At 68.0% G+C, this 57,032-nt stretch carries 52 protein-coding genes and 1 pseudogene (1 of these 53 running past the window's edge); 20 read left to right on the top strand and 33 right to left on the bottom strand.

Annotated features, from left to right (window positions below; genetic code table 11):
- Positions 1-227 (bottom strand): annotated as a pseudogene (locus DIE17_RS29260) (circularly permuted type 2 ATP-grasp protein); the annotation flags it as partial.
- Between the two features lie 738 nt (positions 228-965).
- Between DIE17_RS29260 and DIE17_RS29265 the strand changes: the two are divergent.
- The 10 genes from DIE17_RS29265 (at position 966) to DIE17_RS29310 (ending at position 15,090) form a co-directional block, all read left to right on the top strand.
- Complete coding sequence (locus DIE17_RS29265) at positions 966-1,961, top strand: LysR substrate-binding domain-containing protein (RefSeq protein ID WP_044843972.1); 996 nt, start codon at positions 966-968, stop codon at positions 1,959-1,961.
- A gap of 684 nt (positions 1,962-2,645) precedes the next feature.
- Positions 2,646-3,074, top strand: coding sequence for a hypothetical protein (locus DIE17_RS29270; RefSeq protein ID WP_044843971.1), 429 nt, complete (start codon positions 2,646-2,648; stop codon positions 3,072-3,074).
- 72 nt (positions 3,075-3,146) lie between these two features.
- Positions 3,147-3,905 (top strand): hypothetical protein, encoded by a 759-nt coding sequence (locus DIE17_RS29275; protein WP_124921430.1) that lies wholly within the window; start codon positions 3,147-3,149, stop codon positions 3,903-3,905.
- A gap of 104 nt (positions 3,906-4,009) precedes the next feature.
- Complete coding sequence (gene pgaA, locus DIE17_RS29280) at positions 4,010-6,868, top strand: poly-beta-1,6 N-acetyl-D-glucosamine export porin PgaA (protein ID WP_124921431.1); 2,859 nt, start codon at positions 4,010-4,012, stop codon at positions 6,866-6,868.
- A gap of 15 nt (positions 6,869-6,883) precedes the next feature.
- Positions 6,884-8,977: a poly-beta-1,6-N-acetyl-D-glucosamine N-deacetylase PgaB gene (gene pgaB / locus DIE17_RS29285; RefSeq protein ID WP_124488826.1), complete on the top strand. Its 2,094-nt coding sequence runs from the start codon at positions 6,884-6,886 to the stop codon at positions 8,975-8,977.
- On the top strand, positions 8,974-10,245 hold the full coding sequence (gene pgaC / locus DIE17_RS29290; protein ID WP_044843967.1) for a poly-beta-1,6-N-acetyl-D-glucosamine synthase: 1,272 nt from the start codon (positions 8,974-8,976) through the stop codon (positions 10,243-10,245). Before pgaB ends, pgaC begins: the two co-directional genes overlap by 4 nt.
- Positions 10,223-10,711 (top strand): Biofilm PGA synthesis auxiliary protein PgaD, encoded by a 489-nt coding sequence (locus DIE17_RS29295; RefSeq protein ID WP_124667685.1) that lies wholly within the window; start codon positions 10,223-10,225, stop codon positions 10,709-10,711. Before pgaC ends, DIE17_RS29295 begins: the two co-directional genes overlap by 23 nt.
- A gap of 131 nt (positions 10,712-10,842) precedes the next feature.
- Positions 10,843-12,666, top strand: a complete 1,824-nt coding sequence (gene glmS, locus DIE17_RS29300; RefSeq protein WP_124921432.1) for a glutamine--fructose-6-phosphate transaminase (isomerizing) — start codon at positions 10,843-10,845, stop codon at positions 12,664-12,666.
- On the top strand, positions 12,666-13,973 hold the full coding sequence (locus DIE17_RS29305; RefSeq protein ID WP_124921450.1) for a hypothetical protein: 1,308 nt from the start codon (positions 12,666-12,668) through the stop codon (positions 13,971-13,973). The genes glmS and DIE17_RS29305 overlap by 1 nt, the downstream gene beginning before the upstream one ends.
- A 280-nt stretch (positions 13,974-14,253) precedes the next feature.
- A complete protein-coding gene (locus tag DIE17_RS29310) occupies positions 14,254-15,090 on the top strand; it encodes a c-type cytochrome (protein ID WP_124921433.1) in 837 nt (278 codons plus the stop codon).
- Between the two features lie 21 nt (positions 15,091-15,111).
- Here the strand turns inward: DIE17_RS29310 and DIE17_RS29315 are convergent, their stop codons facing one another.
- From DIE17_RS29315 to DIE17_RS29325, 3 genes are read right to left on the bottom strand one after another with little or no spacing between them, the layout of a single operon-like run.
- Entirely contained in the window at positions 15,112-16,368 is a 1,257-nt protein-coding gene (locus DIE17_RS29315) for a Zn-dependent hydrolase (protein WP_124488830.1), read from the bottom strand.
- Positions 16,361-16,900 (bottom strand): L-2-amino-thiazoline-4-carboxylic acid hydrolase, encoded by a 540-nt coding sequence (locus tag DIE17_RS29320; protein WP_044843961.1) that lies wholly within the window; start codon positions 16,898-16,900, stop codon positions 16,361-16,363. The genes DIE17_RS29315 and DIE17_RS29320 overlap by 8 nt, the downstream gene beginning before the upstream one ends.
- A 17-nt stretch (positions 16,901-16,917) precedes the next feature.
- Positions 16,918-18,084 carry a branched-chain amino acid ABC transporter substrate-binding protein gene (locus tag DIE17_RS29325; RefSeq protein WP_044843960.1) on the bottom strand — a complete coding sequence of 389 codons (1,167 nt, stop codon included), beginning with the start codon at positions 18,082-18,084 and terminating at the stop codon, positions 16,918-16,920.
- Between the two features lie 177 nt (positions 18,085-18,261).
- On the opposite strand from DIE17_RS29325, the gene DIE17_RS29330 reads away from it, so the two are divergent.
- From DIE17_RS29330 to DIE17_RS29345, 4 genes are all read left to right on the top strand, one after another.
- Positions 18,262-19,155, top strand: coding sequence for a LysR substrate-binding domain-containing protein (locus tag DIE17_RS29330; protein WP_044843959.1), 894 nt, complete (start codon positions 18,262-18,264; stop codon positions 19,153-19,155).
- A gap of 111 nt (positions 19,156-19,266) precedes the next feature.
- A complete protein-coding gene (locus DIE17_RS29335) occupies positions 19,267-19,485 on the top strand; it encodes a ribbon-helix-helix protein, CopG family (RefSeq protein ID WP_044843958.1) in 219 nt (72 codons plus the stop codon).
- Positions 19,479-19,661, top strand: a complete 183-nt coding sequence (locus DIE17_RS29340) for a hypothetical protein (RefSeq protein ID WP_124921434.1) — start codon at positions 19,479-19,481, stop codon at positions 19,659-19,661. The genes DIE17_RS29335 and DIE17_RS29340 overlap by 7 nt, the downstream gene beginning before the upstream one ends.
- Positions 19,655-20,020: a type II toxin-antitoxin system VapC family toxin gene (locus DIE17_RS29345; RefSeq protein WP_124667690.1), complete on the top strand. Its 366-nt coding sequence runs from the start codon at positions 19,655-19,657 to the stop codon at positions 20,018-20,020. Before DIE17_RS29340 ends, DIE17_RS29345 begins: the two co-directional genes overlap by 7 nt.
- Before the next feature lie 57 nt (positions 20,021-20,077).
- Here the strand turns inward: DIE17_RS29345 and DIE17_RS29350 are convergent, their stop codons facing one another.
- Genes DIE17_RS29350 through DIE17_RS29360 form a run of 3 tightly spaced genes read right to left on the bottom strand, consistent with a single transcriptional unit; the run spans position 20,078 to position 23,061 of the window.
- Positions 20,078-20,779 carry an aspartate/glutamate racemase family protein gene (locus tag DIE17_RS29350; RefSeq protein WP_044843955.1) on the bottom strand — a complete coding sequence of 234 codons (702 nt, stop codon included), beginning with the start codon at positions 20,777-20,779 and terminating at the stop codon, positions 20,078-20,080.
- A gap of 10 nt (positions 20,780-20,789) precedes the next feature.
- Positions 20,790-22,094, bottom strand: a complete 1,305-nt coding sequence (locus tag DIE17_RS29355; RefSeq protein ID WP_124921435.1) for a dicarboxylate/amino acid:cation symporter — start codon at positions 22,092-22,094, stop codon at positions 20,790-20,792.
- Between the two features lies 1 nt (position 22,095).
- Positions 22,096-23,061: an ABC transporter substrate-binding protein gene (locus DIE17_RS29360; protein ID WP_124921436.1), complete on the bottom strand. Its 966-nt coding sequence runs from the start codon at positions 23,059-23,061 to the stop codon at positions 22,096-22,098.
- Positions 23,062-23,381: 320 nt separating this feature from the next.
- Between DIE17_RS29360 and ahpC the strand changes: the two genes are divergently transcribed.
- Positions 23,382-23,945 (top strand): alkyl hydroperoxide reductase subunit C, encoded by a 564-nt coding sequence (gene ahpC, locus DIE17_RS29365; RefSeq protein WP_006750178.1) that lies wholly within the window; start codon positions 23,382-23,384, stop codon positions 23,943-23,945.
- 128 nt (positions 23,946-24,073) lie between these two features.
- Positions 24,074-25,672: an alkyl hydroperoxide reductase subunit F gene (gene ahpF, locus DIE17_RS29370; RefSeq protein WP_124921437.1), complete on the top strand. Its 1,599-nt coding sequence runs from the start codon at positions 24,074-24,076 to the stop codon at positions 25,670-25,672.
- A gap of 114 nt (positions 25,673-25,786) precedes the next feature.
- Here the strand turns inward: ahpF and DIE17_RS29375 are convergent, their stop codons facing one another.
- The 9 genes from DIE17_RS29375 to DIE17_RS29415 all read right to left on the bottom strand — a co-directional run bounded on the left by DIE17_RS29375 (position 25,787) and on the right by DIE17_RS29415 (position 36,987).
- Positions 25,787-26,611, bottom strand: a complete 825-nt coding sequence (locus DIE17_RS29375; protein WP_124921438.1) for an extensin — start codon at positions 26,609-26,611, stop codon at positions 25,787-25,789.
- Between the two features lie 169 nt (positions 26,612-26,780).
- Positions 26,781-27,680, bottom strand: coding sequence for a lipid A hydroxylase LpxO (gene lpxO / locus DIE17_RS29380; RefSeq protein ID WP_124921439.1), 900 nt, complete (start codon positions 27,678-27,680; stop codon positions 26,781-26,783).
- A 209-nt stretch (positions 27,681-27,889) separates the two neighbouring features.
- Positions 27,890-28,444, bottom strand: a complete 555-nt coding sequence (locus DIE17_RS29385) for a carboxymuconolactone decarboxylase family protein (RefSeq protein WP_124488841.1) — start codon at positions 28,442-28,444, stop codon at positions 27,890-27,892.
- A gap of 25 nt (positions 28,445-28,469) precedes the next feature.
- The gene (locus DIE17_RS29390; RefSeq protein WP_124921440.1) at positions 28,470-29,804 is read right to left on the bottom strand and encodes an aspartate aminotransferase family protein; all 1,335 of its coding nucleotides are present in this window, start codon (positions 29,802-29,804) and stop codon (positions 28,470-28,472) included.
- 14 nt (positions 29,805-29,818) lie between these two features.
- The gene (locus DIE17_RS29395) at positions 29,819-30,868 is read right to left on the bottom strand and encodes a C45 family peptidase (RefSeq protein WP_124921441.1); all 1,050 of its coding nucleotides are present in this window, start codon (positions 30,866-30,868) and stop codon (positions 29,819-29,821) included.
- A 20-nt stretch (positions 30,869-30,888) separates the two neighbouring features.
- Positions 30,889-31,617, bottom strand: a complete 729-nt coding sequence (gene glnQ / locus DIE17_RS29400; protein ID WP_014899691.1) for a glutamine ABC transporter ATP-binding protein GlnQ — start codon at positions 31,615-31,617, stop codon at positions 30,889-30,891.
- Entirely contained in the window at positions 31,614-32,270 is a 657-nt protein-coding gene (gene glnP / locus DIE17_RS29405) for a glutamine ABC transporter permease GlnP (protein WP_044843947.1), read from the bottom strand. Before glnP ends, glnQ begins: the two co-directional genes overlap by 4 nt.
- A gap of 66 nt (positions 32,271-32,336) precedes the next feature.
- On the bottom strand, positions 32,337-33,089 hold the full coding sequence (gene glnH, locus DIE17_RS29410; RefSeq protein ID WP_044843946.1) for a glutamine ABC transporter substrate-binding protein GlnH: 753 nt from the start codon (positions 33,087-33,089) through the stop codon (positions 32,337-32,339).
- Between the two features lie 355 nt (positions 33,090-33,444).
- Positions 33,445-36,987, bottom strand: a complete 3,543-nt coding sequence (locus tag DIE17_RS29415; protein ID WP_124921442.1) for an ABC transporter ATP-binding protein — start codon at positions 36,985-36,987, stop codon at positions 33,445-33,447.
- A 119-nt stretch (positions 36,988-37,106) separates the two neighbouring features.
- Between DIE17_RS29415 and DIE17_RS29420 the strand changes: the two genes are divergently transcribed.
- Both DIE17_RS29420 and alr read left to right on the top strand, forming a co-directional pair.
- A complete protein-coding gene (locus DIE17_RS29420; RefSeq protein WP_124488846.1) occupies positions 37,107-38,060 on the top strand; it encodes a LysR family transcriptional regulator in 954 nt (317 codons plus the stop codon).
- Positions 38,061-38,407: 347 nt separating this feature from the next.
- Positions 38,408-39,529, top strand: a complete 1,122-nt coding sequence (gene alr, locus DIE17_RS29425; protein ID WP_124921443.1) for an alanine racemase — start codon at positions 38,408-38,410, stop codon at positions 39,527-39,529.
- A gap of 202 nt (positions 39,530-39,731) precedes the next feature.
- Here the strand turns inward: alr and DIE17_RS29430 are convergent, their stop codons facing one another.
- From DIE17_RS29430 to DIE17_RS29455, 6 genes are all read right to left on the bottom strand, one after another.
- Entirely contained in the window at positions 39,732-40,526 is a 795-nt protein-coding gene (locus tag DIE17_RS29430) for an enoyl-CoA hydratase (RefSeq protein WP_124667701.1), read from the bottom strand.
- Between the two features lie 381 nt (positions 40,527-40,907).
- Positions 40,908-41,273, bottom strand: coding sequence for a response regulator (locus tag DIE17_RS29435; RefSeq protein ID WP_006765703.1), 366 nt, complete (start codon positions 41,271-41,273; stop codon positions 40,908-40,910).
- A gap of 36 nt (positions 41,274-41,309) precedes the next feature.
- The gene (locus DIE17_RS29440; RefSeq protein ID WP_044843940.1) at positions 41,310-42,278 is read right to left on the bottom strand and encodes a chemotaxis protein CheX; all 969 of its coding nucleotides are present in this window, start codon (positions 42,276-42,278) and stop codon (positions 41,310-41,312) included.
- Positions 42,279-42,300: 22 nt separating this feature from the next.
- Positions 42,301-42,885 (bottom strand): hypothetical protein, encoded by a 585-nt coding sequence (locus DIE17_RS29445; protein WP_124522936.1) that lies wholly within the window; start codon positions 42,883-42,885, stop codon positions 42,301-42,303.
- Positions 42,882-43,622, bottom strand: a complete 741-nt coding sequence (locus DIE17_RS29450) for a methyl-accepting chemotaxis protein (protein ID WP_124522938.1) — start codon at positions 43,620-43,622, stop codon at positions 42,882-42,884. The genes DIE17_RS29445 and DIE17_RS29450 overlap by 4 nt, the downstream gene beginning before the upstream one ends.
- A gap of 2 nt (positions 43,623-43,624) precedes the next feature.
- The gene (locus DIE17_RS29455) at positions 43,625-46,033 is read right to left on the bottom strand and encodes an ATP-binding protein (RefSeq protein WP_124522940.1); all 2,409 of its coding nucleotides are present in this window, start codon (positions 46,031-46,033) and stop codon (positions 43,625-43,627) included.
- 96 nt (positions 46,034-46,129) lie between these two features.
- On the opposite strand from DIE17_RS29455, the gene DIE17_RS29460 reads away from it, so the two are divergent.
- The gene (locus tag DIE17_RS29460) at positions 46,130-46,351 is read left to right on the top strand and encodes a hypothetical protein (RefSeq protein WP_124522942.1); all 222 of its coding nucleotides are present in this window, start codon (positions 46,130-46,132) and stop codon (positions 46,349-46,351) included.
- An 80-nt stretch (positions 46,352-46,431) separates the two neighbouring features.
- Here DIE17_RS29460 and DIE17_RS29465 read toward each other — a convergent pair whose 3' ends face one another.
- From DIE17_RS29465 to DIE17_RS29490, 6 genes are all read right to left on the bottom strand, one after another.
- Positions 46,432-47,442, bottom strand: a complete 1,011-nt coding sequence (locus tag DIE17_RS29465; RefSeq protein WP_124522944.1) for a succinylglutamate desuccinylase/aspartoacylase family protein — start codon at positions 47,440-47,442, stop codon at positions 46,432-46,434.
- A 31-nt stretch (positions 47,443-47,473) separates the two neighbouring features.
- Positions 47,474-48,667: a pyridoxal phosphate-dependent aminotransferase gene (locus DIE17_RS29470; RefSeq protein WP_124522946.1), complete on the bottom strand. Its 1,194-nt coding sequence runs from the start codon at positions 48,665-48,667 to the stop codon at positions 47,474-47,476.
- Between the two features lie 52 nt (positions 48,668-48,719).
- On the bottom strand, positions 48,720-49,415 hold the full coding sequence (locus DIE17_RS29475) for an ABC transporter permease (RefSeq protein WP_044843935.1): 696 nt from the start codon (positions 49,413-49,415) through the stop codon (positions 48,720-48,722).
- Between the two features lie 49 nt (positions 49,416-49,464).
- Positions 49,465-50,181, bottom strand: a complete 717-nt coding sequence (locus DIE17_RS29480; protein ID WP_044843934.1) for an ABC transporter permease — start codon at positions 50,179-50,181, stop codon at positions 49,465-49,467.
- 48 nt (positions 50,182-50,229) lie between these two features.
- On the bottom strand, positions 50,230-51,027 hold the full coding sequence (locus DIE17_RS29485) for a transporter substrate-binding domain-containing protein (RefSeq protein ID WP_124522947.1): 798 nt from the start codon (positions 51,025-51,027) through the stop codon (positions 50,230-50,232).
- Between the two features lie 124 nt (positions 51,028-51,151).
- Complete coding sequence (locus tag DIE17_RS29490; RefSeq protein WP_409364388.1) at positions 51,152-51,937, bottom strand: ABC transporter ATP-binding protein; 786 nt, start codon at positions 51,935-51,937, stop codon at positions 51,152-51,154.
- Positions 51,938-52,185: 248 nt separating this feature from the next.
- Here DIE17_RS29490 and DIE17_RS29495 point away from each other — a divergent pair, with 248 nt between their 5' ends.
- A complete protein-coding gene (locus tag DIE17_RS29495; RefSeq protein ID WP_260426299.1) occupies positions 52,186-52,842 on the top strand; it encodes a TetR family transcriptional regulator C-terminal domain-containing protein in 657 nt (218 codons plus the stop codon).
- An 85-nt stretch (positions 52,843-52,927) separates the two neighbouring features.
- Here the strand turns inward: DIE17_RS29495 and DIE17_RS29500 are convergent, their stop codons facing one another.
- The 5 genes from DIE17_RS29500 to DIE17_RS29520 form a co-directional block, all read right to left on the bottom strand.
- Positions 52,928-54,529, bottom strand: a complete 1,602-nt coding sequence (locus DIE17_RS29500; RefSeq protein ID WP_124522951.1) for a 5-guanidino-2-oxopentanoate decarboxylase — start codon at positions 54,527-54,529, stop codon at positions 52,928-52,930.
- Between the two features lie 55 nt (positions 54,530-54,584).
- Positions 54,585-55,223, bottom strand: coding sequence for a MarC family protein (locus DIE17_RS29505; RefSeq protein ID WP_124522953.1), 639 nt, complete (start codon positions 55,221-55,223; stop codon positions 54,585-54,587).
- Between the two features lie 61 nt (positions 55,224-55,284).
- Positions 55,285-56,013: an NAD(P)H-dependent oxidoreductase gene (locus DIE17_RS29510; RefSeq protein WP_124522954.1), complete on the bottom strand. Its 729-nt coding sequence runs from the start codon at positions 56,011-56,013 to the stop codon at positions 55,285-55,287.
- A 41-nt stretch (positions 56,014-56,054) separates the two neighbouring features.
- Positions 56,055-56,849 (bottom strand): ABC transporter permease, encoded by a 795-nt coding sequence (locus DIE17_RS29515; RefSeq protein WP_124522955.1) that lies wholly within the window; start codon positions 56,847-56,849, stop codon positions 56,055-56,057.
- A 20-nt stretch (positions 56,850-56,869) separates the two neighbouring features.
- On the bottom strand, positions 56,870-57,032 hold the end of the coding sequence (locus tag DIE17_RS29520) for an ABC transporter permease (RefSeq protein ID WP_124522956.1). It continues 713 nt past the right edge of the window; the window shows 163 of its 876 coding nt (coding positions 714-876); the start codon falls outside the window, past its right edge; it ends in the stop codon at positions 56,870-56,872.

A 57,032-nucleotide genomic window follows, 5' to 3' on the forward strand; every position in this document is an offset into this window, starting at 1 on the left:
CGCTCGGCGGCCTGCGCGTCGCCGTACACGGCGAACGTGATGCCCGTCCTGCGGAACACGCCTTCCGCGTCGTGGGCTTTCTGGGCGAGGCTTGCAGGGTTCTGCGTGTCGAGCCACTGCTTGAGGCGCGCGTAGGGCGCCCTCACCATATCGCCGGATTGCAGCATTTCATCGAATGGCTTCATCGATCTTTTTCTCCATCGATCGTTTTCCCCGGCATTGCGCATGCCGGACCGGCGTACTAACTGCCTTGCAAGGAACGTGCCTTGCGATAACCCCTCAGGTCCCCCTTTTTGTCGCGCGGCCGGCACGCCCCCGCAGCATGCCGCACCATGATGGTGCGACGCACGGAGCGGGACGCGCCAGCGGCGTGCCGTGCCCGTGCACGGCCGCTGCTGCGCCGCGTCTGTGAAACATAGTTCCCCTGCGTGTCACGACTGTGCAAGCTGCACTGCACCAATACCTCCCCCTGCCCGCATGCCTGCCCGTTGCCGCGCTGCCCGCCGGCAGCAGCTCCGAGCCCGTACCGGCACGGCTTCCCGCCGCCGTGCACTCGACCGCGTCCCGCCACCTCCTCGGCCGGTCTTGCCGCATCGCAGCGAACCGCGCCGCGGCGGCGGCGGCCCGTCGCGGCGGCCCGTCCTGCACCGCGGACGGGAATGGCGCCGCATCCTTCGGTTACCGGGCGGAATGGCGGAAAGGCGGGCCGGCACGAGGCCGGCCCTGGGGGAAGTACCGTCTGCGGCAGGTCGGGCAGTTCGACGCGGTGAACTAACCGGTTAGCCGGGTCCGGCACCTCGAACTTATGCAGCCGTAATCCCGCCGACAACGCCCATGCATATTTCGACTGACACCGATCGAAAAAAAACATCGGCCCCCATGCGCGAGGCGCGGTACGCTACCAAACCGGTTCAGTGAAATGGTGCCGCTCCTCCCGGCGCCGACTATAAACAGCGAAGATCAACATGGAAGCAAAGTGGCTGGAAGATTTCCTGAGCCTTGCGGATACCAAGAGCTTTTCCCGGGCCGCGCGTCATCGGCACCTCACGCAGTCGGCGTTCAGCCGGCGCATCGCCGCGCTCGAAACGTGGATGGACGCGAAGCTGGTCGACCGCAGCATCAACCCGATCGCGCTGACGCCGGCCGGGCAGATGTTCCGCGGGCTGGCCGCGGACATCCTGCGCAGCATGTATGCGGCACGCAACCTCGTGAACGGCTATGACCAGTTCGCGGCAAGCGACCAGGTGGTGCGCTTCGCGGTCGCGCATACGCTCGTGTTCACGCTGTTCCCCGAATGGCTCAAGCAGCTGAACGGCGAAGTCGGCCACGTGACCGCGCGCGTCAACGCGGTGAACGTGCCCGAAGGCGTGCAGCAGCTCGTCGAAGGTGAATGCGACCTGCTGCTCGGCTATCACCATCCGCAACTGCCGATCGTGCTCGATCCGAACCACTTCCCGTTCGTCACGCTCGGCGTCGAACGGATCCTGCCGGTATCGACGCCCGACGCGCGCGGCAAACCGGTATTCGAACTGCCGGGCACGCCGGACGCGCCGCTGCCGCTGCTCGCGTATTCGTCGGGCGCGTTCCTCGGGAACGTGGTCGAGATGCTGCTGCTGAACGCGGCCGAACCGTACGCGCTGCACCGGTGCTTCGAGACGCACATGTCCGAGGCGCTGAAGGGGATGGTCGTGGCCGGGCACGGGATCGGCTGGCTGCCCGAAAGCTGCGTGGCGAAGGAGCTCGCGGAGGGCTCGCTCGTCCGCGCGGGCTCGGCGGACTGGATCACCGAACTCGAGATCCGCCTGTACCGGTCCGCGCGCAAGCGCGGGCTCGCAGCCGAGCAGCTGTGGACCTACATCATGAACCGGCCGCGCACCGCGGCCGACGGCGCGCGCGCGGCCGAGGAGTCGATCGCGCCGGCCATGCGCATCGCGCGCCGCAGCGCCGGCGGCAGCCGGTAGCGCCCTCACCGTCCCTCACCCGACTCGCCAGCGCGCCGCGGATGCAATCCGCCCGGCGCGCGGTTATTCGACGTGCGCAATCGCGGAGCATTTTCCGCTCCTGCTCCGTCTTCGATATGCGTTCCGTACCTCGATCAAACCCGTAAAAACAGGCAAACGTTTGCGAGCCGAATCGCATTTAATTTACATCGAAAACATCGACCTCGGATAAATTTCCGATTCATACGACAGAAATAACCTGTTACAGAACAAATTAAAAGTTTCTCTTTTCATGCAATGGCATTTTTCATCGATAAGGCCATATCCCCTCTTTCGATTCCATGACCTGCACTCCGAAATTCACCGTAATGCTTCGACGAAAGAGGAAAGTCTTCCTTTTATCAGTCGTTATTTTTCGGTACAAACGTCGGCACCACTTACGTCGGAAATTTGCAAAATGGTCATCGCTACCGATGAGCAAATTTCATATTCGGCAATATCGCCTTTGTTCAGAGCTGATCCATTTCGTCGAATTATTGCCAATCCTATTTAAATAAGACATTTAAAGCTTGTCCCATTCGGGCCACACATGATTGTTTGTTCGAAACCCATCGTGTATCAATAGCGTTGTCGCAAAACGAAATAGCGTCGCTAATTTTCAAATCGGAATAAGTGCATTGCCAGCGATTCCGGATGGAGGTTGCAATGTCTTCCTCGTTTGAACAGCATGGTCGCCGGCTCCTCGGCATTGTCGTATCCGCGCTCTGCATTCATGCCGCGGCCCAAACTCCGAACCAGGCCCCGACACCCTCGTCCGATACCGGCTCCGGGCGATACGTGATTTCGTACGTCTGCGGCGACGCGCGAATCGACGGTACGGCGCCGCTTCCCCCCGATGGCCGGCCGTACAACCTCGGTGTGTCGTTCGTATCGGGCGCCACCGGGCAACCGCTGTCGAACGTGCAGGTGCGGCTGCGACGGCATGGACGCGTCCTCGTCGAATTCAACGCGACGGGTTCGCGCTGTCTGTTCAGCGTGCCCGATGCAAGTTACCGGGTCGAAGGGACCTATCAGGGAGCGACCCAGTTCGCGGTGGTCGAAACCGGCGCACTCACCACGCAGTTGCGGTGGTGAACGTCAGTCGAATCCGCGCGCCAAGGGCGCGCACCCGCGTCATGCACTGCAATCCATCGACAGGAGAATCGAATGACTCGTGCAGAGCGACCGGACGGCGCGCCCGTCCGTCAGCCGAAGCCCTCCTGGGGACCGGGAAAGAATGCGGCGCTCAGCATCGTTGCATTTGCCGCGATCTTCGGCGCCTTCGCCTACGTCGAGCGAGACGTGGGGGGCAGCCATGCAACCGTGACGCACGACATCGCCGGCTTGATCGGCACCACCGTCGGGAAGTATCGCCAGGCCATCGTGGCCGCGACGGCCGACGCCTCCCGCGCGGCGTCGACGGCCGGGCAGGCCGAGCCGGTGACGCCTTCCGCACCGGGTACGCCGTTTGCGTCGGCAATGCCTGCCGGATCGGCCGCGACCGCCCCGGCCGTGCCGCCACCACCGACCGCCCGCTCCGCCGCGAAACACCCGCGCCCCGCGCATGTGCCGACCACGACGCTCGCGGCCGGCGCACACGCCGCATCCGCGAGCGCTCGCGCGGCACGCCCCGCTGACACGCACCGGACGTCGCGTTCGCAGGCGCTGGCACGCACGAGACAACACCCCGAGCCCACGCCGACACGGCAACCGCAATCGGATATCGCCGACACGACGCACATGCAGACCACCAGCGTCACGCGCGACGAGATGGAAGGCGCCCGCGCCCTCGCCAGGGCGCGCTGGTGCGCACGGATCGACGAATGGACCTGCGTCGAGCACAACGCGAGCCGGGCCCTCGCCATCGACCCGAAGAACAGCGAATCGCGCGCGCTGCTTGGACAAGCGATCCGCAACCGCCTGTGAAGCGGCCGGACGCTGCCGGGCCTCTCTGCCCGGCAGCACGACGACCGGCGACGCGCGTCGTCGGGCGTGCAACCGATGTGATCGTTTCAGAGTGAGGAGACATCGTGGCTAACAATCGTCAACAACAATGCACCACCGTCGCTCCGCCCAACCGGCGGATCCTCCTGCACGCGCCCTTGCTGTTGCTGCTCATCGCGTCCGGCTCCTGTCTTGCCGCCGAAGGCGACGCGGAACCGGGCAGCGCGAGGGAAGTCGCAGGCACCCACGGCGCGCCGGATGCGCTGCCGCCCGGCATGCAGCCGACGGAGGCGTCGATGCGGCTCGCCCAGGGCCCGGACGCCCTGCCCCCGCATGCGCCGACGCCGATCGCGCAGGCATCGGACGCATCGATGCAGATCGCGCAGGCGTCGAACCCGCAGCCGCAGGCGATGCCGACCACGGTCGTGGTGGAGCCGGACGCGGCGCAGCCGAGTGAACCGGCGCCGGACGCGCGATCATCGGATGCGCAGACGCAGCAGCTTGCCCAGGCGCCCGACATCGCGTCGCCGAATATGTCGGCGCCAGCCGCGCAATCGTCGGACGCTTCAATCCAGCTTGCCCAGGCACCCGACACCGCGCCGCCGAACACATCGGCTCCAGCCGCGCAATCGTCGGATGCTTCAATCCCGCTTGCCCAGGCACCCGACACCGCGCCGCCGAATACATCGGCTCCAGCCGCGCAATCGTCGGATGCTCCAATGCCGCTTACCCAGGCGCCGGACACCGCGCCACCGAATACATCGGCTCCGGTCGCGCATGCATCGGACGCGCCGACCCAGCCCGCACCGGCCGCTGCCGCCGCATCGCCGAATGCTGCGACGACAGCGACGACACCGACGCAAACCGCGCAGGCATCCGGCACCCCCATGCCGACCTCGCCTGCGCCGGTGACCCAGACGCCCGGCGCTCAGCCGCCGTCCTCGCAGGCACCGAATTCGCAGACGCCCGGCGCCCAGCTACCTGGCGAATCGATCCAGCGATCGCAAGGCCCCGACGTCCAGACACCGAATGCCCAGATACCGAATCTCCGTACCGCCGATGTCGCGACCGTGCGCAACGACGTGTTCGGCCTCGCGGCGAGCGGCGGCGCGATCCAGGCGCTCGAGGAAGCGAAGGCACGGCCCGATGCGTTCTCGGCCGTCGACGTCGCGCAGCTGGAAGAGCTGTCGATACGCCAGCAGGTGCGCGGCGGACGCGACAAGTCGCGCTCGATGACGAGTCCGGACCGCTTCGACGGGATCGACAACGCGCTGCGCGCGGCCGACGACCTCGACAAGCGGATGCCGGCCACGCCCGACTATGCGCCGGTCAGGACGGCGCTCGCGGGCGACCGCACGGTCGCCCTCGCGGCACGCGGCGACATGAAGCCGGCCGTCGCGACGTTCGAGACGATCCCGTCCAATGCGGAGATCTCGATCGACGCGCTGGCGGCGGTTGGCGACGCCTACCTGTACCTGAGCGAACCGGCCAAGGCGAACGGCGTGTACCAGCGTGCGCTGAACCAGGCGACCGCGTCGCCTACGGACCGTGCGACCCGCGGCTTCCAGTATGGCGCACGCACGCGTCCGATCGAACTTCGCGAAGGGCTGTTCTGGTCGTATGTCGACCAGGCACGCGCGGCAGACGCCAAGCAGGTGCTCGACGACATGGGCAAGTCGCTGCCGCCGGTCAACGAAGTGCGCAACGTCGGTCCGGAAGAAAGCGACTATCTGCGCTACTACCGGCTACGCGCGCAATACCTGATCTTCACGGGTCACACCGACGAGGGGATCGCCGCGCTGGAACAGCTCGAAAAGGAGGTGCCGTTCAACGCGGAGGTCCGTGCCGCGCACGCCGACGCGGTATCCGGCCAGTCGCATCCCCGGCAGGCGATCGCGATGTATCGCGCATCGCTGACCGACCACCCGGACAGCGTCGAGATGCTCGCCGGCCTCGGCCGCGCGGCGCTGACGGCAGACGACTACGCAACCGCGAAGAACGTCGAGCAGACCCTCGACAACACGTTCCCGGACAGCGGCGCCGTGCGCATCTTCAAGCGCGACTACAAGGCATACCGCAGCCCCGTGTTCACGACCGACCTGAGCTTCGAGCACGGCAACAGCGCGCTGGCCGACAACAGCTTCACGTCGGACAGCTATGTGTATTCGCAACCGTTCGGCGACAACTGGCGCGTCTTCTCGCATACGTTCTTCGGCCATGCGCAAACCGATTCCGGCAGCGTCAGCCGCACGCGCACAGGCGTCGGCGGCGACTACCGGCACGGGCCGCTCACCGTGCAGGGCGAAGTCACGCGCTCGTTCGGCTCGGACGGCCGAACCGGCGGCCGCGGGTCGATCGCGTACGCGCTGAACGACTACTGGACGGTCAGCGCCGGCCTCGACAGCAACGATAACTCGCTGCCGTGGAAGGCATATGCCGCGCATATCTGGGGCCGCTCCGCGAACGCGTCGGTCGTGTATCGCCAGAACGACCGCCGCGAGGTGAAGCTGAGCTACGGCGTGAGCCGCTACAGCGATTCGAACCTGCACCAGGAAATCACGGCAACCGCCACGCAGCGTGTGTACACGTCCGCCAGGCAGCTCGTCAATGTCTCGCTGGATCTCGGCACCGACAGCAACACGCGCAACGACGCGCCCTACTTCAGTCCGCGCCGCGACTATGCGGCCGCGGCGACCGTCATGCACCAGCTGACGCTGTGGAAGAAGGGCGACATGTCGCTGCAGCAGCGCGTCTCGGCGTCGGGCGGCGTGTACAACGAGCGCGGCTTCGGCAGCAGCCCGCTGTGGAGCGCGCGTCTCGAGCACGCGTGGACGTTCAAGCACGACATCACGCTGAGCTATGGCGTCGAGGTCAGCAGCCACGCGTACGACGGCCAGCGCGAGCGCTCCGAAACCGGCTTCCTGTCGCTCAATCTGCCGTTCTAGCAAGGAGATCGCGCAATGCAAACCAGACGGACCTTCATGTGCGGATGCCTCGGCACGTTCACCGCCTGTTCGCTGTTCCCGGGCGTGACGAACGCCAAGATGATCGACCTGCTGCCGCCATCCGATCCGGCCGACGGCAAGACGTTTCGCGTCATCTGCCTGCATGACGTGCGCGACAACCTGATGGAGTCGTTCAAGCCCCCGTCGGCGCTGGTCGATCCGTTCGCGGTCGATACCGGCACGCTGACCGCGATCTTCTCGTGGCTGCAGACCAACAACTACCACACCATCACGGTCAAGCAGATCGAGGCGTCCCGGCACGGCGGCAAGCCGCTGCCGCCGCGTTCCGTGCTGCTCACGTTCGACGACGGCTTTCGCAGCCACTACACGAAAGTGCTGCCGCTGCTCGAGCGCTTCAAGTATCCGGCCGTGATGGGCATCGTCACCGCGTGGATCGATGCACCGCCGAATGTGCCGATCCGCATCAGCGACAAGGTCCAGGTGCCGCGCGACTACTTCCTGTCGTGGGACGAGGTGAAGAAGCTCGGCCAGTCGGACCTCGTCGAGCTCGGCTGCCATACCCACAACCTCCATCACGGCGCGATCGCGAATCCGCAAGGCAACGAGCTGCCGGCGACCACGTCGCACCTCTACCTGCAAGACCAGAAACGCTATGAAACCGACGCCGAATTCCACGCACGCGTGCACGACGACCTGCAGACGTGCGTGCGCCAGATCCGCGAACACACGGGCATCGTTGCTCGCTCGATGGTGTGGCCATACGGCGCGGAAAACCAGCCCGTGCGCCAGATATCGACGTCGCTCGGCATGGACATCCAGTTCAGCCTCGATGCCGGCCCGAATACGCCGGACGTGCCGCTGGACCGGCTGAGACGGATCCTGATGATGTACGACGTCGACATCGGCGGGTTCGAACGCTCGATGCGCGAGCCGGCCTCCAACCGCGGCGACGTCGACGTGCCCGAGCGCACCGTGCAGGTCGATCTCGACCAGGTCTACGATCCGGATCCCGCGCGGCAGGAAGCGAATCTCGGCAAGCTGATCGAACGCATCTACCGGATGCAGCCGAAATCGGTGTACCTGCAGGCGTATGCCGATCCGAAAGGCACGGGCGTGGCCGAAGCGGTGTATTTCCCGAACCGGCACCTGCCGATGCGCGCCGACCTGTTCTCGCGCGCCGCGTGGCAGCTCAACACGCGCTCCAACGTGCAGGTGTACGCGTGGATGCCGGTGCTCGCGTTCCGGCCGCCGCCGGACAAGCAGCGCGGGCTCGAGGCCGTCAGCGCATTCGGCGGCGCGCCGGCCCGCGAAAACGGCACGCGCGTGTTCCGGCTGAGCCCGTTCGATCCGGAGGCGCGGCTGATGATCCAGCAGATCTACGAGGATCTCAGCAAGCACGCGTCGTTCAGCGGCATCCTGTTCAGCGACGACGCCGTGCTCGACGACTACGAGGATGCGGGCCGGCATGCGCTGCGCACCTATTCGCAGTGGGGGCTGCCGGCCGACGTCGGCAAGATCCGCGAAAATCCCGACCTGTTGAAACGCTGGACGCGCCAGAAGTCGCGCTACCTGATCGACCTGACCCGCCAGCTCGAACAGATCGTGCTGGCCCACCAGAACGTGGGCGACGTGCTGACCGCGCGCAACATCTACGCGCTGCCGGTGCTCAAGCCCGAATCGGAAGCGTGGTACGCGCAGAACTACGACGATTTCCTCGCCACCTACGACTACGTCGCGCTGATGGCGATGCCGTACATGGAGCAGGCGAAGGATCCCGAGGGCTGGCTGGACCAGCTCGTGCGGGCCGTCCGCGCCAAGCAGCGCGGGCTGCAGCGCACCGTGTTCGAACTGCAGTCGTACGACTGGCGCGCGCAGAAGCAGGTGCCGGCCGGCACGCTGCTTGCGCAGATGCGACGACTGCGCAGCGAGGGCGCCGTGAATTTCGGCTACTACCCGGACAACTTCCTGAACGGCCAGCCGGAACTCGACGCGATGCGCGACGTGATGTCGCTGAAGTCGCGCCTCGATCCGACCTCCATCAACGCGCTGATGCAGATGCAGCATGCACAGGGGACCAAGACGCCATGACCACCCACGGCATCATCCAGCGCCTGCAGGACTTCGTCTTCTACTATCCGTTCTTCATGTCGTATCTGTGGATGATCGGCGGCGTCGTCCATTATTTCCTGCTCGAGGAAGGCCGCGAGCTGTCGACGCGCACGATCGCCGCGAGCGGCATCCCGAAGATCTCGATCGTCGTGCCGTGCTTCAACGAGGCCGCCAACGCACGCAGCGTGATCCGCCACCTCAACGCGATGGACTACCCGAACTACGACATCATCGCGGTCAACGACGGCAGCCGGGACCGCACGGGCGACATCCTCAACGAGCTGGCCGTCGAGATCCCGCGGCTGCTCGTCATCCATCACGCGCGCAACGAAGGCAAGGCGGTCGGGCTCACCACCGCGGCGGCGGTATCGAACGCGGAATACCTGCTCTGCATCGACGGCGATGCGCTGCTCGCGCATGACGCGATCGGCTGGATGCTCGAGCACTTCCTGACCGACCCGGGCGTCGGCGCGGTCACCGGCAACCCGCGCATCCGCACGCGCACGTCGCTGCTGGGACGCATGCAGGTCGGCGAATTCTCGTCGATCGTCGGCCTGATCAAGCGCACGCAGCAAGTGTACGGCCGCATCTTCACGGTGTCGGGCGTGATCACGATGTTCCGCAAGACCGCGCTCGCCGACGTCGGCTACTGGAGCTCGGACATGCTGACCGAGGACATCGACATCAGCTGGAAGCTGCAGTGCCGCGACTGGCGCGTCGTGTACGAGCCGCACGCGCTCAGCTGGATCCTGATGCCCGAGACGCTGAAGGGTCTCTACCGGCAGCGACTGCGCTGGGCGAAAGGCGGCATCCAGGTGCTGATCAAGTACGCGGGCACGCTCGCGCGGCCGACCCAGATGATGATGTGGCCGCTGTTCGTCGAGTACCTGATCGGCATCACGTGGGCCTACTCGATGTCGTTCATCCTGCTGCTCGCGCTCGTCGACGTCGTCTACCCGCTTCCGCCCGACTGGCATGTGTCCGTGGTGCCGCACTGGCACGGGATGCTGCTGGTCGCGACCTGCATCCTGCAGCTGATCATCGGCAGCATGATCGATCGTCGTTACGACGAAAAACTCCTGATGTATTTCCTTGACACCGTCTGGTACCCCGTCGCGTTCTGGCTGATCAGCATGATCACCACCGTCGTCGCCCTGCCCGCCGTCGTACTGCGGGGCCGCGGCAAGCGCGCCGTCTGGGTCAGTCCCGACCGAGGCATTCAACATGAAGAACGCGCCGATTATTGACCTTTCCCTGCGCGCGCCGCGCGAAATGATCGCCGAGCGCGGCGTCGTCGTCGGGCCCGTGCTCGTCGCATGGTTCCGCCTCGTGCGGCCCGCGCTGGTCGGAGGAGTATGGGCATCGATCTGCATCTACACGTACCGCTACCTGCTGCCGTTCAACGAGGCCGAGATGCCGATCGAGCAGATCGTGTTCTACGTGACGAGCATCGCGCTGATCGCCGGCACGATCGTCACGTGGCTGATCGCGGGACGCGTCGTGCATCCGCTCGCGTACCGGTTGCGCGTGTCGAAGATGCTGCGGCGCTCGGCCAGCGTGAAGATGCGCTCGATGCCGCCGACCGCGCTCGCGGGCGCCCGCCGGCGCGGCGCACGGCGCACGACGCGCATTCTCGTCGCGTCGCACGACGCGAACGGCTCGATCTCGGGCATCGAATGGATCGCGCATGCGGGACCGCAGCCCCGCGAGTAGGTCACCGGCGCCGTGCCGCAACGCACTGCGCACGACGCACGGCGCACGCCGCATGACGCGACGGCGCTCCTGAAATCGTCCTGGTGCGCGTCGCGCGCCGGCCGGAAAACTTCCTGTAGACGAGGTGAATCATGTGCGGAATCGTCGGAGCAAGCGGCCTGAAAAATCAGGTCCCGCAACTGGTCAATGCACTGAGCCGGCTCGAATATCGCGGCTACGATTCGTGCGGCATCGCCGTGCTGCGTGACGGCTGCCTGCGCAGCGAACGCACGTTGCGGCGCGTGGCAGACTTGCAGGACCGCGTGCTGACGCTCGGTCTCGAAGCGCAGACGTGCATCGCGCACACGCGCTGGGCGACGCACGGCGCACCGTCGGAAATGAACGCGCACCCGATCATGTCGGGCGACACGATCGCGGTCGTGCACAACGGCATCATCGAAAACCACGATGCGCTGCGCGCCGAACTGCGGGAGCACGGCTATACGTTTCGCGGCGAGACCGACACCGAGGTGATCGCGCACCTGATCCACAGCATGTATCGCGACGACCTGTTCGACGCGGTGATTCGCGCGGTCAAGCGGCTGCACGGCGCGTACGCGATCGCCGTGCTGAGCGCGCGCGAGCCGCAGCGGCTCGTCGCCGCGCGCGCGGGCTCGCCGCTCGTGATCGGCATCGGCGCGGACCAGAACTATCTCGCGTCCGATTGCGCGGCACTCGGCGACCTGACCGACCGTTTCGTCTACCTGGAAGACGGTGACGTCGCGCTGATCACGCCGGAGCGGATCGCCGTGGTCGACTCGGTCGGGAGCGAAGCACAGCGTCCGCTGTGCCTCGTCAAGGCGCGCGACGACGACGCCGCCCTCGGCCCGTACCAGCACTTCATGCAGAAGGAGATCTTCGAACAGCCGAAGGCGATCGCCGCCACGATCGACGGCATCGACACGGTCTCGCCCGCGCTGTTCGGCGGCAGCGACAGCACGCGTGCGCTGCTGTCGAAGACCCGAAGCGTGCTGCTGCTCGGCTGCGGCACCAGCTACTACGCGGGCCTGACCGCGAAATACTGGCTCGAGGGCATCGCGGGCATCCCGGCGCAGGTCGAGATCGCGAGCGAATACCGCTATCGCGATACCGTGCCCGATCCGCGCACGCTCGTCGTCGGCATTTCGCAGTCCGGCGAGACCGCCGACACGATCGGCGCGATCGAGCGCGCGCGCGCGATGGGCCAGGACATGTCGATGGCAATCTGCAACGTGGCGACGAGTTCGATCGCGCGCAGCGCGCCGCTCAGCTTCCTGACACGCGCCGGCATCGAGCTCGGCGTCGCGTCGACCAAGGCGTTCACGACCCAGCTCGTCGCGCTGTTCCTGCTGACGCTCGCGCTCGCGCAGCAGCGCGGCCGGCTCGACGCCGCACAGGTCGCGACGCACCTGAAGCAGCTCCACGAACTGCCGGAGCGCATCGGTCACGCACTCGCGCTGGAAACGCAGATCATGGGCTGGGCCGCGAAGTTCGCGCGCACCGAGAACGCTCTGTTCCTCGGGCGCGGCATTCACTATCCGATCGCGCTCGAAGGCGCGCTGAAGCTCAAGGAAGTGTCGTACATCCATGCGGAAGGCTATCCGGCCGGCGAACTGAAGCATGGCCCGCTCGCGCTCGTCACGAGCGCGATGCCGGTCGTCACGATCGCGCCGGACGACCGCCTGTTCCAGAAGCTGAAGTCCAACATGGCCGAGGTGCGCGCGCGCGGTGGCCGGCTGTACGTGCTCGCCGGCCATCATCTCGAGATCGACGCCGACCGCGACACGCACCTGATCCGCGTGCGCGAATCGGGCGACGCGCTGTCGCCGATCGTCAACGTGATCCCGTTGCAGCTGCTCGCGTATCACGTCGGCTGCGCGCGCGGCGCCGACGTCGACAAGCCGCGCAATCTCGCGAAATCGGTCACCGTCGAATGATGCGGCGGCCGGTCGCGGCCCAAGTCGCCACCGCGCGCCCGCATGCGTTCGGGCGCGCCGCCGCGTGGCGCGTCGCGACCGTGCTCTGCGGCGCGTGCTGCGCGTTCGCCGCGCCGTCGCACGCGTTTGCCGGCGCGCCGGTCGTGCACACCGTCACCGTGGAGGCGCCGGCGTCACCTCAGTCGCCGCAGGAGCGCGGCGACCCGCGGCGCTTCATGCACGGGATCGGCGTGGCCGACGCCGGCGACGGCCGGCGCTGGGTGTTCTTCAGCAGCTCGGGCATCGTGCCGCGCGGCGCGCTGCGCAACGGCGACTGGCCGCATGACGTGTACGTCGGCGAATGGCTGCCGGGCAAGCCGCGCCTACTGCGCCTCCATACGTTCATCAGCCGCCCGGAAGCGCAGGAGCCCGTGTCGATCGCGCAGAACCCGCGCGGCGACATCTTCGTCACGTTCGAGGACGGCTGGAACACGCCGCAGGTGGTCAGCCAGCGATACGGCGTCTATCGGCGCGACCTGAAGCCGGTCAAGCCCTACCCGAACGACGTCGAAGCAGGCGGCCACTCGGGCCACGTCGCCGCGGTGGGCGAACGCTTCGTCGTGTTCTATTCCGCCGACTGGATCGACGGCGGCGGCGTCGACAACCTCGGCACCGGCAACGGCGTCTACGTGAAAACCTACGATGCCGAAGGACGCGTGGTGAACCATGTGCCGGTCGCGCCGCACCGCCGCGAATGGTGGCCCGTGGTCGCGGGTTCGCCGCGGCGCGCGCTGCTGGTCTGGCAAAAATACATCGAGGGCAGCACGGACGCGACGCTCGAATACGCGATGTTCGATCCGGTCACGGCGAAACTCGACATGCTCGGGCCGCTGAACGGCACGATCCAGTACTACGTCTATTCGTCCGCGTATGTGCCGGCGGTCGACCGCTTCGTCGTCGTCACGACGACGGCGGACAATCGCGGCGTCGCGATGCTGATCGACCCGGACGGCCGTCGTCTGGCCACGCTCGACTGCCTGCCGGCGTCGGTGCGCGAGGCCGGGATCGGTGTCGACGGCACGCATGCCTATGTGCCGACCCGCGACGGGCGGCTGCTGACCCTGGCGCTTTCGCCGACGGGCATGTCGGTGAGCGGCGTGCAGCGTTCGCCGATTCCGTGGGGCTCGACCGGCGTCGCCGGGTTCCCGGCACGCGGCGGGACGATGCATTTCGTGTCGCTGACGCCGTCCGGGATACGCGAGGCGGATTTCGACACGACGCGGGAAACGCCGTTGCCGAAGGGCGACGCGCAGTGTTCGACGCATTGACGGCAACCCGGCACGTCGATCCGGCCCGACGCGCTCGATCGAGGCGTTCGCGCCTTTACCCCAATCGCGCAGTGCGATCCCTCCGCGCGTATCGGCCGCACCCGGTAGTCGCCCGGTAGTCGGACTTGCAGCGGCAGCCGGGCCGGATTCCTCGTGCCGCCCCCACTCCCGCGCCGAAGTCGCCAGCGCCGCCCGTACCGGATAGACTGTCGCCCGATTCCATCCCTCGGCCGCGGCGCTCGCCTTTCTGCCGCCGCCGGAACGCCCCCACGGAGAACGAATGCTGAAGCGCCGGTGGTTTTCGCTGTTGCTGGTGACGGTGTGCCTGATCGCGACGCGCGCGTCCGCCCAGGGCTCGCTCGAACTCGAAACCGACGGCACGCCGCGCGTCCTGACGCGCCAGGCGCTGCTCGCGCGCGCCGACGCGACGGACATCCACGTGCCGCGCGACATCGCGTACGGCCGGCCGATGACGTTCCGCGCGGTACCGTTCGCCGCCCTGCTCGGCGACACGCCGCTGCCGGCGGACGGCGTGCTCGAAACGCGCGCGGCCGACGGGTTCGCCGCGCAACTGCCGATGGATCTCGCGCGCCGCCGTGCGCCGGCCGGCGCCGTCGCGTGGCTCGCGATCGAGGACCCCGCGCACCCGTGGCCGAAGCTGCCGGGCAAGCACGTCAGCGCGGGGCCGTTCTATCTCGTGTGGCTGGGGCCGGACGCGTCGTCGGTGCGCGGCGAGCAGTGGCCATATCAGATCGTGCGCATCACGATCCAATCGTCGCCGCTCGCGCGCTGGCCGTCGCTCGCCGTCGATCCGGCGTTGCCGGCGAACGATGCGGCCCGGGCGGGCCAGCGGCTGTTCGTCACGCAATGCCTCGCGTGCCACCGCCTCGACGGCGCGGGCAGCAGCCAGGCCGGCCCCGACCTGAACACGCCGATGAATCCGGTCGACTACTTCCAGCCCGCCGCGCTGCGCCGCTACATCCGCAACCCGGCATCGGTGCGCGACTGGCCGGGCCGCGCGATGCCGGCGTTCCCGCCCGATCAGTTGAGCGATCGGGAACTCGACCAGATCGTCGCGTACCTCGCGTACATGGCGCGGCGCAAGGCCGGCAAGTAAGCCGCGCCCGTCAGGTGCGCGTCACGCGCCCGGTTCCTGCGCGCTTTGCAGCACCGCACGCAGCAGCACGTCGGCGCCCGCCGCCGACCATTCCGGCGTGATCGCCTCGGCTTCGTTGTGGCTCAGCCCGTCGACGCACGGCACGAAGATCATGCCGGTCGGCGCGACGCGCGCGACGTAGCACGCGTCGTGGCCCGCGCCGGACACGATGTCCATGTGCGACAGCCCGAGCGCCTGCGCCGCATCGCGCACCGCGTCGATGCAGCGCGGCGCGAACGGCACCGGCGGGTACGTGAAGATCTGCTCGATCTGCGCGCCGAGCCCGGCGTCGGCCGCGACGCGCGCCAGTTCCGCACGCAGCGCCGCGTCGAGTTCGTCGAGCACCGCATCGTCCGGATGGCGGAACTCGACCGTGAAGAAACAGCCGCCCGGCACCGTGTTGCGCGAATTCGGCCGCGCCTCGATCATCCCGACCGTCGCGCGCGCGTGCGGCGCATGGCGGCGGCCGAGCGCATCGACGAATTCGATCATCCGCGCGGCGCCCACCAGCGTGTCGCGCCGGAATTCCATCGGCGTCGTGCCCGCGTGCGCGTCGACGCCCGTGAGCGTCACCTCGTACCAGCGCTGCCCCTGCCCGGCCGTCACGACGCCGATCGTCCTGCCCGCGCGTTCGAGAATCGCGCCCTGCTCGATATGCAGTTCGTACGCGGCATGCACCGGATAGCCGCCGACGGGTTCGGCGCCCGCGTAGCCGATCCGCGCGAGTTCCTCGCCGATCGTCCTGCCCGCGCCGTCGGTGCGCGACAGCCCGTATTCGAGCGAATAGACGCCCGAGAACACGCCGGCCGAGATCATCGCCGGCGCGAAGCGCGAACCTTCTTCGTTGGTCCAGATCACGACGTCGATCGGGCGCTCGGTCTCGATGCCCGCGTCGTTCAGCGCGCGCACGACCTCGAGGCCGCCGAGCACGCCGTAGATGCCGTCGTAACGGCCGCCCGTCGGCTGCGAATCGGCGTGCGAGCCGGTCATCACCGGCGCGGCGTCGGGATTGCGGCCCGCTCGGCGCGCGAACACGTTGCCCATCCGGTCCACCCGCACCGTGCAGCCGGCATCGCGCGCCCACTGCACGAACAGGTCGCGCGACTCGCGGTCGAGGTCGGTCAGCGCGAGACGGCAGACGCCGCCCTTCGGCGTCGCGCCGATCTGCGCCATGCGTTCGAGCGATGCCCACAGGCGCGCGCCGTCGACGCGCGGCGCGGTCGCGAGGTCGTCACGCATTGCCGGCCTCCGGGGTGTCGTCGCGCGGCGCCGCCTGCAGCGCATAGCGGAAATCGCAGCGCTTGCCGCCCTGCATGATCGTGCTCGTGCGCGTCAGCGCGATGCGCGGGTCGTAACCCTCGATGAAGTAGCTGTCGCGCGCGCAGCTCAGCAGGTGGCCGATCTCGCCGAGCCCCATCGCGTGATACATCTCCGCGTAGCTGCAGCGATGCACGTCGTAGTCGTAGTGCGTGTCGTCCGCGCGGCGCACCTCGACGTCGAGCGCATCGTCCTTCTCCCACAGCACCTGCAGCGCGATGAACGACTGCACGCTCGTGCCGTCGGGCTCCTGCGCGGCGAACGTGCGGCCCGCGTCGACGGCCGCGCCGCGCACGGCCTCCGCGATCACGGCCTGCGCGCGCTCGGTGCCGAATTCGCGCTTCATGATCTCGTAGATCGGCTTGATGATTTCCGCTTCGATGCGGCGCCGCGCGAGGATGCCGAGGCGCGTGTCCTCGGGTGCCGCCGCGGATGCGTGGGTGGTGTCGGTCATGGGGTTCGTCTCCGTCGTTATTTCGTTGCCGGGTGCGCGCCGCCGAGCACGTCGACGACGGTCCACTTGCCGCCGCGCACCTGGTAGATCGTGAATGCCGGGTCCTTCAGGTTGCCTTCACCGTCGAACGCGACCCGGCCGGTCACGCCGGGCCGGTCGATCGCGCGCACGGCCGCGACCAGCTTCGCCGGCTGCGTCGTGCCGGCCTTTTGCGCGGCCGCGATCAGCGTGGCCGCCGCGTCGTACGCGAACGGCGCATGCAGTTCGATCGGCGCGTTGAAGCGGGCGCGGTACTGGGCGTCGAACGCCTTGCCGCCCGGCATCCGGTCGAGCGGCAGGCCCGGTTCGAGCGCCGTCACGCCGTCGCCGTCCTTGCCCGCGAGCGACAGGAAGGTCTGGCTCACGAAGCCGCCGGCGCCGAGCAGCGGCGCGTTCACACCGAGCTGGCGCATCCGGCGCGCGATCGGCGCGGCCTGCGCGTCGAGCCCGCCGAAGAACACGAGATCCGCGCGCTTGCCCTTGACCGCGGTCAGCACGCCGCTGAAGTCGGTCGTCTTGTCGTTCACGTACTGGCGATCGACGATCGTGCCGCCGTTCGCCTGCACGCCCTTGATGAACTGATCGGCGAGGCCTGCGCCGAACGACGTGCGATCGTCGATCACCGCGATGCGCTGCGCCTTCAGCGTCTTCACCGCGTAGGCGCCGGTGAAATTGCCGCCCGCATCGTCGTGACCCATGATGCGGAACGCCGTCGCGTAGCCCTGCTGCGTGTATTGGTGGCCGGTGGACGCCGGCGCGATCTGCGCAATGCCCGCATCGCGGTAGACGCGCGACGCCGGCACGCTGCAACCGGTGTTCCAGTGGCCGACGACGCCGATCACGTGCTGGTCGACGAGCTGCTGCGCGACCGCGACGGCCGTGCGCGGGTCGGATTGATCGTCGGCCGCGACGAGCTTGTAGACGACCGGCTTGCCGCCGATGCTCGGATGTTTCGCGTTCGCGTCGTCGATCGCGAGTTGCGCGCCGTTCTGCAGATCCTTGCCGATCCGCGCCGACGGGCCGGTGAGCGGCGCGGCGAGACCGATCAGGATCGTCTGCGGTGCGGACTGCGCGAAGGCGGGAACGGCGGCGATCAGCGCGGCCGCGGAGAATGCGAAGCTGGCGGGAAGAAAGGCGATTTTCATGTGCGGGGCTCGGGGATTCGAATCAAAACATGAAAAATATTAAATATTCGGCACTCTCACCCCAAATATTCAATTGTTGGATGCTTATGCCATTCCCGACACGATAACGCAATATCCTGTAAATAAAGGATATTTTTACGTTGTCGCTTACCCTGATTTTTCGATAAAATTCGACACATGAAAAATATCGAACAATTGCCGCACGATCCGCCGTTACGCGCCGTCCGCGCGTTCGAGGCATTCGCGCGTCTCGGGTCGGTCACCGCGGCCGCGCACGAGCTCGACATCACGCCGTCCGCGGTCAGCCACCAGTTGCAGCTGCTCGAGGCGTTCATCCAGACGCCGCTGACCGTGCGCGAAGGCCGGCTGCTCGCGCTCACCGACGAGGGGCGCGACTACTACCGCTCGATCAGCGCCGCGTTCTCGGTGCTGCGCAGCGCGACGCGCTTCGTGCGCGACCGGTCGTCGCTGCGGCAGATCACGATCAGCCTGATTCCGCTGCTCGGCATCGGCTGGTTCATCCCGCGGCTGCATGCGTTCCTCGCCGAGAACACCGACGTCGACGTGACCGTGCTGTACGCGCATCACCGCAACTATCGAAGCGACGCGTCCGACCTGTCGATCCGCTTCGGCACCGGCGACTGGCCCGGCTACCGCTGCGAGCGGCTGCTGCCGGGCGCGATGGTGCCGATGTGCAGCCCGTCGTTCCTGAAGCGCCACGGGCCGTTCCGCACGCCGGCCGATCTCGCGCAGGCGCCGCTCGTGCACGACGAGGATCGCAGCACCTGGGTCAACTGGCTGCAAGGCGCCGGCGTGCGGCACGTGTCGCATGCGGTGGGGCCGATGTTCGAGGACGGGCAACTGACGCTGAGCGCGGCGCGCGCGGATCTCGGCGCGGCGCTGCTGCGCGCGCCGCTGGTCGAGCGCGAACTGGCCAGCGGCGAACTCGTGAAGCTGTTCGACCACGCGCTCGACGACGGGCGCGACTACTACCTGTGCACGCGCGAGGATGCGGACATGCCGGACGGGGCGAGACGGCTCGCCGACTGGCTGAGGAAGATCGCCGCCTGAGCCGCCGTTGCGCCGCCTGCCGGCGCAACGGCGCGCTTGCCGGGCAAGCCGGTGACTTGCGGACGTCCGCATGCGTATATATGATATGCATATCATATATCGGAGGTTGCGATGAGCCGTATCCTGATCGATCTGTCGAATGGCCAGCTCGACGAACTGGCCGCCATCGTCGAGACTGAGCAACGCCCTCGCGCCGCGATCATTCGCGACGCGATCGACGCGTATATCGCGCAACACAAGCGCGCGCATGCCGATCACGTATTCGGCCTGTGGAAGGATCGCGCGGTCGACGGGCTCACCTATCAGGAGGCATTGCGTTCGGAATGGTAAAAGCACACATCGACACTCAAAGCGCGGCCGGGTATCCGGGCCGCGCGCTTCCGGCCGACGCCTGCCTCGTGCAGGTGCAGCAACGGCCGCCCCATACCCACGCCGTGTTCGGTCTCTGGAAAGCGCGTGCGCTCGACGGGCTCGCCTGGCAGGAGGCATTGCGCGCGGAATGGTAAGAGCCCTCTTCGATACCAACATCCTGATCGACTATCTCGGCGGCGCGGAGTCCGCGCGCGCGGAGCTGGCCCGCTACGACTACCGGGCGATCAGCATCGTGACCTGGATGGAAGTCATGGTCGGCGCGACGGCGAGCGACGATGCGGCGATTCGCGCATGGCTTTCGTCGTTCGACATCATCCCGCTCGACAGCATGGTGGCGAACCGCGCCGTAACGATTCGCAAGGAACGTCGCATTCGTCTGCCCGATGCGATCGTCTGGGCATCGGCGCAAGTGAACGGCCTGTTGCTCGTATCGCGCAACACGAAGGATTTTCCGGTCACCGAACCGGGCGTCCGCGCGCCGTATCAGATCTAGCGCGAGCGGCGTCCGTCATGCGTGGCGGACAGCCGCGCGTCCCGCCGTCGCCGCGCGTCACACCGCCCGCCCCCATCCGCGCTCGGCCGCATAGGCGACCGTCGCGCGCGCCAGCTCGTTCGTGCTGTCGACCAATGCAAACGGCGCATCGCGCACCGCCCGCGCGGCGATCGGGATTTCCGTGCAGCCCATCACCGCGACGCCCACGTCCCGTCGCGCCAGCGTCGCGAGCGCGCGCGACAGGCACCGCACCGACGCATCGATCTTCCCCGCCTTGACCGCCGCGATGCACGCGGCGATGTCGCGCTGCGCGGCCACGTCCGGCATTACGGGTTCGAAGCCGCGCGCACGCAGCGCCGCCTGGTAGAAGCCCGACACCAGCGTGCCGCCCGTGGCGAGCACGGCGACGCGCCGCACGCCGGCCGGCAACGCGGCCACCGACGCATCGACGATATGCAGGATCGGCGCCGCGCTGCGTTCGCGCAGCGGCGCATACCAGTGATGCGCCGAATTGCACGGGATCGCAATCACGTCGACACCGCAGCGGTTCAGCAGCGCGACGCCATCGAGCAGCGCCGGCAGCGGATCGGGCCCGCCGTCGATGATCGCGCGCGAACGATCGGGCGTCTGCGTCAGGTTCGCGACGACCATCGGCAAGTGCTCCTGGTCGCAGCGCGCACGCGTCAGGCGCATCACGCGATGCATGAAGTCGACCGTGGCCAGCGGCCCCATTCCGCCCAGTACGCCGACGAGTGCCATGACGTCTCCTTCACGCGCGCGGCGGCCGCGCGCAGATCGCGGATACGACGGCCGAGTTGCCGATCACCAGCAACAGCGTCCGCAACATTTCGCAAAACGGATCGACCGCCACGAACAGCACGAACGCGGCCTCGAACGGCAGGTGCAGCGCCGCGCACACCATGCCGGCGAGCGACACCGTCACGACGCCCGACGTGCCCGTCGACGCGAACCCGGCCAGCACCGACGCGACCAGCACGACGCACAGCTCGCCGGGGCCTAGCGACCGTTCGTAGAGTTGCGCGACGAACAGCGTCGCACTCGCGTAATAGACCATCGGCCCGACACGCAGCAGCGACACGGCGAGCGGCACGACCAGCTCGACGCGCGCGCGGGCAAAGCCGAAGCCGTCGGCCAGGCACTCGATCATGCTCGGCATGCAGGCCACGCTGCTGCGCGTGGCGAGTGCCATCGCGAACGGCGTGCGCAAGCCGGCGAGCGTCCCGCCCAGCGTCGCGCCCGAGCGCTTCCAGATCACGACGATCGCCGCCGCGATCAGCACGAGCGCGACGACGGCGAACGCGGCGACGAAGCGGACCATCGCCTCGAGCGGCCCGAACCCCGACGTGCCGATCTGCGCGGCGCCGCCGCAGAACAGCACGATCGGCGTCGGATACGCGAGCCAGTGCATGATCTTCTGGCACGTGCAATAGACGGTCTCCAGCGTCTGGCTCAGCGCCGCCGAGATGCTGGCCGGCACGCGCCCCGACGCGAACCCGAAGAACAGCGAGAACACCAGCGCCTTCAGCGTGTCGCCGCTCGCGAGCGCCGCGAAGAAGTTGCCGGGCACCAGCGCGATCAGCATGTCGGCGAGGCCCGACGACTTCTCCGCGGGATCGCTGCCGTACAGCGTCATCACGGTATCGCTCGCCGCGCCGTCGCTGCCGACCAGCGCACCGAACGCCTTCAGCGTCGCGGTCGACAGGTGCTCGCCCGGCCGCATCGCGACCAGCACGACCGCGCCGACGGCGACGACGAACACAGACACGCAGCTGAAGATCGTGATCACGCGCAGTACGAGATCCGACGCGTTGCCGTCGCGCAGCAGCCGCTGCAGGCTGAAGATCACCGCGGCCGTCATGAACGGCAGCGCCGTCATCTTGAGCAGGCCGACGTACACCTGGCCCACGTAGTCGAATTGCGGCGCGGCCGCCGGCCACAACACGCCCGCCACGATTCCGAGCGCGAGGCTGCCGAAGACCGTCAACGGATGGATCGCGAGCGCATGCAGCCGCTCGATGCGCGGTGTGATCCTGATGTTCTCGTTCATGTTCATGTCAGTGACCCATCGCATCGAGCAGGGATTTCACGTCGAGCCGCTTGTTGCGCTCGGCCAGGAACTGATTGACGAACGCAAGCAGCGTCGGCATGGACACCGGCACGCCGACGGCAAGCGCGTCGGTGAGGTCGTCGAAGGTCGCGACGCGCAGCCGGATCGGCGCGGTCGGGTCGTCCTGCATCACGAGCTTGATCGCGAGCTCGTCGCGATACACGGCCGTGACCGCGCCGGCGTTCAGCGCGTCGAGCGTCGCCGGCCAGCTCGGATAGGTGCGCACCCGCGCGGCCGGGAAATCGTTGCGCGCGTATTCGGCGTAGGCCGACCCCGCGACGACGCCGATCGTGCCGCGATAGTCGCGCACGACTTCGGGCAGCGGCCGCCCTTTCGCGAGTTCGGCGAAGCCGACGCGGTTGATCAGCAGCGCGCGCCGCAGGCTGATGTACGGCGTGCTGAAGCGCACCACCTGCGCCCGCGGCAACGTACGCGACAGCTTGCTGATCGCGACGTCGGCCTGCCCGGTCGCGAGCAGATGCACGACGTCGTCGAACGTGCGCGCATCGCGGTCGAACTGCACCGGCACGCCGAGCTTTTTGGCGAGCTCGTCGGCGAGGTCGATGTCGACGCCCGCCAATGCGCCGTTGCGCGACATGAAGAACGGCGGCTGATCGACGCCGAGTACCGCGACGACGAGCGTCCCGCGCGTGACGATGCGGGCGAACTCCGGCGCGAGCAGCCGGCCGTCGGGCATCTGCACGAGCCCGGTCGCCGTGGTGGCGGGTGCCGTCACCGCTGCGGGCGCCGCCGGCGCGGACGCATCGAGGGCCAGCGCCGGCGCGGCGCACGACACGGTCACGAGTACGCAGGCCGCGCCGCTCAAGGGCCGATGCAGGCATCGCCGCTCGGGGACGAACTCGCGGAACCAGGCAAGCAGCGCGCACGCGGCGCGTCCGGAAAAGAGGTTCATGGCGGCAGTGGGACGGGGAGTATCGAACGACCGCGCGGCCGTTCGTGCAGAACGGGCGCCGGACCCTTGCGCGGGGCGCGGCACCGTCGCCCGGCGCCGCGCCCTCCCGCACGCCCAATGTGTCAGAAGCGCCGGCCGGCCGAAATCCGCCGGAAGGCCCGGCCCGAATGGCACGGGACGCCCGGACGGGCCGCCGCGACGGGGCCGGATGCAGATAGAAATTCCCGATGCCGCGGATTGAAACAAGCAATTTCACAAACCAAGGGTGAACCCGGATACTGGCAACACTTCATCAACACCCAAGCAAAGGAACCCGCAAGATGCCGATCATCAACACCCAAATCAAACCGTTCAAGGCAACCGCATACCACAACGGCGATTTCGTGCCCGTGACCGAAGAGAACTTCAAGGGCAAGTGGTCCGTCGTCGTGTTCTACCCGGCCGACTTCACGTTCGTCTGCCCGACCGAGCTGGGCGACCTCGCCGACCGCTACGCGGAATTCCAGAAGCTGGGTGTCGAAATCTACGGCGTGTCGACCGATACGCACTTCACGCACAAGGCATGGCACGACACGTCGGACACGATCGGCAAGATCAAGTACCCGATGATCGGCGACCCGACGCTCACGCTGTCGCGCAATTTCGACGTGCTGATCGAGGAAGAAGGGATGGCGCTGCGCGGCACGTTCGTGATCAACCCGGAAGGCGAGATCAAGCTGTGCGAAATCCATGACAACGGCATCGGCCGCGACGCAGGCGAACTGCTGCGCAAGGTGCAGGCTGCGCAATACATCGCGGCACACCCGGGTGAAGTGTGCCCGGCCAAGTGGACGCCGGGTGCGGAAACGCTGACCCCGTCGCTCGACCTGATCGGCAAGATCTAAGGCTCGCCCGGCGCGCCTCGCTCGAGGCGCCCAACGATCACCCAGCCAGGCCGCCGCCTCGCGCGGCCCGCACCCTCCTCCGGCACGACGTGCCCGAGCAGCCAAATCAATACGGAATCCGAAACGCCATGCTCGACGCCAATCTCAAGAACCAACTGAAAGCGTACCTCGAAAAGATCACGCGCCCGATCGAACTCGTCGCATCGCTCGACGACAGCGCGAAATCGCAGGAACTGCTTGCGCTGCTGAACGAGATTGCGTCGCTGACGTCGCGCGTGACCGTGACCGAACGCCGCGACGATGCCGAGCGCAAGCCGTCGTTCTCGATCGGCGAACCCGGCAAACCGGCCGGCATCCGCTTCGCCGGCATCCCGATGGGCCATGAATTCACGTCGCTCGTGCTCGCGCTGCTGCAGACGGGCGGCCATCCGGTCAAGCTCGACGACGACGTGATCGAACAGATCCGCGCGCTCGACGGCGACTACGCGTTCGAGACGTATTTCTCGCTGTCGTGCCAGAACTGCCCGGAGGTCGTGCAGGCGCTGAACGTGATGTCGCTGATCAACCCGCGCATCCGCCACGTCGCGATCGACGGCGCGCTGTTCCAGAACGAAGTCGACGCACGCCAGATCATGGCCGTGCCCACGATGTTCCTGAACGGCGAATCGTTCGGCCAGGGCCGCAGCAGCGTGAAGGAAATCCTCGCGAAGCTCGACACGGGCGCGGGCGAGCGCGCCGCGAAGTCGCTCGAGAACAAGCCGGTATTCGACACGCTGATCGTCGGCGGCGGCCCGGCCGGTGCGGCCGCGGCAATCTACTCGGCGCGCAAGGGCATCGCGACGGGCGTCGTCGCCGAGCGTTTCGGCGGCCAGGTGCTCGACACGATGGCGATCGAGAACTTCGTGTCGGTGCAGGAAACCGAAGGGCCGAAGTTCGCCGCGGCGCTCGAGCAGCACGTGAAGCAGTACGACGTCGACATCATGGACGTGCAGCGCGCCGACGCGCTGATTCCGGGCGACGTGCATCAGATCCGCCTGGCGAACGGCGCGGTGCTGAAGGCGAAGACGATCGTCCTCGCGACCGGCGCGCGCTGGCGCGAAATCAACGTGCCGGGCGAGCGCGAATACCGCAACCGCGGAGTCGCGCACTGCCCGCACTGCGACGGCCCGCTGTTCAAGGGCAAGCGCGTCGCGGTGGTCGGCGGCGGCAACTCGGGCGTCGAGGCCGCGATCGACCTGGCCGGCATCGTGAAAGCCGTCACGCTGATCGAATTCGGTGCGCAACTGCGCGCGGACGAAGTGCTGCAGCGCAAGCTGCGCAGCCTGCCGAACGTGACGATCGTCACGCAGGCGCAGACGACCGAGCTGACCGGCGACGGCAGCAAGCTGAACGGGCTCGTCTACAAGGATCTGCGTTCGGGCGAAACGAAGCGCGTCGATCTCGAAGGGGTGTTCGTGCAGATCGGCCTCGTGCCGAACACCGAATGGCTGAAGGGCACGGTCGAACTGTCGAAGCACGGCGAGATCGTCGTCGATGCGCGCGGTGCGACGTCGGTACCGGGCGTGTTCGCCGCCGGCGACGTGACGACGGTGCCGTTCAAGCAGATCGTGATCGCGGTGGGCGAAGGCGCGAAGGCATCGCTCGGCGCGTTCGATCACCTGATCCGGCAGGACGCGACGCCGGCTACGGCCGACGCGCAGCAGGCCGAAGAAGCGATCGCCGCGTAACGCGCGACGCACCGCACAGGTTCGTCTCTCTTGGCCCCGCATGCCCTGGTCGGCGTGCGGGGCTCTTTTTCATCCGGTGCGGAGCAGCACGGCGCGCGCGCTGCGGCGCCCTGCTCACTGGGTCGCGCCGGGCCCGGCGTTCGCCGGTGCAGGCGCCTTGATATTGCTCGACTGCCTGACCAGCTGGTCGGTCATCGCGGCAGCGACCGAATTCGCCCCCGCCGACGTGTGCTGCCGATCGCCGCTCGGCGTCGCCACGTATTGCGGCGCCGGCAACGACGGATCAAGCTTCGCCGATTCACGCACGAGCGCAGCGGTTTCCGGGGTTTCGGATTTCCTGGCGGACGGTGCTGCAGCGTGTCGCTCGAGCCCGTCGCGCTTGCGCGCGGCGTGCTGCGGAGGCTGATACGCCGCCTGCTGGCTCGGCCGGGCTGCCTGCGCGGCCTGGGCCGGCGGCGCCGATTGCGTCGATTGCGCTGCTTGTACCGGCGCTTGTACCGGTTGCGCGGGCTTGGCCTTCGACGGGGTCGCATCCTCCGGCTCGACCGTCACGACGTGGACGGTCGGTGGCGGCGCACTGGGTTTTGCCGGTTTTGCCGGTTTCGCCGGTGCGGCGATGACCGGCGCGACGGCGGCGGAAGCCGGTGCCGCATTCGTACGCGCAGCGGCCGCGGCAGGCGGCGCTACCGCCGCTGGTTGCGGCACCGCCTGGTCCACATGCGCGGACGGGACGGCGACGGGCGCGGGCGGCGCGATCGTGCCTTGTGCGGTGTGACCGTCGTTCGCCGCGGTCACGGCGGTGGCAGGTGCTGCGGCATCGCCGATGCCGGCTTCCGCGATCGCGCGGTGGTCCGCACGCAGGAGCATCACGTAGCCGCTGCCTGCCGCGGCAACCAGCAGACCGCCGGCGATCATCAATGTCTTACGGGTACGAGTCATGCTTGCTCACCGATCCAAATCGACGTGAACAAGCCATGATACGCGTGCGTTCGCGCATGATCCCGCACGAATACAATTGGTTGCATTGACGTCGACCCCAAGAGCGCGGAGGCCGTATGATGCTGCGCGCCCTATCGTCTGACGGTTCGGCACCGTCTGCCTTTCGCCATCAGATGCAGAAGATCGCGACCGCGATCCCGCCGAACAGCGCCCACTTGACGACGTAGTACACGGTGCGATTCCACACCTTCAGCCGCTTGCCGGCGCGGCGAATCGCATACAGGTACTTGAATGCATGATTGAGCCCGCCCGTGCGGTCGCCCGTTTCGTTCGGCGACGCGGCCGCGCGCATCAGCAGTTGCCCGAACGCATCGTTGATGCGCTGCGCCCAACGATATTTCATCGGGCGGTCGATGTCGCAGAACAGGATCACGCGATCGTGCGCGGTGCGATTCTCGGCCCAGTGCAGATAGGTCTCGTCGAACATCACGGCCTCGCCGTCGCGCCATGCATACGACTCGCCGTCGACGACGATCCGGCACGCGTCGTCGTTCGGCGTGTCGAGCCCGAGGTGGTAGCGCAGCGAGCCCGCATATGGATCGCGATGCAGGCCGAGCTTGCCGCCCGGCGGCAACTGCGCGAACATCGCGGCCTTGATCGACGGAATCCGCGACAGAATCTCGACCGTGCGCGGACACAGCGCCTGCGCGGACGGATGCGGCGCGTTGTACCACTTCAGATAGAAGCGCTTCCAGCCGTTGCGAAAGAACGAATTGAAGCCGATGTCGTTGTACTCGCCCGACGCCTTGATCCGGCTGGCATCGCGCAACGCGAGCGCCTCCTCGCGGAAGGTCCGCCATTCGCGCTGCAGCACGGCGAGTTCCGGAAAGTGCCGCGTGTCGAGAAACGGCGTGGTCGGCACCGACGAGAACGCGTAGGAAAAGCAGTTCAGCGGCGCGGTGAAGGTCGAGTGATCGGATAGTTGCCTGAACAACCTGTGCCGAACCTTGCCGCGCCGGTGCGTATGGACGACACACGCAATGAACACGATCAACAGGACCCAGCGCATCGATATTTCCCCCGTAAGTTGTTTTACGGAATTCTAGGTACGGGGAAAATTTCCTGCGCTGAAGCGCAGGCGGCGCGAGGTGCGTCGGCAAGACGCGCAGAGGATGCCGATCGAATCATCCCGGCACGCCGAAAAGCCCGTGCCGACAGGCTTTTCGACGCAACCGGAATGCGCGCGCGGCATGCTGCCGACCCGCGCGCATGCGGCGATTATTCCGGAAACGGTAACTCAGTTTGTCCGTCAGCGCGCATACCGAACGTGTTGAGCGTCATCGCCACGAGCGCGTAATAGCCGAGCAGCGCGACGAGGTTCACCACGGTCTCGTGGCCGAATCGCGCCTGCGCGCGCGCGAACGTCGCGTCGCTCACGCGCCGCGTGTCGTACAGCTCGGTCGCGAACGCATGGATCAGCGCATCGTCGTCCGATTCGAATGCCGGCTCGACGCCACGGCGGATCGCTTCGGCCGTCGCGGCCGGCACGCCGGCATCGAGCGCGATCGGATGGTGGATGTGCCACTCGGCCTGCGAGCGCCAGCGCGCGGCCGTCACGAGAATCGCGAGTTCCGACAGCCGCAGCGGCAAACCCGTGCGATAGCGGCAGAACGCGCCGAGCCGCTGCGCGTGCTGCGCAAGCTCGGGGCTCGCGATCCAGCCGAGGAACGGCCCGTTCAGGTTGCCGCGCGGGCCGCTGAGAATGTCCGCGAGCACGGCCTTCTGCTCGTCGGTGGCCGATGCGGGATCGAAGGGAGGCAGTCTGTCAGTCATGGCGAGAGTTCGGTGAGGTCGTGATTCACGCGCCGGCCGACGCGAGCGCCGCGTCGATCGCGCCGGACAGCCGCTCGACGATCGTGTCGATCTGCTGCGCGGTGCAGACGAACGGCGGTGCGACCAGGATGTGATCGCCGTGTACGCCGTCGATCGTGCCGCCCATCGGATACACCATCAGGCCGCGCTGCATCGCCTCGCGCTTGACCGCCGCATGCAGCTTCAGCGCGGGATCGAACGTCGCCTTGCTGTCGCGATCGCGCACGAGCTCGACGCCGACGAACAGCCCGCGGCCGCGCACGTCGCCGACATGCGGATGCGCACCGTACTGCTCGCGCAGCGACGCCCGCAGTTGCTCGCCGCGCGCCTTCACGTTGTCGAGCAGCTTCTCTTCGGCGATCACGCGCTGCACTTCGAGCGCAGCCGCACAGGCGGTTGCGTGGCCGAGATACGTGTGGCCGTGCTGGAAAAAGCCCGAGCCGTCGACGATCGTCCGGTAGATGTGATCGCTTACCAGTGTCGCGCCGATCGGCTGGTAACCCGCGCCGAGCCCTTTCGCGATCGTCAGCAGGTCGGGCGCGACTCCGTCTTCGTCGCATGCGAACAGGTAACCGGTACGCCCCATCCCCGACATGATTTCATCGAGAATCAGCAGCACGCCGTACTTGTCGCACACCGCGCGGATCTTCTTCAGGTAGGTACGCACCGGCGGCACCGCGCCGGCCGTCGCGCCGACCACCGTCTCCGCAACGAACGCCGCGACGTTTTCCGCGCCGAGTTCGACGATCTTCTGCTCCAGTTCGTCGGCCAGGCGCTGCGCATACGCTTCGTCGGTTTCTCCCGCCTGCTGGTCGCGATACGCATAGCACGGGCTCACGTGGTGCGCTTCGATCAGCAGCGGCAGGAACGGCTCGCGCCGCCATGCGTTGCCGCCGATCGCGAGTGCGCCGAGCGTGTTGCCGTGATAGCTCTGGCGGCGTGCGATGAAGTGGCGGCGTTGCGGCTCGCCCTTTTCGACGAAATACTGGCGCGCGAGCTTCAATGCGGCTTCGACCGCCTCCGATCCACCCGACACGAAATACACGTGTTCGAGGCCGGCCGGCGCGGCCTCGACAAGCCGGTCGGCCAGCTCCTCGGCCACCTCGGTCGTGAAGAACGACGTATGCGCATACGGCAGTTGCTGCGCCTGCCGCTTGATCGCATCGATCACGCGCTGGTTGCTGTGCCCGAGGCACGACACGGCCGCGCCGCCGCATGCGTCGATATAGCGTTTGCCGGTCGAATCGATGATCTCGATGCCGTCGCCTGCGACGGCGACGGGCAAGGTGGCGCGCGGAGCGCGATGGAAAACGGTCGTCATGCGTTGCCTCATGGTCAGGACGCGCGGGGCGCGTGCGCGGACGGCACGATGCGCGTCGCGAAGCGCTGCGTGCCGTGTTGATGAACGGTGAAGTCGATCGCGGTGTCGCAAATCGCGAACACGGCGGTCGCCAGCGTGTTTTCGTCGTCGGGATCGGCCGGATCGTCGCGATAGATCGGCAGCCCTTCCGGTGCGCGATCGCCGAGCACGCGCAGCAGCGCGGCTTCGTCGATCGCATCGATGGCCGGCGTCAGCGCATCGACGCGCCGCTGGCGATCGCCGGACGATTGCGTGACGATCTGCGCTTCTGCCTCGCAGCCCGGATGCACGAGATGATTCGCGTGGCCGCTGAGTTGCGAAACGTCGACGACCGAACAGCGCGCGACGCTCGCCTCGATGCTCAAGAGCCGCGTATCGCCGGTCGCGCCGAGCGTGTGGTGAAAGCCGCTCGCGCGCGCATGAGTGCGCAGCACGTCGGCGGCTGCGTCGAGCGACGTCGCATCGAGCACCGCACGCGCGAGGATCATCCGCGGCACGCCGGCCGCGGGCGTGCGGATTCGCAGGTTGTTGATCGCCTGCGCGATGCCCGCGCGGTTCGCGGCGAACGTATGGCCGGGCAGCGAGCCCGGGTAATAGAAGCTGATGAAGCCCGGCTTGCCCTGCGGCTGCACGTCGACCAGCAGGCAGCGCTCGCGCAGGTACGGATCGCCGTCCTCGTTGTGCGCGATCCAGCGCGTGCCGTGCGCGTCGCGCCCGGCGAGCGTCGTGCAGCCGTCCGGCGCGTTGTGGATCAGTTCGCCGCGGCAGTTCCACAGGAAGATGTCCTCCGCCGGCCAGCCGACGCCCGCCGCGATCCCGTCCAGTTCCGCGACGAGGTCGGGGTACGCGGCCAGCGCGGCCTGCCGCAGCGCGGCGACGAACGGATGGCCGCGCCAGCGGCGCACGGCCTGCCATGCGCTGCTCTGCTGCATGTACGCATCGAACAGGGGGCGGGCAAGCTCGCCGAGACGCACGCCGATGTCGAATGGCGTGCCGGCGATGACGGGGGAAAGGGAAAGCGGCATGTCGGGCAATTCGGTTTCGTTCAGGACACGTGTTTCAGGAATTCCTTCAGGCGCGGTGTCGGCGGCCGGTCGATCAGGTCGACCGGATGGCCGTCCTCGGCGATGCCGCCCTGATCCATGAACAGGAGCCGCGTGCCGACCCGCTTCGCGAAGCCGATCTCGTGCGTGACGACGATCATCGTCATCCCTTCGGTTGCGAGATCCTGCATCACTTTCAGCACTTCGTGGCGCAATTCCGGATCGAGCGCCGACGTCGGCTCGTCGAACAGCATCAGCCGCGGCCGGATCGCGAGCGCACGCGCGATCGCGACACGCTGCTGCTGGCCGCCCGACAGCTCCGACGGGTAATGATTGGCGCGCGATTCTAGGCCCACCTTGTCGAGCAGCGCCATCGCCTGGTCGCGCGCGTCGGCGCGCGACGCGCCGCGCACCTGGATCGGCCCGAACATCACGTTCTCGAGCGCGGTCATCTGCGGAAACAGGTTGAACTGCTGGAACACCATGCCGGCCTCGAGCCGGATGTTGCGAATCGTCGACGCGTTGCCGCGCACGCTCTGGCCGTCGACCAGCAGCTCGCCGCCGGTGATTTTCTCGAGCGCGTTGATACAGCGCAACATCGTCGACTTGCCCGAGCCCGACGGACCGATCACGACCACGACTTCGCCCGCGTCGATCTTCAGGTCGATATGCTTGAGCACCGGCACATGGCCGAAGCTCTTCGACACGTTCTGGAATTCGATCATGCTCATAGGATCCTCATGCGCTTTTCGACGAGCCGCAGCGTCAGCGTCATCGCGCCGGTCAGCATCAGGTAGATGATGGCCACCGCGGTCCAGATTTCGACGGCCTGGAAATTGCCGGCAATGATTTCCTGTCCCTTGCGCGTCAGTTCGCCGACGCCGATCACGATGAACAGCGACGTGTCCTTCAGGCTCACGATGCACTGGTTGCCGAGCGGCGGAATCAGCCGGCGGAACGCGAGCGGCCCGACCACCTTCAGCAGCACGCGCGGCATCGACAGGCCCATCGCGAGCCCCGCTTCCGTCAGCCCCTTCGGGATCGACAGCAGCGCGCCGCGCACCACTTCCGCGAGATACGCGCCGGAATTCACCGTGATCGCGATGATCGCGGCCGTCAGGCCGTCGATGCGGATATGCGCGAGCAGCGGCAGCGCGAAGTACAGGAACATCACCTGCACGACGATCGGCGTACCGCGGATCAGTTCAATATAAACCTGTGCGAGCACGTTCATCGCCTTCGGTCCGTATGCGCGGAACATGCCCGCGATCATCCCGACGACGAACCCGCCCACCAGCCCGAAAAATGCGATGAACACCGTCAACCGGACCCCGTCCATCAGGTCCGGCAACGCCGCCCAGATCGCCGACCAATCGAAATTCACGTGTCGCTCCCCGTTCGATTCAAGACCGGCGCGGCCGCCCGGCCGCGCCCTGTTGCGCCGTCACGCTCACAGCTTCGGCGGCTCGGCGCCGAACCACTTCTTGTAGATCTGCGCGTAGCGGCCGTCGGACTTGATCTTCACGAGCGACGCGTTGACCTTCGGCACGAGCGGGCTGCCCTTCGGGAAGCCGATCCCGTACTTGTCGCCGCTCACCGGCTGGCCCGCGACCTTCACCTTGCCCTTGCCTTCGTTGTTCACGAAGAACAGCACGTTCGGCGTGTCGTGCATCGCCGCGTCGACGCGGCCGGCCTCGAGCGCGAGGTACGCCTGGTCGATGTTCGGGAACTGGCGGATCTCCTTCGGCTTCAGGTGCGCCTTGATCCAGTCGATCGTCGCGGTGCCCGTCTTCGCGGCGATCACCTTGCCGTTCAGGTCGTCGATCGACTTGATCGACGTGTTGTCGGCCTGCACCATCGCCGCGAGCCCGCTGTCGTAGTACGGCGCGGAGAAGTCGATCGCCTTCTTGCGCTCTTCCTTGATGGTCATCCCCGACAGCGCGACGTCGATGTTCTGCGTCTGCAGCGCCGGGATCAGGCCCGCGAAATCCATCGGCTGGATCGTGTATTTCCAGCCCTGGTCCTTCGCGATCTCCGCCCACAGGTCGAGATCGAAGCCGACGTACTTGTCGCCCTGCTTGAACTCGAACGGCATGAACGACGTATCGGTCCCGACGACGAGCGTCTTGGTATCCGCGTGCGCGATGCTGGCGCCGAGCGCGGCGACCACCGCGACGGCTTTCAGGAAGGAACGGCGACTCATGGCTTTTCTCCGCATGGTTGAGCGATGTAACCGGCCGGCTGGCCGGGGAACGACGACATCAAGCCGCACCGCAACATGCGATGTTGAATTAGACCTTAGTGCAACAAGTGTTGTCAACACGGATACTACGACAACAAAAAAGCGCGCAACAAGTAATTGCATCGAGACAAACCCGCGCGGGACGGGCGGGTTTGGTCAGAGGAAAAGACGGGGGAATGACGGCGGGAGCGCGCGGCGGGCCCTGGACTCGGGGATGAGGCGGGCGAGCGGTATTTGCCGGCAACCGCCGCCGCTCAACGAACGGAATGAATCGCGAGCGGCAACGCCGCCCGGCATGACTTCAACGCGACATCCGTTACGCCGCCACCCCGCTCGCCTGATGCGAAACCAGCCGCGCATACGCACCCTGCCACGCGATCAGCGCCGCATGCGTTCCCGCCTCGATGATCCTGCCGTGCTCGAGCACGAGGATCGTGTCCGCGTTGCGCACGGTCGACAGCCGGTGCGCGATGATGATCGACGTCCGCTGTGCCATCAGATCCTCCAGCGCCGCGCGGATCTGCTGCTCGCTGATCGTGTCGAGGTGCGACGTCGCTTCGTCGAGGATCAGCACCGGCGCATCCTTCAGGAACGCACGGGCGATCGCGACGCGCTGGCGCTGTCCGCCGGACAGCTGCACGCCGCGCTCGCCGACCCGCGTCGCGAGCCCGTCGGGCAGCCGCGCGACGAATGCGCCCAGCGCCGCGTGGTCGATCGCGCGCCGGACGTCCTCGTCCGATGCATCGTGCGCTGCGAGGCGGATGTTTGCCTCGAGCGTGTCGTTGAACAGATAGGTATCCTGCGCGACCAGCGCGATGTGCCGGCGCAGATCGTCGAGCCGCAGATCGCGCAGGTCGACGCCGCCCAGCGTCACGCGCCCGTGCTGCGGATCCCAGAAGCGCAGCAGCAGGCTCGCGACGGTCGACTTGCCGGCGCCCGATGCGCCCACCAGCGCGACCGTGCTGCCGGGCGGCACCTTGAAACTCACGCGATCGATCGCCGGCACGCCGCGGCCCGGGTACGTGAAGCCCGCGTCCTCGAACCGCACGGTCGCGTCGCCGGACAGCGCATGCGCGCCGTCGACGACCGTCACCGGCTCCTTCTCGAGCGCGCGCAAGCGCCGCGTCGATGCAATCGTGTCGGCCAGCTGCCGCGCGACCTGGCCGATCTCGGCCACCGGCATGAACGCGGCCACCGCGACCAGCACCAGCAGCGGCAACGCTTCGTGCGCGAACCAGCCGCGCGCGCACAGCAGCGCACCGAGCGCCGCGACGGCCAGCCCGCCGAGCCCGCTCGCGACTTCGAGCGCGGCGCTCTGCTCCGACAGATCGTCGAGCAGCTTCGCGCGCTGCTGCCGGTACGCGTCGGCTTGCGCGACGAACGCGGCACGCCGGCGCGCGAGTGCCTGGAACGCGGTCAGTTCCGCGAGCCCCTGGATCGTTTCGGTCAGGTGCGCGCCGAGCAGGCCGAGCGCCTCGCGTGCGCCGGTGCCGAGCCGGTCGACGTCGCGCCGCGCCAGCACGGGCGCCAGCCCGGCCCACAGCAGGAACGGCAGCAACACCAGCGCGAGCGGCCATGCGACCGACGCGAGCAGCACCAGCACGCCGGCCGGCACCAGCACCGCGACGAACGCCGGCGCGAGCGTATGCGCATAGAAGTATTCGACGGTCTCGACGTCCTGCGTCGCGAGCGCGACCAGATCGCCGGAACGGCGCCGCAGCAAACCGGCCGGCGCGAGCCGTTCGAGCGTCGCGAACAGCGCGATGCGCATCTCGGCGAGCAGCCGGTACGCGATGTCGTGCGCGAGCCACGATTCGAGCCAGTGCAGCACCGCCGCGACCGGCGCGACGACCAGCAGCGCCGCGACGAGCGCGCCGTTCGCGTGTCCGTCCGACACGCCGCCGACCACCCGCGCACCGATCACGCCGACGCCGATGAACGCGAGCACGCGGCCGATCCCGAACAGCACGGTCAACACGACCTTGCCCTTCCACGGACCGACGAAGCGCAGCAGCGCGCGCAACGTTTCGGGCCAGCCGATCGTCGCCGCGTCGTCGTTCAGCGGCCTGACCTGCGGGCCCGATGCAGCACGCGCGCCCGCGCCGCCGGCCATCGCGGCCGTGCCGACGGCTTCGGCGGCTGCCTCCAGCTGCGGCCCCATCAGCTGGCGATACGGGCCGTCGCGCGCGATCAGTTCCGCGTGCGTGCCCGCGTCGACCACCCGCCCCTGGTCGAGCACCAGGATGCGATCGGCGCCGATCACGCTGGACAGCCGGTGCGCGAGCACGAGCGTCGTACGCCCGCGCGTGAGCCGGTCGAGCGCCTGCTGGATCAGCGCTTCGTTCTCCGCATCGACCGACGACAGCGCCTCGTCGAGCAGCAGGATCGGCGCATCGCGCAACAGTGCGCGCGCGATCGCGATCCGCTGGCGCTGGCCGCCCGACAGCATCAGCCCGCGTTCGCCGATGCGCGTCGCATAGCCGTCGGGCAGCGCCGAGATGAAATCGTGCGCGTTGGCGGCTCGCGCGGCCGCGATCATGTCCGCGTCGCTCGCGTCGGGACGGCCGAGCCGCAGGTTGTCGGCGACGCTGCCGTCGAACAGCGTCGCGTCCTGCGCGACCACCGCGATCATCTCGCGCACCTGATCGGCGTCGAGCGTGCGCACGTCGTGCCCGCCGATGCGGATCGTGCCGCCCTGCGCATCGTGCTGGCGCAGCAGCAGGCGCACGATGGTCGACTTGCCCGCGCCGCTCGGGCCGACGATCGCGACCGTCTCGCCTTCGCGCACCGTGAAGCCCAGCGCCGCATGCGCATCCGCGCGACGCCCCGGATACGCGAAGCTGACGCCGTCGAACACGATCTCCGGCCGCAGGTGCGGCACGCGCGGCGCCGCGGCGGCCGGCGTGTCGCTGCCCGCATCGAGCAGCGCGTGAATCGCGTTCGCCGCCGACTGGCCGATCATCCCCTGGTGCAGCACGCCGCGCAGGTCGCGCAGCGGCCGGAAGATTTCGCTGCCGGCCATCAGCACGATCAGCAGCGCCTCGAGGCTCATGTCGCCGTGGCGCACGCGCCATGCGCCGACCGCGATCGCCGCCGCCGCGCCGAGGCCGGTGCCGAGATCGGTGAAGAGCCGCGTCAGCAGCCCGAGCGCGAGCACCCAGAACGTGCTGTCGGACAATGCGCGCGCCTTCGCCGCCAGCTTCGCGCCGAACGCGCCGCTCTGCCCGAACGCCTTCAGCGTCGGCAGGCCCTGCACCGCGTCGAGAAACTCCTCTCCGAACGCCTTGAACGCGGCCGAGCGGGCGAGCGCCGCGCGCCGGTCGGCGCGATGCACGAGTTGCGGCAGCGCGAGCGTGACGAGCGCCGCAACCAGCAGGATCGCGGCCGTCGGCACGTCCCACCATGCGAGCAGCGCGAAGATCATCACCGGCGCGCACGCGGCGATCACGAGCTGCGGCAGGTAGACGCCGAAGAAGGTCTGCAGCTGCTCGACGCCGTCGACGACGGCCAGCATCACGCCGCCCGTGCGCTCGCCGCTGAACCATGCGGGGCCGAGCGCCGCGATCCGGTCGAACAGCCGCGCGCGCAGCGTGGACTGTACGCGCCCGGCCGTGTGCTGCGCGAGCACCGTGCGACGATGGTCGAGCCATGCGCGCAGCAGCACGCAGGCCGCGGTTGCAACGACGGTTTCGGCAATATCGCGCGCCGGCGCGCCGGCAAAGACGAGCGCGAGCACACGGCCGAGAAACACGAACCGCAGGATGCCGACACCCATCGCGAGCAGCCCGAGCGCGACCGCGGCGGCGACCCGCCAGCGCAATCCCGCCATCATCGCCCATAGTCGTCGGTCGAAATACATGAAGCCCTCCGGTCGGTTTTTCGTTGCGATTCGATTGACCGGACCAAGGCTACCCGCACCCCCGACGCGCGGCAAAAGATGATTTTTCAACGGGTGTTGAGTCAACTACAATACCCCGCATGTCGCACCTCCCTCCCCTCAGCGCGCTGCGTGCTTTCGAGGCGGCCGTCCGCCTCGGCGGGTTCGCGCGCGCGGCGGCCGAGCTGAACGTGTCGACGAGCGCGATCAGTCACCAGATCCGCGCGCTCGAGGAATCGCTGGGTACCCGCCTGCTCGAACGCAGCACGGGGCTCGGCGGCATCGGCCTCACGCAAGCGGGCGCCCGCCTGCTGCCGGCCGTCAGCGATGCGCTGTCGAAGCTGACCGACGCGTGCGCCGAGATTCGCGGCACCACCGCGCAACGGCTGACGGTGTCCGCCAACGCGCCGTTTTCGTCGATGTGGCTCGCGCGCCGTCTCGCGGAATTTTCGTCGCTTCATCCCGACACGCCGCTGCATGCCATCGTGGTCGACGACGAACCGGATTTCGCGCGCAGCGGCGTCGATCTCGCGATCGTGCACGTGCCCGCGCACCGGCTGCGCGCCGACGACGACATCCTGATGCGGGAAACCGTGTTTCCGGTGTGCAGCCCCGAGCTGTTCCCGTACGCATCCGGGTACGTGTGCCGCTCGCGGCTGCTGCAGGAGATGCACGAGGACAGCCCCGAGATCGACTGGCGCAACTGGGCCGTGCACTTCGGCCTGCCGGACGACTTCGAGACGAAGATCGTCCGTTACAGCAGTTTCAGCCAGGTGATCGGCGCGGCGGTGGGCGGCGCGGGCATCGCGCTCGGCCGTGTGCCGCTGATCGAGCCCGAACTGCGCAGCGGCCGCCTGGTGCCGCTGGTGCCGGGCCTCGAGCGCGATGCGTCGTGGCGCTTCGTGCTGCGCCGCAATCCGTCGGCACGGCACCGGCTGCTCGATCCGTTGATCGCGTTCCTGCGCCGCGAAGCCGATGCCCCGCCGCTCCAGCGCGCGAAGATCGTTGCACCCGCATCCAACGACAGTCACGCGCGCGACGCGGGCGGTGCGTAGCGCGCCCGCATCCGGATGCTGGCGCGCGTGTCGGCAGTCCGTTGCGGCGTCACGGCTTCGCGAAGAACAGCACATCGATCAATGACAGGGGCACGCAGCGCTTGGCACTGCGCCGCGCCGTTCGCGCACCGGTTTTCTGGAGGGGAGACTCGGCAAGGCAGGCTGGCGAAGGCCGTGTCGACATGGGTCCGGCACAAAAAATTCCACCAAATCGCCGACAAATACGTTAATTAAAACTGGTCGAACACCAATAAGATAGCGCTCAACACTGGCTGGGTGCGCAACGCACCGGCCGCTGACCCGCGCCCCCGCGCGCGTACCGAACGACTTTCGACCCGAGCCCGTCCATGCCCCGTCCCATCGTCGCCCATATCCGTCCCGACGCCGTCCGCCACAACCTCGACTTCATCCGCCGCACCGCCGCGCAATCGCGCGTATGGGCCGTGATCAAGGCCAACGCCTACGGTCACGGGATCGAGCGGATCTACCCGGGCCTCGCGGCCGCCGACGGCATCGCGCTGCTCGATCTCGACGAAGCCGTGCGTGTGCGGGAACTCGGCTGGGACAAGCCGGTGCTGCTGCTCGAAGGCATCTTCGAGCCGGCCGACGTCGAACTGGCCGATCGTTACCGGCTGACGGTGGCCGTGCACTGCGACGCGCTGCTCGACCTGCTGATCGCCGCGAAGCCTCGGCAACCGATCGACATCCAGCTGAAGATGAACTCCGGGATGAACCGGCTCGGCTACCGGCCCCACGCATTCCGTGCCGCGTGGGAGCGCGCCGCGGCCGCGCCGTCGATCGGCAAGATCACGCTGATGATGCATTTCGCAAACGCCGACGAAGGCGAAGTCGACTGGCAGCTCGAGCAGTTCGATGCGGCCACCGCCGGGATTCCGGGCGAGCGCTCGACATCGAATTCGGCGGCCGTGCTGTGGCATCCGCGCGCGCATCGCGACTGGGTTCGGCCTGGCACGATCCTGTATGGCGCGTCGCCGACCGGCGCGTCGCGGCACATCGCCGACACGCCGCTGATGGCCGCGATGACGCTGACCAGCAAGATCATCGGCGTGCAGACGCTCGCGCCGGAAGAAACGGTCGGCTACGGCCGCCGCTTCACCGCCGACCAGCCGATGCGGATCGGCGTCGTCGCGTGCGGCTATGCGGACGGCTATCCGCGCCACGCGCCGACCGGCACGCCGATCGCGGTGGACGGCGTGATGACGCGCGTCGTCGGCCGCGTGTCGATGGACATGCTGACCGTCGATCTGACGCCGTGCCCGGACGCGGGCATCGGCTCGAGCGTCGAGCTGTGGGGCGATCAGGTGAAGGTCGACGACGTCGCGGAAGCCAGCGGCACGATCGGCTACGAGCTGATGTGCGCGCTCGCGCGCCGCGTGCCGGTCGTGGTCGTGCCGTCCGACGCGTCGACGGTGCAGCCGGCGCCGCGCACGGGCAGCTACGGGCGATAACCGGGGCGCGGATGCGGCGGCACGCTCGCGGGTCGCTGCGCATCCGGACGCTCGGAATCCGCTTGCGGGCCGCGTCGGGCGGTCCGCTTGTTTTGTGCGGTCTGCTTTTGCGGCCTGCTTTTGCCGCATGTACCGACGGCGAAGCACAGGCGGGACGCAGCGCGCAACCGGTCCACGGGCGCCACACACTACGAACTACGAACTACTCACGCCACGTCGGCTTGCGCTTCTCGAGGAACGCATCGATCCCCTCGCCGGCGTCCTCTTCCATCATGTTGCGTGCCATCACGTCGCCCGCAAAAGCGTATGCGTCGTCGAGCGGCAGTTCTCGCTGCCGGTAGAACATCTGCTTGCCGTAGCGCACCGCCGCCGGGCTCTTCGCGACTATCTCCGCGACCTTGCGCGCGACGGCCGCGTCGAGTGCATCCTCGGGCACGGCCTCGTTGACGAGCCCCCACGCGGCGGCCGTCGCCGCATCGATGAAACGCCCGGTGACGAGCATGTCGAACGCGCGCTTCGCCGACACGTTGCGGCTCAACGCAACGGCGGGCGTCGAACAGAACAGCCCGACATTGATGCCCGACACCGCGAAGCGCGCGGTGTCGGCCGCCACGGCGAGGTCGCACGCGGCGACGAGCTGGCAGCCGGCCGCCGTCGCGATGCCCTGCACGCGCGCGATCACCGGCACCGGCAGCGCGCGCATCGCGAGCATCACGCGGCTGCATTGCGCGAACAGTGTGCGGTAATAATCGAGTTCGGGCTTGCCGCGCATCTGCCGCAGGTCGTGGCCCGCGCAGAATGCCTTGCCCTGCGCGGCGAGCACGACACAGCGCACGTGCGGATCGGCGGCCAGCGAATCGAACGCGTCCTGCAGGCTCGCCAGCATCGCCTCCGACAACGCGTTGAACTGTTGCGGCCGGTTCAGCCGCAGCGTGACGACGCCGTCGTGGGCCTCGCGCAGCAGGATCGGCTCGGCTGTCTCGTGAATGGGTTCCATGATGCTCCGCTCGATGGGGTTCGATCGGACGCGAACCGGCGGCACGGGCAACACGCGTCCGGATTCGCGATCGACATGATCACGAATCGTCCTCCAGTTTGCGCGCGACGTCCAGCGAAGCGGACGAACCACCGGCGCAGCAGACGTTCGCGGGAATCGGGCGGCGCGCCACTCGCGTGCGTGGTCAGGGCCGCGTGCAGGAGCGCACATCGCGAATTTCGCCCGTCGCGCCGCCCGGAATGCAGATCGCACCGCCCTGCGCGTACCCGGCATGCTCGCCTGCGAACGTCCCGTTGCAACCGGCGACGCAGCGGTCGCGCGTTCCGGACCGCAACGTTGAACGCTCGAGCGGTATCGGGCCCGCTCCCGCCGAATATCGGCTCAGCCCGCGAGCTTCTTCAGCGCGTCGAGCACCGCATCGCCCTTGAACGGCTTCACGATCCAGCCCTTCACGCCGGCGGCCTTGCCGCGCTCCTTCATCGCCGGGCTGCTTTCGGTCGTCAGCATCACCACGTTGACCGACGTGTTCGCCAGCTCGCCGCGGATCTTCTCGACCATCGTCAGGCCATCCATGTTCGGCATGTTCACGTCGCTGATCACGAGACGCACGCCGGGTGTCGCCTTGAGCTTCGCGAGCCCGTCCTTGCCGTCCACCGCCGTCGCGACGTCGAGCCCGTGATTGCGCAGGAAACCCGCGACTTCGTCGCGCACCGTGCCCGAATCGTCGACCACCAGAATCTTTGCCATGCCGTCTTCCCCTTTCGTCGTTGCCGACTTCAACATTCAAAACAGTTCGAGTTCGCCCGCTTCCACCATTGGCCCCACGTCCTGCACGGATTCGCGGAAATCCTCCGGCGACCAGCTCAGGCTGAACACGAAACGCTGGTCGAGCCGCACCGACCGCCCCGATGCGGGGTCGGTCATCCGGTACTTGAAACAGAGCTGCGGACAGTCGCCGCCGAACGAAATGAACTTCTGCTTGTGATTGACGACGAGCGGCACCTGCACCGGATGGCGCGCAAGGGCCTCCGCGTCGCCGAGATAGCGGTTCTTGAACGCGCCCCACACGAGGTTGGTCAGCTCGCCGAGCACGCTGTTCACGTCGCGGAAATCGGGTGCCCGGCCGTCGTCGCGCGTGCCGCCGATCATGTCGAGCAGCGGCTGCTCGCTCGTCTGCAGCAGCATGTAGCCGCGGCACCATGCGCTTTCCAGCGCGATCAGGCTGAACACCTCGCCGAAGATGATCTGGTCGCGCACGATGCACGGCGTGTCGCGCTCGATCGTCATGCCCGGGAACAGGCTGTCGAGCCGCGCCTCGGTGATCTCCGCGATGCCGCGCACCAGCGCGTTCGGGTAGTCGCGGCCGAACAGGTACTCGTCGATCGCGCGCTTGAGCGGCGTCAGGTCGTCGGCGACGTAGGCCGCGCACGCGACGCGTGCGAGCGCATCGGGCAGCCCGTCGCGCGACGCGTCCCCTGCATTCGACATGCGGCGCAGGATGATCGGCAGCTCGGGGCGCAGCGCATCGATCTGCGTCGCGACGATCGCGCTTTCGTCCGGCGAGCCGCCGTAGTCCTCGGCGAGCAGGATCGCGCCGAGATCGATGTTCGAGCGCAGCACCTTCAGCAGCCGGTTGCGCCGCACGGTCAGGCCGACCAGGTTGTGCTCGTCGCAGAAGCGCTTGAGCGTCGCCGCATGCGCGCGGCTGTCGTCGAGCACGAGCACCTTGCTGACGGGTTGGTCTACGGTCATGTCGCGGAGTCCTCGCAATCGGTCAAAACAGTTCGAGCTCGCCGCCCGTGTCCACGCTCGCCGCTTCCGACACGTGGAAATCGACCGGCGCGTTCGCGCACACGCACAGCGTCGCGCCGATCCGCACGTCGCCGTCGAGCGTCACGTCGTACGCGGCCACGTGGCCGGGATTCAGCGCCTGCAGGTAGTCGATGCTCGCGCCGCTCAGCAGGTAAGGCGTCGACATCCCGAGATCGGGGAACGGCACGGTCAGCGCCTGGTTGATCGCGCCGCAGCACAGGTTCGCGACTTCCATGAACGCTTCGGGCAGCGGCCGCTGCGCGCTCGCGCCGGGCGCCGCCGCAGCGAAATGGCGGCGCGTCGGTTCGTCGTCCCGAAAACGCAGCGCGAGCAGCAGCCGGAAATGCAGCGCCGAGATCGTCAGCACTGCGACGTGTTCCGCGATCTTCGGCATCGCGCGCGACTTCGTGCGGGATGGGTCATGTGACGCACCATGTGCGTCGTCGGCAGCCGGCCGGATCTCGCACGCGCCGCCGGACGCGAGCCGCGTGCGCGCCGCATCGAAGAAGATCCGCTCGAAACCGGCGCGGGCCTGCGCGCTGATCACGCCGCCGCTCCTTCGAGCCGCGCATGCAGCTGCCCCGCCAGCGTCTCGACCGTCGCGAGCGCGGCCGTGATCATCTTGCCGCCGGCCTGGATGTCCTGGAACGTCGCGGCCGTCACGAGATCGTTGCGGTTCAGGCTGTCGCGATAGCTGTTCGACAGTTGCTGCGAGCGCGCGGCAAGCCCGCGCACCTCGCTCGCGACGATCGAGAAGCCGCGTCCCGCGGCGCCCGCGCGCGCGGCCTCGATCGATGCGTTCAGCGAGACGATCGACACGTGCGCGACGATCGCCGACAGCTCCTGGTTCTTCGTGCGCATGTCCTGGTTCTGCGTGGTCAGCGAGATCATCTGCTCGTGCCAGCGCTCGAACGTGCCGGCCAGCCCGCGCAGGCGCGCGGCCTCTTCGGCGAGCTTCGCCGCGTGCTGCGACAGCGCGGCGCGCTCGGCCGCGAGCGCCTGCAGCGCGTCGCGCTGCTCGCCGGTGCCGGCCGCCTCGCGCGCCCGCGTTTCCTCGAGTTCCGTTTCGCGGCGCGTCCATGCCCGTGCGGCTTCCGCATGTGCGGCCGCGGCTTCGTCGGCCCGCGCATCGGCCGCGCCGAGCGCGGCGCGCAACGCGTCCGCTTCGCGCGTCAGCGCGGCAACGTGCCGCGCGCGTGCGATGCGCCACGCGAACGCGGCGATCGCCGCGACCACGAGGCCGCCCGCCAGCGCGGCACCGATCGGGATCATCCACGCTTGCACGATCACTCCGTTGCGTCGACGTTCACGGCGTGCACCGGCTGCCCGATTTCGCGCACCGCAGCGTTGGCCACGCCGTTGACCGCACCGTCCGCCGCGAAACGCGCCGGCAGCGACACGATCGTCTCGAACGCGCGATACGACGCGCCGACGCGATCGTCGGTAAAGCGCAGCGCGATATCGCCGCCGTCGCGCTTCAGGAAGTTGCGCACCGCGTCCATCCCGACGCCGCGCCCCGATACCTCGGTCACCGCGCGCGCGGTCGAGAAGCCCGGGCGGAAGATCAGTTCGGCCACGGCTTCGTCGGTCAACCCGGCTTCGTTGCCGGCGTCGATCCAGCCGCGCTCGCGCGCGATCCCGCGAATCCGGTCGAGCGCGAGGCCGCGGCCGTCGTCGGCGAGCACGAAGCGCAGTGCCTCGCCGTCGACGTCGACCGCGATGTCGATCTTGCCGGCCGGCGCCTTGCCGGCCGCGCGACGCTCGTCGGACGTTTCGATGCCGTGGTCGATCGCGTTGCGCAGCAGGTGCATGAACACGTTCGTCAGCGTCGCGCCGATCTCGCTGCGCACGCGATGGCCGTTGCTGTCGATATGCACGACGGGCGCCGGCTTGCCGAGTTCGGCCGCGAGCGACGGCAGCGATTCGATCACGCCGCCCAGCGCATCGCCGATGCCCTGCGTGCCGAACTGGCTCAACAGGCGGCGCACCGAATCGCGCGCCGCGTGCCAGTCGCCCGCGTTCGCCGGGTCGGCGCCGTCGAGCATGCGCAGGCTCTCGCTGATATGCGCGCGCTCGACCATCAGGTAGTCGGCGCCGCCATGCTGCGCCGCCTCGCCGTGGCGGCCGAGCGTGACCGCGTTGATCGTCGCGTAGCGGTCGACCGCCTCGCGCACGCGGGCGAGGTCGTCCATCAGCGCATCGCGGTTCCACTCGGGGCCGCCGTCGGCGCGGCGCAGCGATTCGTACGCCTGCTCCGCTTCGTGCACGATGTTGGTCAGGTGCTGCAGGCTATACGTGCGCGCATTGCCCTTGATCGTGTGCATGTTGCGAAACAGCGCCGCGACGATCGAGTGATCCGCGCGTTCGTGCTGGCGGATCATCCGCTCGTTCTCGCTGAGGAAACCCTTCGCGCTGTGCACGAAGTCGTGGAACTTGTCCTGGCTGATCGACAGGATCTCGCCGATCATCTCGAGGCGGCGCTGCTGCTCGCCGGCCTGCGCGGTCAGCTCGCGAATCTCCGTCACGTCGCGCACGCACAGCATCAGCCGCACGACCGTGTCGGTCTCGTCGGTGATCGCCGACCAGCTCAGGTCGAGCCATTTCTCGCGGCCGTCCGGCATCCGCTTCGCGACTTCGTTGACGAGCAGGTGCTCGTTGAACGCGAAGTTCATGCTGTCCTCGCCGAGGCACGCATGCACGGCCGCGTCGACCTGCGAGCGCGCGTCGGAACCGATGCCCGAATCGTCGAACACGAGTGCCATCAGGTCGCGGCCGGCGATGTCGTGCGTTTCGAAGATGGTTTCGAGGTAAGCCGAATACTCCGCATGCACGACCCCGCCTTCGACGACGGTCAGGATCCCCTGCTGCATGTTCTGCAGCATCGCCTGGATGTCGGCCGTCTTCTGCTTCAGTTGCGCGGCGTTCTCCTGGATCTTCTCGATCATCCCGTTGAACGCGACGATCGAATGGCCGATCTCGTCCATCCGGCCCACCGGCACGCGGCGCGTGAAGTCCTGGCTCGTCGCGATCTCGCTCATCGCCGTCTGCATCCCGATCAGCGGACGCGTGATCTGGCGATACAGCACGAAGCCGAGCGCGGTCAGCAGCACGACCACCGTGCCCGCCACCCCCGCGATCGCGGTGGCCGTCGTCGCGAGCATGCCGTTCAGCGCACGGATCGCGTCGTCCTTCTGGCGGTTCTTCTCGACGCGCAGCGTGTCGACGATGCTTTCGAGTTCGTCGCGATACTGCGCGACGTTCGCGAACAGGTACGCCTGCGCCATCTCGGGCTTGCCGTCGGTCTTCATCTTCACGGTGTCGTCGATCGCGGCGAAGTAGTTCGCGGCGCTGTCCTTCGCCTGCGCGACGAGGCCTTCCTGCGCGCGGCCGACCGCCGATTTCGCCTGGGCGTCGAGCGCGGCGCGCAGCGCACCCTGCTTCGCCTTCAGTTCGTCGCGCGCCTGCGCGGCGGTGTTCGCGTCGGGCGCGTACACCAGCGTCATCGTCGCGATCTGGATGTTCTTCACGTCGGCGACGAGATCCGCCGACGCGAGCGCGCTCGGCACGATTCCCTGGGTAACCTGACGCACCTCGGACGCGCTCTTGCGCGTCTGGTACACGGCGTACACGCCGATCGCGGACAACGCGAAAAACGTCAGGACGACTAGCAGCGTAATGCGATGACGGATGGTCATGAGTACAGCTCCCCGCAGCGATCCGGCTTCGATCGCGCTCTGGCCTATTGAAAGAATGTGAGCGGCGAATTATCGGGGATGGTGTATGACCGTCCGATGACTGAAAATCAATCGGCCGTTGAGGAAATCGCAATGATTAATTGCGACGGGAAAATCCTAAAGTTTTCCGCGAATGAGCCGTTAACCTTCGGCGCATCTGGGCTCTGGCCGCTTGCCGGGCAGCGCGGAATAATCGCATCCGGAAATTTATTCTTCGATTCTCGATTCGGCAATTCAATCCGGCCGAATACCGGTGAAACGTTTGCGCATTATCCGTGAATCGAACCGCTCGCGAAGTCATTCACGCGCGATAACGGAGCTCATGCGCGAGCCGGACCGGCGGGCCGCATCATTGCCGCTCACGGATCGAGCGCACCGCCCGACCAGCCTGCCGACGGCCGCGACCCGGTCAGCTTCAACGCGACGTCGCCCTGCGCGACCAGCCGCTCGCGATTGCGCGTGACGATGCGCCCGGCTTGCGGCGCCACCAGCACGTGCTCGCTGCCGGGCACGCCCGGCAGCGCGACGATCCGCGCGATGCGCTCGCCGGCCTCGACCGTCGCGCCGAGTTCGCGTTCGTACACGAGCACGCCCGACACCGGCGCGAGCACGGTTTCCATGTGCGCGATCGGCACGGCGTCGCCATGCCAGTCGCGCACGCCGGCCGGTTCCGCGATCACGCCGCGGCCGCGCAGGAACGCAAGGACGCCGTCGGCATCGCGTTCGGCGAGCGTGTCGGACACGTCGGATTGGCCGCGCAGTTCGATCGTCGCGACGAGTCGCTCGCGCAAACCGCCGTTGCGCGCCCAGTGCGCGGCAATCGCGCCTTCGAACGCGCCGTCGTCGTCCTCGTCCCACAGGATCGCGACGTCCACGCCGAGCGCGGCCGCGAGATCGCGGCCGGCCGGCCACAGATCGCGATGCAGGTATACGTACGGCAGCGCCTCGGAATCGGTGTGCAGATCGAGCACGATGTCGGCGTCGCACGCGCCGTCGAGCACCGTGCGCTGCCACGCGGCGAACGTCGTCGCGGGCCGGTGCGCCGCAGCCGATTCGTGGAAATGCCGGTTGAAATTGCGGTGCGTCGCGTCGTGGAAGCGGCCGAGCAGCCGCCCTTGCCGGAACTGCGCGAGCCCGAGCGGATTCGCCTGCGGCACGACCGTCACCGTGCCGCGCAGCGCGCCGCGATCGTGGGCCGCACAAAGTTGCGGCAGCAACCGGTGCAGCACGAGCATGCCGGCGATCTCGTCCGCATGCACGCCGGCCTGCAGGTGTACGCGCGGCCCGTCGCCGCCCGACAGCCGCCACGCGCGTATCGCGAGCGGCTGGCCGCCGTCGCCCGGCACCTGCCACGTCAGCGTTTCGATCATCGTCGCTCCTCCTTCCGGTTCCGGATATGCATCACGACGCCGCGCGCGCGTTCTCGCCGAGGCTCGCGACGAATGCCGCGATGCGCTCGCACGCGTCGGCGAGCTTCGCATCGTCGACGACGAAGCCGAAGCGCACGAAGCCCGACGCCGTCTCGCCGAACGCGCTCGCATCGAGCAGCGCGACCTGCTTCGCGCGGAACAGCCCCCACGTGAAAGCGTGCGCATCCAGCCCCGTGCCGCGCACGTCGACCATCATGAACATCCCGGCCTCCGGCAGCAGGCAACGCAGCCCCGGCACGTCGCGCAGGCGCGCGTACGCGAGGTCGCGGCGGCGCCGATACAGCTCGCGCATGTCGGCGACGATCGTGGCCTTGTTGTCGAGCGCGGTCACGGCCGCCTGCTGGACGAAGCCGGGCAGTCCGTACAGCATGCACAGCGCGAGCCGTTCCGCATGCTCGATCAGCTCGATCGGGCCGATCGCCCAGCCGACCCGCCAGCCCGGCATCGCATGCGATTTCGACAGGCTGCCGATCGTCACCGTGCGCTCGGCCATCCCCGGCAGCGACGCGATGCTGACCATGTCGCGCTCGAACGTCAGCTCCGCGTAGACCTCGTCGGACACGACCCACAGGTCGCGCTCGCATGCGAGCCGCGCGATCCGTTCGAGATCGGCGCGCGGCATCACGACGCCGGTCGGATTGCACGGCGTCGCGAAGAAGATCGCTTTCGTGCGCGGCGTCACGGCCGCTGCGAGCGCGTCGACATCGAGATGAAAACCGCGAGCCGCATCGACCGGCACCGGCACGAGCGTCGCGCCCGACGCGCGCACGCTGGCTTCGTACGTGAGGTACATCGGCTCCGGCACGAGCACCTCGTCGCCGGCCTCGCACAGGCACAGCGCCATCGCGAACAGCGCGTTCTGCGCGCCGGCCGTCACGATCACGTGCTCGGCGCCGACCGCCTGCCCGCACGCCTTCGCATGCTCGCGCGCGATCGCCGCGCGCAGCTCGGCGCGCCCGCGCACTTCGCTGTAGTGCGTATCGCCGCCGCGCAGCGCGGTCACCGCGCGTTCGACGATCACGTCGGGGGTCGGGAAATCCGGATCGCCGACGCTCAGCACGATCGCCGGCTCGCCCGCCGCGACGGCAGCCTGCGCCGCGTAATGAATGTCCCAGGCGGTCGTGCGCTTGCCCTGCAGGCGCTCGACCAGCTTCGAATAGTTCATGTGTTCTCCGTCGCGCGGCGCCCGCCCGGCCGCCGCGCCATCAAGGGTTCGTTCAACGCGGCATGCGCACCGGCACACGCCGCTCGAGCCGGCCGAACGCGCGCTCGATCGCGAACGCGAGCACGACGTAGATCACCGCGATCGCCAGCAGCGGCTCGTAGGTCCGCAAGGTCTGCGCGCGGATGTAGTTCGCGGCGCCGAGCACGTCCATCACCGCGACCGTCGACGCGAGCGCGGTCGATTTCAGCAGCATCACCGTTTCGCCCGCGAGCGTCGGCAGCAGGATCTGGATCGCGCGCGGCAGCCACACGCGCCGCGCGATCATCGACGGGCGCATCCCCATCGCGCGCGCGGCCTCGATCTCGCCCTTCGGCACACCGCGCAGCCCGGCGCGCAGCACTTCGCCGACGTACGCGCCGACGCTGATCACCAGCGCGAACGCGACATACCAGAAGCCGTCGCGCAGGAACGGCCACAGCACGCTGTCGCGCAGCGCGGGCCAGCCGGCGAACAGCGAGCCGACGCCATAGTAGATCAGGTAGATCTGCACGAGCAGCGGCGTGCCGCGGATCACTTCGGTGAACGCCTTGCTCACGCGCGCGACGACTGCATTGCCCGACAGCCGCGCGAACGCGACGGCGATCGCGAGCCCGAAGCCGAATACGGCCGACACGACGAGCAGCTTGACGGTGGTCAGCACGCCGAGCAGCAGCAGCGACCCGTAGGAAGACAGTACGCTCAGATCCATGACATTGATCCGGTTCGGTCGAAAGATGCGTGGAAAGGCGGGACGTGGGTCACGATGCCGGCATCCAGCGGCCGAAGCGCCGCTCGATCTCGCGGAACAGCATGCCCGACAGCGACGTGATCGCGAAATACACGGCCGCGACCATCAGGTAGTAGTGCAGGTACTCGCGCGTCGAACCGGCCGCCTGCTTCGCGGTGTAGAGCAGCTCGCTGTAGCCGACCACGCTGATCAGCGCGCTGTCCTTCACGAGGATCAGCCACAGGTTCGTGAAGCCGGCCAGTGCATACGGCGCCATCGCGGGCAGCGTCACGCGGCGGAACACGAGCGCGGGCGGTGCGCCGAACGCGCGCGCGGCTTCGATCTGCCCGTACGGGATCGCGAGGATCGCACCGCGGATGATCTCGGCCGCATACGCGCCCTGCACGATGCCGAGCACGATCACCGCGGCCGCGAAGCCGTTGACCGCGACCGGCCCGACGCCGATCGCCGTCATCAGCAGGTTGATCGCGTCGGTGCCCGCGTAGTAGAGCAGCAGGATCAGCAGCAGCTCGGGCACCGCGCGGCACAGCGTCGTGTAGCCCTGCGCGAGCCGCTCGAACGCGCGCACGCCGGACAGCTTCGCGACCGCGCCCAGGAGCCCGAGCACGATGCCGACGACGAACGCGCCGAGCGAAATCTCGAGCGTCACGCCCGCGCCCTGCAGCAGCGCGACGCCCCAGCCGTCCGGGTCCATGCCCAGGTAGCTCACCCATCCCCAACCGTCCATGCCGCCTCCTCGTCCGTGCGTGGCGCCCGTCGGCGCGAAATCGTGCGATCAGTGCGGCCAGAGGTCGATCGGGAAATACTTCTTCGCGATCTGCGCGTACTTGCCCGACGCATGCAGCTGCTCGAGCGCCTGGTCCATCTGCTGCTTGAGCGGCGCATCGGCCTTGCGCATTCCCGCGCCGACGCCGTAGCCGAAGATCGCCGGATCCATCTTCACGCTGCCGGGCCCTTTCAGCTCGAACGTCGCACCGTCCTTCGACTTCAGGAAGTCGAGAATGCCGAGCTGGTCGAGATACATCGTGTCGATGCGGCCCGCGACGAGGTCCGAGTTGCAATCGTCCTGCGTGTTGTAGAGCCGCACCGTCGCGGTCTTGCCATACGCCATCTTGATGAACTCGGCGTTCGCGGTCGAACCCTGCACGCCGATCACCTTGCCCTTCAGGCCGTCCGGCGTCAGCGTGAGCTTCTGGTTCTTCGCGCCGACGAAGGTGCCCGGCGTCTCGTAGTACGGCCGCGAGAACGCAATCACCTTCTGGCGTTCCGGCGTGATCGACATCGAGTTGAAGATCACGTCGATCTTGTCGCTGAGCAGCGCCGGGATGATGCCGTCCCACGCGACTTCCTTGATCTCGCACTTCGCCTTCATCTGCTCGCACACCGCGCGGATCAGGTCGGCCTCGAAGCCGCTCCACTGCCCGGTCGGGCTTTTCATCAGGAACGGCGGATACGGCTCGGCGGCGACGCCGAAGCGCAGCACGCCCGGCGACGCATGCGCGGAATCGAACGGCGCAAGCGCCGCGAGAACGAGACTCAACAGGCACAGCAGACTGCGAACGACACGCTTCATGGTCGGACTCCTGGCTGGAAAGATACGAAATCGGTACGGCCGGTATCGGTGTGGCCGGTATCGGTGTGGCCGGCATCGGTGCGGCCGGCCGCGCAGGCAGGCACGCGCGGGCCGTGCCATCGGTTCAGTGACGTTGCCGGTGCGCGTTGACGAACTGGCGGCAGCGTTCGCTCTGCGGCGCATCGAAGATCTCGGCCGGCGCGCCGCTCTCCTCGACGCGTCCCTCGTGCAGAAACAGCACCTTGTTCGACACGTCGCGCGCGAATGCCATCTCGTGCGTGACGAGGATCATCGTGCGGCCTTCGCACGCGAGATCGCGGATCACCTTCAGCACTTCGCCGACGCGTTCGGGATCGAGCGCGGAAGTCGGCTCGTCGAACAGCATCACTTTCGGCCGCATCGCGAGCGCGCGCGCGATCGCGACACGCTGCTGCTGGCCGCCGGACAGGAACACCGGATAGACGTTGCGCTTGTCGGCGAGGCCGACGCGTTCGAGCAGCTGCTCGGCGCGCGCGAGCGCTTCGGCGCGCGGTTCGCGCAGCACGTGCACGGGCATCTCGATCACGTTCTCGAGCACCGTGCGGTGCGCCCACAGATTGAAGCTCTGGAACACCATGCCGAGCCGCGTGCGAACGCGTTCGACCTGGCGCGGATCGGTCGGCACGGTGCGGCCCTTGCGGTCGAGCTTCAGCCCGATCTCCTCGCCATCGACCACGATGCGCCCGCGGGTCGGCGTCTCGAGCAGGTTGATGCAGCGAAGCAGCGTGCTCTTGCCCGAGCCGCTCGCGCCGATCAGCGAGATCACTTCGCCCTCGCGCGCGCTTAGCGACACGCCCTTCAACACCTCCAGCTCGCCGAACCGCTTGTGCAGGTCCGTCACCTGCACGCGCTCCTCGACCGCCGTCTTCACGCTCTCCGCCCGCGCCAACATGCTGTCTCCTGTGTCGAATTCTCACGCCCGTCCCGCGCGGGATCGCGGCGCCTTGTTGAATGGCCGACCAACCTCATGTGGAGTCGAGTATAGGCGCTGTTGAACAAGGGTTCAACAGATTTCAATAATCCGGAAGCAAGGGTTTTCGCGGGTTCCATCGCTGTAATTGAACAAGCGTCCGACACTCCCCTATAATCGGTGCCATGACGATTCCGTAAGGTCACCCCGTGAAAAAGACTTCTGGCAGCGCACCGGTTCAGACCCGCAGCCGCGGCATCCGAGAAACACCCGCGGTGCGGCAGCAATCGATCATCGACGCGACGATGCGCTGCATTGCGCGCTACAGCTATTCGGAAACCACGATCGACCGCATCTGCGCGGAAGCGAAGGTGTCGCGCGGGCTGATCAACCATCACTTCCAGTCGAAAGACGAGCTGATGGCGCAGACCTACAAGCGGCTCGCGGCCGACCTGCTCGACGTGTCGCGCGCGGCCGCCGCGAACGCGACGGGCCCCGAGGACAAGCTCGACGCGATCATCAAGGTGTGTTTCGCCGCGCCGGTGTTCGCGCCGAAGAACGTGAAGGTCTGGCTCGGCTTCTGGAGCGTCGCGCACAGCGATCCGGTGATCCGCAAGGCGCACAAGGAGCTGTATGCCGGCTACCGGCAGGCGTTGAAGAAGCTGTTCGACCAGATCGCGGAAGTGCGCGGCGGCACCGTCGACAGCGAGCTCGCCGCGCTGACGGTGACAGCGGTGATCGACGGCTTCTGGCTCGAACTCGCGCGCGACCCCACGTCGTTCACCGCGGAAGACGCGCTGACCAGCTGCCTGCGCGTCGTCGATTCGTTCCTGCCGCCGCCGAAGACGGCGCGCAAGCGCGCGTAACGCACGCAACGCGCCTCGCCGGCAAGCCGGCGCACTCGCGCCGCAACCGGCACGACGGCCTCGCATCGCGAGGCCGTTCGCATTTTCACGCCGCGCGAATCTCGATCAGGTACGGCGCGTCGTGCGCGGCCGCTTCGCCGAGCGCACCGGCCAGCGACGCACCCTCTTCGACTCGCTGCGCACCCCATCCATACGCGCGCGCGAGCGCGACGAAATCGGGCGTATGCAGATCCACGCCGACCGGCTCGACGCCGCCGTCGACCATCGCACGCTTGATCTCTCCGTAACCGCCGTTGTTCAGCAGTACGACGATCACGCGCGCGCGATGCTGCACCGCGGTGCCGAGTTCGGCGAGCGTGTACTGGAACCCGCCGTCGCCGGCGAGGCAGACCACCGGCCGCGACGCATCGCCGAGGCTCGCGCCGACCGCGGCCGGCAGCCCGTAGCCCAGCGAGCCGAAGCCGACCGACGCGTTGAACCAGCTGCGCGGACGCGACGCCGCGAAGCCGACGTTGCCCGCATAGACGATCCGCGTCGAATCGCCGACGAGCGCCGCATCGGGCAGCGCGTCGCGCACGCTGTCGAGCAGCGCGAGATCGCGCCGCATTTCGTCGTTGAGTTCCTGCCGCGCGGCCGCACGGCACACCGCCGCCCGCTCAACGCCGTCGCCGTCAGCGCGGGCCCGCGCATCCGCCGGCCACACGCGCCGCAGCGCGCGCAGCGTTTCGCCGACGTCGCCGAGCAGCGGCAGCGCGGGCACCGCGTTGCGGCACAGCTGCTGCGGATCGATGTCGATCCGCACGAGCGGCGCGGGCATCGAGAAGCTGCGCGTCGCATACAGGTCGTAATCGGTCGGGCCGAGCTCGGTGCCGAGCGCGACGATCAGGTCGCTGTCGCGCATCAGCGCGCGCACCGCGTCGCTCGACGCCGACCACGACACGCCGAGCGGATGCGCGCTCGGCAACACGCCGCGCCCGTTGATCGTCATCACGACCGGCGCGTCGAGCGTCTCCGCGAGCCAGCGCACGTCGGCGGCCGCGTCGAGCGCGCCGCCGCCCGCGAGAATCAGCGGCGCGCGCGCGGCGGCAGCCTTCGCACGCAATGCGTCGATCCCGTCGGCCGATGCGGGGCCGGGCGCGATGCGCGGCGGCACGGCCGGCACCGGCGGCAATGCATCGGCCGGCGCCGCGAGCACGTCGAGCGGAATCTGCAGATGCACGGGGCGCGGCCGGCCGCCCGAGAACACCGCGAACGCGCGTGCGATCGCCTGCGGCAGCGCGTCGGCGCGCGGCACCGTGTAGCTGAACGCGGCGATGTTCTGCGCGAACGCATGCTGGTCCGGCAGTTCGTGCAGATGGCCGTTGCCGGAGCCGATGTCGCCGGACGCGTTGACGCTCGAAATCACCAGCATCGGAATCGAATCCGCATACGCCTGCGCCATCGACGTCGCGATGTTCGTCATGCCGGGGCCGGTGATCACGAAACACACGCCGGGCTTGCCGGTCGCGCGCGCATAGCCGTCCGCCATGAAGCCGAGGCCCTGCTCGTGGCGTGCGCTCACGTGGCGCAGCGCGCTGCCGGCGAGCCCGCGGTACAGCTCGATCGTATGCACGCCGGGAATGCCGAACACCGTGTCGACGCCGTAGGCGGCGAGCAGGTCGACCAGGTACATGCCTACTGTTTTCATGTAATTTCCATCGTTCAGGGTAAGGAGGTGGATCGCGCGCGGCCCCGTGAGGCAGTCAATGCGCGAGCCCCGGCAACAGTTCGCGCACGCCCTGCGCGAGCATCTGGAACGCGATCGCGGTCAGCACGATGCCCGACAGCCGCTCGACCAGCGTCCTGCCGATCTCGCCGAGCCGCCGGCACCACGACGCCGAGCACGCATACGTGAGCCCGATCACGCCCGCGTGCAGCACGCACGCCGCGCTCAGCGCCAGCAGGTCGGCCGGCGTATGAAAGCGCGTCGCGGTCGTGATCACGAGCGACATCACCGCGCTGCCGATCGACAGCGGGAAGATCAGCGGCACCGCGATGTAGCTGCGCCATTGCGCATGTTCGAGCCGCGTGTCGCCGCCGCTGCGCTCGTCGTTCGCCGTGCCGCGCATCATCGGAATCGACCACAGGCACAGCACGAGGCCGCCCGTCAGCGTCAGCGCACCGAGCGTGAGGCCGAGCATGCGCAACAGGAACTGGCCGCCCCACACCGCGCCGATCATCAGCGCCGCGATCCACGCGAACAGCCTGAACGCGATCTGCCGCTGTGTCACGTCGGGAAAATGCCCGGTGACGGCCGCATACATCGGGATCGCGACGGGCGGACAGAACAGCGTCAGGAGCCCGGTCAGGAACAGCAGCACGTCGCTCGACGTCAGGGTCATCGCTCGAACTCACATGCGGTCGGGTAGATAAGCGGCGCGGTGGCGACGCGGCCGGGCGTGATCAATCCTGCGCGGCGTCCTGCGGCGCGCGTTCGCGCGGCCGCATGTCGCCGTCGAAATCGTCGAGCGTCGGAAACGCCATCGGTTCGTGCCGGTCGAGTTCTGCGAGATAGGCGTCGTAGCGTTCGAGCACGGCCGCGCGCTCCGCGTCGCCGATGTACGGCACGTGATAGCCGACGAACGACGGCAGCACGTCGAAGCCTGCGTAGCCGAGCGTGCCGCGCAACACGTGGCGCAGCATCAGGTCCATTTCGCCGTGCACGCCGTCTGCACCGAACATGTAGTCGCGGCCGCCGCACGTATAGGCGAGCAGCGCGCGCTTGCCGCGCATCCCGCCGCGATCGTAGAAGCGCACGCCGCCGTACACCTTGCCCGACACGAGCACGCGGTCGATCCAGCCTTTCATGATCGCCGGCACCGAGCACCAGAACAGCGGAAAGCTCAGGATCAGCAGGTCGCACGCGGCAAGCTTGTCGAGTTCCGCGGCGATGTCCGGCGCGATCGCGTGCGCGGCGACGTTCTCGCGCTGCTCCAGCGCGTAGACGAGATAGTCGGGGTTCTTGCGCACGCCGAAATCGGCCGCGCTCGCGACCGGATTCCACTGCATCGCGTACAGGTCGGACACCGTCACGGTATGCCCCTGCGCTTCGAGCGTGCTCACCGCGCGGTGCAGCATCGACGTCGTGAACGACTGCGGTTCGGGATGGGCGTGAACGATCAGGACTTTCATGGTGCGAGTTTTCTCCGCGACGTAACGTTGAACTGCTGGATTCAGACGGATCCGGCCGCACGCTTGCGCAGCAGCGACAGGCCGATCGCGACGCAGGTCGCGACGAGCAAAAGCGTGGATACCGACGCGATCGCCGGATCGACGTTCTCGCGCATCCCGTCCCACATGCGGCGCGGCAGCGTATAGACGTTCCGGCTCGAGATGAACAGCGTGACGACGATCTCGTCCCACGACAGGATGAACGCGAACACCGCGGCCGACAGCACGCCCGGCCGGATCGACGGCAGGATCACGTAGCGCAGCGTCTGCGCGACGTTCGCGCCGAGGCTGCGCGATGCCTGCTCGATGCGCAGCCCGACGGTCGCGAGCGATGCCGAAACCGCCACCACGACGTAAGGCACCGACAGCACGACGTGCGACAGGATCGCGGCGGGATAGCTGTCGAGCATCCCGAGTTCGCCCCACAGCCGGTAGAACGCGAGCGCCGACACGATCGGCGGCACGATCAGCGGGAACAGGATCACGCCGCGCACGAACTCGCCGCGCCGCGACGCGACTTTCCACAGCCCGATCGCGCACAGCGTGCCGAGCGCGACCGAGATCGCCGACGACACCAGCGCGATCAGCCCGCTTTGCAGAAAGCTCGACACCCAGCCGTCGTCGTCGAGCAGCACGCGGTAGTGCCGCAGCGACAGCGCGCCGTCCGGCATCGACAGGTAGTCGCTCGGCGTCAGCGAGACGGGCACCGACACGAGCAGCGGCAGCATCAGGAACAGGATCGCGGCCCACGCGATACCGACCACGAGCGCGCGTCCTGCGGTCATTCGGGTGTTCATCGGAACCTCCTCCGTTCGGGTCAGCGCGCGCCGAACAGCTCGCGCAGGTCGACGAAACGCGCGAGCAGCGCGAGCGCGGCCAGGATTGACGCCAGCAGCAGCGACGCGAGCGCCGCCCCGCTGCCCCAGTTCACGAGCTGCAGGATCTGCGTGCTGATGTATTCGGCGATCATCACGGTGCGG

It is taken from the genome of Burkholderia sp. Bp9099, assembly GCF_003857805.1.
Taxonomy (GTDB): domain Bacteria; phylum Pseudomonadota; class Gammaproteobacteria; order Burkholderiales; family Burkholderiaceae; genus Burkholderia.

What these genes read in the sequence shown, in the direction of transcription:
- DIE17_RS29265 (WP_044843972.1), top strand. Translation starts at nt 966, where the DNA reads ATGGAAGCAAAGTGGCTGGAAGATTTCCTGAGCCTTGCGGATACCAAG.
- DIE17_RS29270 (WP_044843971.1), top strand. Translation starts at nt 2,646, where the DNA reads ATGTCTTCCTCGTTTGAACAGCATGGTCGCCGGCTCCTCGGCATTGTC.
- DIE17_RS29275 (WP_124921430.1), top strand. Translation starts at nt 3,147, where the DNA reads ATGACTCGTGCAGAGCGACCGGACGGCGCGCCCGTCCGTCAGCCGAAG.
- pgaB (WP_124488826.1), top strand. Translation starts at nt 6,884, where the DNA reads ATGCAAACCAGACGGACCTTCATGTGCGGATGCCTCGGCACGTTCACC.
- pgaC (WP_044843967.1), top strand. Translation starts at nt 8,974, where the DNA reads ATGACCACCCACGGCATCATCCAGCGCCTGCAGGACTTCGTCTTCTAC.
- DIE17_RS29295 (WP_124667685.1), top strand. Translation starts at nt 10,223, where the DNA reads ATGAAGAACGCGCCGATTATTGACCTTTCCCTGCGCGCGCCGCGCGAA.
- glmS (WP_124921432.1), top strand. Translation starts at nt 10,843, where the DNA reads ATGTGCGGAATCGTCGGAGCAAGCGGCCTGAAAAATCAGGTCCCGCAA.
- DIE17_RS29305 (WP_124921450.1), top strand. Translation starts at nt 12,666, where the DNA reads ATGCGGCGGCCGGTCGCGGCCCAAGTCGCCACCGCGCGCCCGCATGCG.
- DIE17_RS29310 (WP_124921433.1), top strand. Translation starts at nt 14,254, where the DNA reads ATGCTGAAGCGCCGGTGGTTTTCGCTGTTGCTGGTGACGGTGTGCCTG.
- DIE17_RS29315 (WP_124488830.1), bottom strand. Translation starts at nt 16,368, where the DNA reads ATGCGTGACGACCTCGCGACCGCGCCGCGCGTCGACGGCGCGCGCCTG.
- DIE17_RS29320 (WP_044843961.1), bottom strand. Translation starts at nt 16,900, where the DNA reads ATGACCGACACCACCCACGCATCCGCGGCGGCACCCGAGGACACGCGC.
- DIE17_RS29325 (WP_044843960.1), bottom strand. Translation starts at nt 18,084, where the DNA reads ATGAAAATCGCCTTTCTTCCCGCCAGCTTCGCATTCTCCGCGGCCGCG.
- DIE17_RS29330 (WP_044843959.1), top strand. Translation starts at nt 18,262, where the DNA reads ATGAAAAATATCGAACAATTGCCGCACGATCCGCCGTTACGCGCCGTC.
- DIE17_RS29335 (WP_044843958.1), top strand. Translation starts at nt 19,267, where the DNA reads ATGAGCCGTATCCTGATCGATCTGTCGAATGGCCAGCTCGACGAACTG.
- DIE17_RS29340 (WP_124921434.1), top strand. Translation starts at nt 19,479, where the DNA reads ATGGTAAAAGCACACATCGACACTCAAAGCGCGGCCGGGTATCCGGGC.
- DIE17_RS29345 (WP_124667690.1), top strand. Translation starts at nt 19,655, where the DNA reads ATGGTAAGAGCCCTCTTCGATACCAACATCCTGATCGACTATCTCGGC.
- DIE17_RS29350 (WP_044843955.1), bottom strand. Translation starts at nt 20,779, where the DNA reads ATGGCACTCGTCGGCGTACTGGGCGGAATGGGGCCGCTGGCCACGGTC.
- DIE17_RS29355 (WP_124921435.1), bottom strand. Translation starts at nt 22,094, where the DNA reads ATGAACATGAACGAGAACATCAGGATCACACCGCGCATCGAGCGGCTG.
- DIE17_RS29360 (WP_124921436.1), bottom strand. Translation starts at nt 23,061, where the DNA reads ATGAACCTCTTTTCCGGACGCGCCGCGTGCGCGCTGCTTGCCTGGTTC.
- ahpC (WP_006750178.1), top strand. Translation starts at nt 23,382, where the DNA reads ATGCCGATCATCAACACCCAAATCAAACCGTTCAAGGCAACCGCATAC.
- ahpF (WP_124921437.1), top strand. Translation starts at nt 24,074, where the DNA reads ATGCTCGACGCCAATCTCAAGAACCAACTGAAAGCGTACCTCGAAAAG.
- DIE17_RS29375 (WP_124921438.1), bottom strand. Translation starts at nt 26,611, where the DNA reads ATGACTCGTACCCGTAAGACATTGATGATCGCCGGCGGTCTGCTGGTT.
- lpxO (WP_124921439.1), bottom strand. Translation starts at nt 27,680, where the DNA reads ATGCGCTGGGTCCTGTTGATCGTGTTCATTGCGTGTGTCGTCCATACG.
- DIE17_RS29385 (WP_124488841.1), bottom strand. Translation starts at nt 28,444, where the DNA reads ATGACTGACAGACTGCCTCCCTTCGATCCCGCATCGGCCACCGACGAG.
- DIE17_RS29390 (WP_124921440.1), bottom strand. Translation starts at nt 29,804, where the DNA reads ATGACGACCGTTTTCCATCGCGCTCCGCGCGCCACCTTGCCCGTCGCC.
- DIE17_RS29395 (WP_124921441.1), bottom strand. Translation starts at nt 30,868, where the DNA reads ATGCCGCTTTCCCTTTCCCCCGTCATCGCCGGCACGCCATTCGACATC.
- glnQ (WP_014899691.1), bottom strand. Translation starts at nt 31,617, where the DNA reads ATGAGCATGATCGAATTCCAGAACGTGTCGAAGAGCTTCGGCCATGTG.
- glnH (WP_044843946.1), bottom strand. Translation starts at nt 33,089, where the DNA reads ATGAGTCGCCGTTCCTTCCTGAAAGCCGTCGCGGTGGTCGCCGCGCTC.
- DIE17_RS29415 (WP_124921442.1), bottom strand. Translation starts at nt 36,987, where the DNA reads ATGTATTTCGACCGACGACTATGGGCGATGATGGCGGGATTGCGCTGG.
- DIE17_RS29420 (WP_124488846.1), top strand. Translation starts at nt 37,107, where the DNA reads ATGTCGCACCTCCCTCCCCTCAGCGCGCTGCGTGCTTTCGAGGCGGCC.
- alr (WP_124921443.1), top strand. Translation starts at nt 38,408, where the DNA reads ATGCCCCGTCCCATCGTCGCCCATATCCGTCCCGACGCCGTCCGCCAC.
- DIE17_RS29430 (WP_124667701.1), bottom strand. Translation starts at nt 40,526, where the DNA reads ATGGAACCCATTCACGAGACAGCCGAGCCGATCCTGCTGCGCGAGGCC.
- DIE17_RS29435 (WP_006765703.1), bottom strand. Translation starts at nt 41,273, where the DNA reads ATGGCAAAGATTCTGGTGGTCGACGATTCGGGCACGGTGCGCGACGAA.
- DIE17_RS29440 (WP_044843940.1), bottom strand. Translation starts at nt 42,278, where the DNA reads ATGACCGTAGACCAACCCGTCAGCAAGGTGCTCGTGCTCGACGACAGC.
- DIE17_RS29455 (WP_124522940.1), bottom strand. Translation starts at nt 46,033, where the DNA reads ATGACCATCCGTCATCGCATTACGCTGCTAGTCGTCCTGACGTTTTTC.
- DIE17_RS29460 (WP_124522942.1), top strand. Translation starts at nt 46,130, where the DNA reads ATGACTGAAAATCAATCGGCCGTTGAGGAAATCGCAATGATTAATTGC.
- DIE17_RS29465 (WP_124522944.1), bottom strand. Translation starts at nt 47,442, where the DNA reads ATGATCGAAACGCTGACGTGGCAGGTGCCGGGCGACGGCGGCCAGCCG.
- DIE17_RS29470 (WP_124522946.1), bottom strand. Translation starts at nt 48,667, where the DNA reads ATGAACTATTCGAAGCTGGTCGAGCGCCTGCAGGGCAAGCGCACGACC.
- DIE17_RS29475 (WP_044843935.1), bottom strand. Translation starts at nt 49,415, where the DNA reads ATGGATCTGAGCGTACTGTCTTCCTACGGGTCGCTGCTGCTGCTCGGC.
- DIE17_RS29480 (WP_044843934.1), bottom strand. Translation starts at nt 50,181, where the DNA reads ATGGACGGTTGGGGATGGGTGAGCTACCTGGGCATGGACCCGGACGGC.
- DIE17_RS29485 (WP_124522947.1), bottom strand. Translation starts at nt 51,027, where the DNA reads ATGAAGCGTGTCGTTCGCAGTCTGCTGTGCCTGTTGAGTCTCGTTCTC.
- DIE17_RS29500 (WP_124522951.1), bottom strand. Translation starts at nt 54,529, where the DNA reads ATGAAAACAGTAGGCATGTACCTGGTCGACCTGCTCGCCGCCTACGGC.
- DIE17_RS29505 (WP_124522953.1), bottom strand. Translation starts at nt 55,223, where the DNA reads ATGACCCTGACGTCGAGCGACGTGCTGCTGTTCCTGACCGGGCTCCTG.
- DIE17_RS29510 (WP_124522954.1), bottom strand. Translation starts at nt 56,013, where the DNA reads ATGAAAGTCCTGATCGTTCACGCCCATCCCGAACCGCAGTCGTTCACG.
- DIE17_RS29515 (WP_124522955.1), bottom strand. Translation starts at nt 56,849, where the DNA reads ATGAACACCCGAATGACCGCAGGACGCGCGCTCGTGGTCGGTATCGCG.